The organism is Micromonospora desertarenae (genome assembly GCF_056150265.1).
The window spans coordinates 509199-566869 of record NZ_JAXCFQ010000003.1; the positions used below are offsets into that span (position 1 = coordinate 509199).

A 57671-nucleotide genomic window follows, 5' to 3' on the forward strand; every position below is an offset into this window, starting at 1 on the left:
GCACCGCGCCGCCGGCCACCGTGACGAGGAGCGCGACGGCGCTCACCACGCCGATCCTCGCCACCAGCGCCCCCCGACCCACGCCCTGCAGCACGGCGCCGCAGGGCGAACTCGCGCAGAACGAGGGCACGCCTGCGAGCATCACGGCGATGATCACACCGGCCTCCGAATAGACCTGGCCGAACAACAGCTCCGCCAGCCACGGCGCGGCGGCCATCCCGGCGGCGCTGATCGCGCCGACCAGGAGTACCACGGCGAGGTTCATCCGCCAGAAGAGCCGCCGTGCGTCGCCGGCCCGCGCGGTCGCCGAATGCGGCACCAGCACGGCGCTGAGTGCGGACGGGATCGATACGAACGGTGAGAAGATGCGGGACGCGGCGGCGTACAGTCCCGCGCCGGCACCCGGCGCGACCAGCGAGACGACCGTCGCGTCCAGGACCCGCGCCTGTGCTGAAACGTTGCTGACCAGGTACGCCCGCGAGTCCCGCACCGCTCGCCACACGTCGACGGCGGCAGCCGAGCCGGAGACCCGAACCGCCAGACGCACGTGGATCTGCCCCAGCACCGACGCCACCAGCAAGCCGTACGCAAGCGAGGCGAAGGGTTCGCCGCCGAGGTTGACGGCGGCCACGAAGATCGCGACCTGCACGGCTTTCCGGCCGAGGATCGACACGACCGCGTGCGCCATCCTGCCGTCGGCGATCGCGAGCGACAACATCGTCTCGACGTTCTTGTCCAGCATCCAGCCGGCCGCGAGGAGCACCGCGATCCACGGCGCCATGGTGCCAGCGGTGAGGCCGAGGCCGATCGCCGCCGCGACGACCAGGCCACCGATCGTGGTGAGGACGTTCAGGCGCAGGCCCGCGCTGACGGCGGCGTCGTGCCCGAGTGCCCGCCAGCGCAGGAGGGCGGTCGAGACGCCCGCGTCCGCCACGACGGCCAGGAAGGCGACCGCACCGAAGTACCCGCCGAAAGCACCGAAGCCTCGCGGGTCTACGTACCGTGCCAGGAGAACCATCGCGACGGCCTGCAGACCGCTGCCGGCGATGCGGGAGGCAGCCAGAGCCGAGGCTCCGCCCGCCAACCCCCGCACGTTCGGCCGCCGGGACGAACCCGCCAGATCGTCCGAGGCGGCCCGGCCGCGTCGCATCTCCTGCCCACCATCGGCGGCCCCGCCCGCCCCGTGCGCGTTCCCGTGGCCTTCGGGCATCGGGACATCGCCGCCCCGGTCACCGCGTCGTCGGTCCTGGTGCCGGTGGTCCTCCGCCAGCCACACCGTCGCTACTCCCAGGACGAGGAACCACAGCGGCAGCATGGACTCGGCCACGACGCCGTACGTGGTGGCCACGATCCCGAAGTACGCCACCGTGAAGGTGAGGCAGAACGCCGGAAGGAGGGTCGGCCGGAAGACACCCTTCCACACGCACAGCACGGCCAACGCCGAAGCTGGCGTGAAGAGGACGACCGCGCCCGGTATGCCCAGTTCGACAGCGGCGAGCAGAATGCCGTTGTGCACCGGCACCCCCTGCGCCACGATCGGATCGACCCGGCCGACGACCTCCACGTAGTTGTTGGGGCCGATGCCCCACCACGGTTTGCTGGCCAGGAACTGCAGTGCGCTGGAGAAGAGCTGCGCCCTCGCGCCGCCAGCCGGGTCGGCGATCATCCGGAGGATGAACACGGGGGCGGCGGCCAGCACGCCGATGCCGAGCAGCACGAGCCCGATGATCGTCTGCCGGTGCCCGCGGCCGGTACCGACCTCCGCCGCGCCCAGCCTGCGCAGCATCAACTCGCCCATCACTATCAGCATCAGGACCGCCAGCAGCCCGGTCCGGCTGCCGGTCAGCGCGGTCGTCGCGAGCGCGGCGGCGGGCACCCCGTACCGCCCGACGATCGCGGGAAGCTGAAGCCGGCCGAGGCCGAGGCGGCTGTCCGGCCCCGTCGTCAGGTAGTAGAGAGCGAGCACCAGCACGATGGCCTTCGCGAGGTTGACCGGGTGGTTCAGCGTTCCGTTGGTCCGGTCGCCGAGGAAGCGGGCCGCTTCCACGGTCCCCATGGGGTTGAGCGGCACACCGAGCCGCTGGAGAACAGCGCAACCGAACTGGGCGGCGATGACTCCAGCGGAGGTCAGTCTGAGCGCCGGGGCGGCGGACCTGTGCAGGGCAAGCAGACATCCCACCGCGAAGGCGAGCGGCGCGGACAGATACTGCACCGCTCCGACCAGTTCGCGGGTGGAGGCGCCGCCGCGAATCACCATGCCGATGCCGATGCACAAGGCCAGGGCACCGATCCCTGCGGCCAGGACCGCCACCCATCGCAGTCGCCGCCACGTCGTCGCCAGCAGCACGACGGAGGCGACGACGAGTGCGATCATCCAGGTCGACGGCGCGAAGACCGGGATGGCGATGCCGACGTGCCACGGCACGTCGCCCTTACCGAAGGTCTTGGGTAGCAGAGCGAGGCAGATCACCGAGACAGCCGCACTCAGTGCTACCGGCCATTCGGTGCGAGCGATGGCTGAGGCCGACGAACCCGTCCCTACCGTTACCGTCCGGCCCACTGGCGTACTTCCGCGCCCTCGTCGGGCTCCGTGCGGCGTCGCCGCGGCTGTCGCACGCCGGCCGCCACGACCTTCACGAGTCCCGCAGCCATCGCCCCGCACGCGTAGCCCACGGCGGCTGCTCCTGGTCGCCCGACCCGCAGTCCTTCGGAGAAGACCCCCGCCATCCCCCTCATCGTGCCCTGGCGGCGGGCATACGTCATGACCGATCCCAGGTAGTAGTCGCCCCGGTCGCGAGGGGTTGACGAGCTGAGGTACTCGCGCGCCCAGTCGAGCTCGCGGGCCAGCGAGATCGAGCGCGAGACGCCGTCGCCGATCGCGTCGTACCTCGTCAGCGCGTCGTTCAGCTGCCGGACCACCAGCCCGGGCACGTTCCGGGAGAGCTGCAGGAGCCAGGTCAGGTCCTGGTGCAGACTCAACTCTTCGTCAAGGGGCACGGTCATGGGAAGCGACCGCGGAAAAAGGAGCGTGGAGGACGGGAGGAACGCCTGCCCGCGTTGGACCCGGTGCCGCCGCAACAGGTTGTTCTCCAGGCTGCGGCTGGGGTCGTAGGGCGCACGGGGCCAGGTCTCGGAGCCGTGTTCGAAGTCCACCACCACCCTGGTCGACGAGATCCATGTCGACGACCCGGCGAGGCCGGCCTCGGCGATGTCCCGGACCTGACGCTCGATCTTCGTCGGATGCCAGACGTCGTCATCGTCCAGGAATGCGACCAGGTCTCCGACGCACCTCCGGACACCGGCCATGCGGGCGGCGTTGCCGTTCCGGCGCTCGAGGTAGCGCATCAGCCGAACGCGTGGATCGTCAGGAACGTCCGCATCGGCCTCCGAGTTGAGCACCACGTGGACCTCGGCGACCGGATGCGTCTGCCCGAGCACGGATTCGACGGCTCGGCGAAGTCCCGGCTTGCCGACCGAGGGGATGACGACGCTGACTGTGGGACGCCACGCCGCGGATCGCGTCGGCACTGTGGGATCCACCCGACCCTTCCATACCAGTTTCGCTACGACGGAACCGCAACGCGCTCAGCTCGCTGCCGACCGTACGCGGGCACCACATGTTACAGAGCGCTGGCCTCGGGCGATGCCCCCTGACCGCACCCCTTCCGCCGGCGGGATCACCGCCGGCGCACACTACAGGGACAGGGTTGCCCGGATGCCGTTGGCCACCTTGCGCACCTCACTGACCTGCGCCCCGGTCGCGGTCATGCGGATGACGACCTGGCGGTCGATCACGCCGTCGGGGCTGCTCCGCCACCAACCGACCACCACCAGTCCGTACCGGTCCTTCCCGCCGACCTGCGAGGTCTCGGCGAAGGTCAGGTTCCCGGCCTGGACCCATTGCAGGCCCCACGCCTCCTCGGCCTTCCGGTACGCGGCCTGCACCTCTTCGCCGCAGGGCTTCGGGCAATTCCGGACGATGATCTCCCCGCCGACCTCCGGGACACCGGGACGCGAGATGCCGCAGAGATACCTGGCGAAGCCGGGGCCACGCTGGCGCGCGTCGCAGGCCCAGGAATCGGGCACCTTGAACGTGAAACCCAGGCCGACCGGACTCTCCTCCTTGACCCCGTCGGTGTCGGCGAACTGCGGCTCAGCGGGCCAGGATCCCGGCTTAGGTGGCTCGACACCTGGGCTGCGCGGTGCGCCCGTGGGAAAGGCGACCGGCTCAGGGCTACTGGCTACGGTCGCGGTGGGGGACGGGCTCGACCCGGCCGTCGGTGTCCGGTCGCCGGACTGCCAGGCGAAGATGCCGATACCGGCGCCGAGCGCCACGACCACCGCGACCGCGACGCCGACCCACAGGCCGGTGCGCCGCCGCCGTGCCGGCACGACCGACCTCAGCGCGGGATAGCTGGTCGGGTCCGGCTTCTGCCACTGCGACGCCGTGCCCGGCTCGGACGACGGCGGAACCGACACGGGAGCGGGTGGCGTCGACACCGGCCACTCCGCGCCCGAGGTGGGTCGGAGGTCCTCCGGAGTCTCTTCGGCAGCTGCCGCCGACGGCTGCCCACCGTCGGTGGGCGTTCCGCTGTGCTGCACCGGCGCCGCTGCCGAGGTCGGGTGGTACTCCAGGTCGAGGGCGATGAACACCTGCTCGGCTCTGGTGCCGCTGTCGGCCGCGTAGGTGACCCACGGATCCGGCGCGGAGAAGTCGGCATGCAGGAAGTTCGGGCGGCCGTCCCGCCCCTTGATGGCGTTCGCGGCGGAGGCGAAGGCCTCCCTCCAGCGCTGGTCGGCGGCGACGGCCGCGTCCAGGACGGCAACAGTCACGGCCCGGCCCTGGGCATCGACGGCCGACCAGACCTTGCCTACTTGACACGACCCCAGCATCTGGAGGAATTGGAACGGAGTGCCTGGCTGCATTACCCACCCTCTTCGGAGGTCACGCAGTGGATACTAGCGACCGGGCACGGACCGGTAACCGCCCGCTTGGTCAACGTCGACGCTGCACGGCAAGATTGCTACCCGTGGGGTTGAGACGCTGGCTCGCTGCCGCAATCATGGTGCCGCTCCTGGCAGGCTGCGGGTCGTCCGGCGATGGCGATGCCGCACCGGGCCCGGTGGCCGCGTGGCACAACCCGGTAGCTCCGGGCACCACCGGGAGCATCGACCGGGACGGCCGCCCGTTCCAGCTGCACGTGCCGGCCGAGTACGACCCCGCCAGGAAGTTCCCCCTCGTCGTGCTGCTGCACGGCTACGGGTCCAGCGCCACCCAGCAGGAACGGTACTTCGACCTCACCCCCGAGTCCGACCGCCGCGGGTTTCTCTACGCCATCCCGGACGGCACCGTCGACCGGGACGGCAAGAGATTCTGGAATGCGACCGAAGCCTGCTGTGACTTCCACGACAGCGGGGTCGACGACGTGGCGTACCTCGAACGGCTCCTCGACACCGTGGAGTCGGCGTACTCGGTCGACCCCGCACGGGTCTACCTGGTCGGTCACTCCAACGGCGGCTTCATGGCCTACCGGATGGCCTGTGCACGCTCGATGCGGATCACCGCGATCGTCTCGCTCGCCGGCGCCGTCGACAACGACACATCACTGTGCACACCCCAGCGAGCGGTCAGCGTCCTGCAGATCCACGGCACTGCCGACCCGACCATCAGGTTCGACGGCGGCATGAACGGCGGCCACCCGTACCCGTCGGTCGACACCACGCTCGCCACCTGGCGGCGCATCAACGGCTGCTCGCCACAGGCCGACACCTCCGCCCCGCCGCTGGACCTCGAACCCCGGCTGCCCGGGGCGGAGACCGGAGTGACGATCTACTCCGTCGGCTGCCGCGACGCCACCCGAGTCGGCCTCTGGGACATCCGCGGCGGTGGCCACACGCCCACGTTCAGTGCGAACTTCGGCCCGGCCGTCATCGACTTTCTCTACGCAGGGCCGCCTCGACCCTGACCCACGCTCCCCGTCCCAGCGGACGCGAGCTCTGATCGGCTGCTGTCCTCGTGACGGGGCACGTCACGGTGCCACCGACCGGTCGGGACCACCTTGTGTCTGAATAGTTTCATGCATAGCCTCAGCTTGTGAATGACGCCGTGCTGGACCTGTTCCACGGGGTCCGGCTCACTCCCACCCAGCGCCGGATCGCGCACTGCCTGGTGCAGCACGCCCCGGCCGCGGCCTACCTGTCGGCGGCCGAGGTGGCCGAGCTGGCCGGGGTCAGCCAGCCGTCGGTCACCCGGTTCGCGGTCGCGCTCGGCCACGACGGCTACCCGGCGCTGCGCCGCCGGCTGCGCGAGCTGACCGCCGCCACCACTGCCGGGTCCGACGGCGCCGGCAACGAACTCCAGCAGGCGGTACGCGCCGAGATCGGCAACCTGGACCGGCTGGCCGGGCAGCTCGCCGACCGGGAGCCGATCGCCGAGAGCGGCCGGCTGCTGGCCGCCAGCCGCCCGCTGCCGGTGCTCGGCCTGCGGGCCGCCGCGCCGCTGGCCGCGTACTTCGCCTACTTCGCCGCCAAGGTGCACCCGGACGTGCGGGTGCTCGACGACGGCGGCAGCCTGCTCACCGACCGTCTGGAACAGGCCGCCGAGGCCGGGGCGTCCGCCCTGCTCGCCTTCGTGCTCCCCCGCTACCCCCGGGAGACCCTGGACGCGCTGCGTGAGGCCCGGTCCGCCGGCCTGCGCGTGGTGGCGATCACCGACTCGCCGGTCAGCCCGGCCGCCGAGCACGCCGACGTGGTGCTGCCCGCCGCGGTCGGCGCGCACCTCGTGTTCGACCTGCACACCGCCCCGATGACGCTGGCCATGGTGCTGCTCCAGGCGATCTGCGACGCCGCACCGGCCGAGACCCAGCGCCGGCTGGAGGCGTTCGAGGCGTCCGCCGCCCGCCGTCAGTTGTTCCTCGGCTGAGAGGAGACCGAGATGTCCCAGGTTGTCCGCGCCGCCCGTGGCGCCGAGCGCACCGCCCGTGGCTGGCCGCAGGAGGCTGCGTTGCGGATGCTGATGAACAACCTCGACCCCGAGGTGGCCGAGCGCCCCGACGACCTGGTGGTCTACGGCGGCACCGGGAAGGCCGCCCGGGACTGGCCGTCGTTCCACGCGCTGGTCCGTACGCTGACCGACCTGCGCGACGACGAGACCATGCTGGTGCAGTCCGGGCGGCCGGTGGGCGTCATGCGCACCCACGAGTGGGCCCCCCGGGTGCTGCTGGCCAACTCCAACCTGGTCGGCGACTGGGCCACCTGGCCGGAGTTCCGCCGGCTGGAGCAGCTCGGCCTGACCATGTACGGGCAGATGACCGCCGGCTCGTGGATCTACATCGGCACCCAGGGCATCCTCCAGGGCACCTACGAGACGTTCGCCGCGGTGGCCGCCAAGCGGTTCGGCGGGACGCTGGCCGGCACGCTGACGCTCACCGCCGGCTGCGGCGGGATGGGCGGCGCCCAGCCGCTGGCCGTCACCATGAACGGCGGCGCCTGCCTGATCGTCGACGTGGACCGCGGCCGGCTGGCGCGGCGGATGCACGACCGCTACCTCGACGAGATCGCCGACGACCTGGACGACGCGGTGGCGCGGGTGCTCGCCGCGAAGCGGGAGCGCCGGGCGTTGAGCGTCGGCGTGGTCGGCAACGCCGCCGTGGTCTTCCCCGAGCTGCTGGTCAAGGGCGTCGAGATCGACATCGTCACCGACCAGACCAGCGCGCACGACCCGCTGTCGTACCTGCCGGCGGGGGTGGAGCTGGCCGACGCCCGGGACTACGCGGCGGCGAAGCCGGCCGAGTTCACCGACCGGGCCCGGGCGTCGATGGCCCGGCACGTGGCGGCGATGGTGGGTTTCCAGGACGCGGGTGCCGAGGTCTTCGACTACGGCAACTCGATCCGGGGCGAGGCGAAGCTCGGCGGCTACGAGCGGGCCTTCGACTTCCCCGGCTTCGTGCCGGCGTACATCCGGCCACTGTTCTGCGAGGGCAAGGGCCCGTTCCGGTGGGCGGCGCTCTCCGGCGACCCGGCCGACATCGCCGCCACCGACCGGGCCATCCTGGAGCTGTTCCCGGAGAACGAGTCGCTGGCCCGGTGGATCCGGATGGCCGGCGAGCGGGTCGCCTTCCAGGGGCTGCCGGCCCGGATCTGCTGGCTGGGCTACGGGGAACGGGACAAGGCGGGCGTGCGGTTCAACGAGATGGTCGCCGCCGGTGAGCTCTCCGCGCCGGTGGTCATCGGCCGGGACCACCTGGACTGCGGCAGCGTGGCCAGCCCCTACCGGGAGACCGAGGCGATGGCCGACGGCTCCGACGCGATCGCCGACTGGCCGCTGCTCAACGCGCTGGTCAACACCGCCAGCGGGGCGTCCTGGGTGTCCATCCACCACGGCGGCGGCGTGGGCATCGGCCGGTCCATCCACGCCGGGCAGGTCTGCGTCGCCGACGGCAGCGCGCTCGCCGGGCAGAAGATCGAGCGGGTGCTCACCAACGACCCGGCGATGGGCGTCATCCGGCACGTCGACGCGGGCTACGACGACGCCCGCGAGGTCGCCGCCCGCACCGGCGTGCGCGTCCCGATGGCGGAGGGGTGAGGGTGTCCGACGACCTGGTCGGCCGGTTCCGCGCGCTGTGGAACGAGATCGCGCCGGTCGGCCGGGACGGGCGCACCGGCGGCTACCTGCGCTACGCGCTGACCGAGCCGGAACTGCGCCTGCGCACCTGGTTCCGCGACCAGGCCGACCGCCGGGACATGCCGGTCACCGACGACGGCAACGGCAACCTGTTCGCCTGGTGGGGTGACCCGGAGGCGGGCGACGCCGTGCTGACCGGCAGCCACTTCGACTCGGTGCCGCACGGCGGGGCGTACGACGGGCCGCTCGGCATCGTCAGCGCGTTCCTCGCGGTGGACGCGTTGCGGGCGGCCGGCGTCGCGCCGGTCCGGCCGCTGGTGGTCGCCGCGTTCGTCGAGGAGGAGGGGGCCCGGTTCGGCGTACCCTGCCTCGGCTCCCGGCTGCTCACCGGGGCGCTGTCGCTGGACCGTGCGGCCGGGCTGCGCGACGCCGCCGGGGTGAGCTTCGCCGAGGCGCTGGGCGCCCCGCCGGCCGGCGACCGGCCCGAGCTGCTGGCCCGCTTCTCGGCCTTCGTCGAGCTGCACGTGGAGCAGGGCCGGGCGCTGGTCGAGACCGGCGCGCCGGTGGCGGTGGCCAGCGCCATCTGGCCGCACGGCCGCTGGCGCTTCGACTTCCGCGGCGAGGGCAACCACGCCGGCACGACCCGGATGGCCGACCGCCGCGACCCGATGCTCACCTACGCGTTCACCGTGCTCGCGGCGAACAAGGAGGCCCGGCTGCGCGGGGCGCACGCCACCATGGGCCGGGTGACCGTGGAGCCGAACGCCACCAACGCGATCCCGTCCCGGGTGACCGGGTGGCTGGACGCCCGGGCGGCCGAGCCGGAGACGCTCGCCGGTCTGGTAACCGCCGTACACGGCAAGGCGGTCGAGCGGGCCCGCCGGGACGGCACCGAGGTGGCGCTGGCCGAGGAGTCCGCGACCCCGCTGGTCGCCTTCGACGGTGGCCTGGCCGACCGGCTCGCCCGGCTGCTCGACGCGCCGGTGCTGCCCACCGGGGCCGGCCACGACGCCGGTGTGCTCGCCGGCCACCTGCCGACCGCGATGCTCTTCGTGCGCAACCCGACCGGGGTCTCGCACTCCCCGTCGGAGTGGGCCACCGACGCCGACTGCGCCGCCGGGGTGCGGGCGCTGGCCCGGGTGCTCCAGGAGCTGGCATGCGCGTGAGCCACGCCGGCGGACCGGGGTCGTTGGGCCCGGTGGGGCTGATGCCGCGGACGATCCAGCCGGGCCGGGGAGCGTCCCCGGCGACGACGCAGACGATCCAGCTCCGGAGGGGGCGACGGAGATGACCGCGAGCCGCTGGCTGGCCGAGTACGCCTGGCTGCCCGAGCACGCCGAACCGACCCCGGACGTGCTGATCGAGACGGCCGACGGGCGGATCACCGCGGTGACGCCGCTGACCGCCGGCCGCGCCGGGGTCACCGCCGGCGTCGAGGTGTACGCCGACGCCGTCCGGCTGCCCGGGCTGACCCTGCCCGGGCTGGCCAACGCGCACTCGCACGCCTTCCACCGGGCGCTGCGCGGGCGCACCCAGGGCGGCCGGGGCGACTTCTGGAGCTGGCGCGACCAGATGTACGCGGTCGCCGCCCGGCTGGACCCGGACTCGTACCTGGCGCTGGCCCGTGCCGCGTACGCCGAGATGGCGCTGGCCGGGATCACCAGCGTGGGCGAGTTCCACTACCTGCACCACGGCGCGGACGGCGTGCCGTACGCCGACCCGAACGCGATGGGCGAAGCGCTGGTGGAGGCCGCCGCGCAGGCCGGCGTGCGGATCACCGTGCTGGACACCTGCTACCTGACCGCCGGCGTCGACGGCCGGCCGCTCACCGGCCCGCAGCGGCGCTTCGGCGACGGCGACGCGGTGCGCTGGGGCGAGCGGGCGGCGGCGTTCACCCCGGCCGGTGGGCACGCCCGGGTCGGTGCCGCGGTGCACTCGGTACGGGCGGTCCCCGCCGAGCAGTTGAGCACCGTGGCCCGGTGGGCCCGGGAGCGGGACGTGCCGCTGCACGTGCACCTGTCCGAGCAGCCGGCCGAGAACGACGCCTGCCGGGCGCTGCACGGCTGCACCCCGACCCGGCTGCTGGCCGAGCACGGCGTGCTCGGCCCGGCCACCACCGCCGTGCACGCCACCCACCTGACCAGCGGCGACCTGAGCCTGCTCGGGGAGCACCGCACCGGGATCTGCCTCTGCCCGACCACCGAACGCGACCTGGCCGACGGCATCGGGCCGGCCCGGCGGATGGCCGACGCCGGTGTGCCGCTGAGCCTGGGCAGCGACAGCCACGCGGTGGTGGACCTCTTCGAGGAGGCCCGCGCGGTGGAGTTGGACGAGCGGCTGCGCACCCGCCGGCGGGGGCACTTCGCGGCCGCCGAGCTGCTGGCCGCGGCGACCGCGGACGGGCACGCCGCGCTGGGCTGGACGGACGCCGGGCGGATCGCCGCCGGGGCGCGGGCGGACCTGGTCACGGTCCGGCTGGACAGCGCCCGCACCGCCGGCGTCCCCCCGGCGGGGGTGTTCTTCGCGGCCGGCGCGGCGGACGTCACGCACGTGCTGGTCGACGGCCGCCCGGTGGTGCGCGACGGGCGGCACCTGACCGTCGACGTGCCGGCCGAACTGACCCGCGCGGTGGCGGAGGTGGCACCGTGAGCGCGAGGAGTGAGCCGGTGTTGCGAGCCCCGCAGTCGCGAACCGAGGTGGCACCGTGAGCGCGAGGAGTGAGCCGGTGTTGCGAGCCCCGCAGTCGCGAACCGAGGTGACGCCGTGAGCAGTCTGCTGGTGGACAACATCGGTGAGCTGGTCACCAACGTGCCCGGCGCGGGCGACGGCGGCCCGCTGGGCCTGCGCCGCCGGGCGGCGGTGCTGGTCGAGGCGGGCGAGGTGGTCTGGGTCGGCCCGGCCCGGGACGCGCCGGCCGCCGACCGGCGGATCGACGTCGCGGGGGCGGCGGTGCTGCCCGGCTTCGTGGACAGCCACGCCCACCTGGTCTTCGCCGGCGACCGGGCGGCCGAGTTCGCCGCCCGGATGAGCGGGCAGCCGTACACCGGGGGCGGGATCCGCACCACGGTGGCCGCCACCCGGGCCGCCGCCGACGACGAGCTGCGCGGCACCGCCCGCCGGCTGCGCGGCGAGGCGCTGCGGCAGGGCAGCACCACCATCGAGGTCAAGAGCGGGTACGGCCTGACCGTCACCGACGAGGCCCGTTCGCTGCGGATCGCCGCCGAGGTCACCGACGAGACCACCTTCCTCGGCGCGCACGTGGTGCCGGCCGAGTACGCCGACCGTCCGGACGACTACGTGGGGCTGGTGTGCGGGCCGATGCTGGCCGCCGCCGCCCCGTACGCCCGCTGGGTGGACGTCTTCTGCGAGCGGGGCGCGTTCGACGCCGACCACACCCGGGCCATCCTGACCTGCGGGCAGGCCGCCGGGCTCGGGGTGCGGGTGCACGCCAACCAGCTCGGCCCCGGCCCGGGGGTACGCCTCGGGGTGGAACTCGGCGCGGCCAGCGTCGACCACTGCACCCACCTGACCGACGCCGACGTCGACGCGCTCGCCTCGACCCGGGTCGACCCCGGTGAGGGCGAGGCCCCGCACACCACCACGGTGGCCACCCTGCTGCCCGGCGCCGAGTTCTCCACCAGGTCGCCCTATCCGGACGCCCGCCGGCTGCTCGACGCCGGGGTCACCGTGGCGCTGGCCACCGACTGCAACCCCGGCTCGTCGTACACCTCGTCGATGCCGTTCTGCGTCGCGCTCGCCGTCCGCGAGATGCGGATGACCCCGGCGGAGGCGGTCTGGGCCGCGACCGCCGGCGGCGCGCGGGCGCTGCGCCGCGACGACATCGGGGTGCTGCGCCCCGGCGCCCGGGCCGACCTGGTCGTCCTGGACGCCCCGTCCCACCTGCACCTGGCCTACCGGCCCGGTGTCCCCTTGATCCGCCAGGTTCTGCACAACGGAGTGCCGCAATGAGTGAGCAAGGCGAACGAATCATCGAGCACGGCCGCGACGGGGCTCGTGCCGCCGGTGAGCGAAGCGGGGCGGCGGCATGAGCGTCACCATTCAGCCCACCGGAATCTCCGCCGCCGACGTGCTCGCGGTGGCCCGCGGCGCCGCGAAGGTGGTCCTCGACCCGTCCGCGGTGGAGGCGATGGCCACCAGCCGGGCGATCGTGGACGGCATCGAGGCCGCCGGCCGCCCGGTCTACGGGGTCTCCACCGGGTTCGGGGCGCTCGCGAACACCTTCGTCGCGCCGGAGCGGCGCGCCGAGCTCCAGCACGCGCTGATCCGTTCGCACGCCGCCGGGGTGGGCGCGCCGATGCCGCGCGAGGTGGTCCGGGCGATGATGCTGCTGCGGGTCCGCTCGCTCGCGCTGGGCCGCTCCGGGGTCCGCCCGCTGGTCGCCGAGGCCCTGGTCGACCTGCTCAACCACGACATCACCCCGTGGGTGCCGGAGCACGGCTCGCTCGGCGCCTCGGGTGACCTGGCGCCGCTGGCGCACTGCGCGCTGGTGCTGCTCGGCGAGGGCTGGGTGCTCGGCCCGGCCGGCGAGCGGGTCGACGCGGCGGACGCGCTGCGCCGGGCCGGGCTCGAGCCGGTCGAGCTGGCCGCCAAGGAGGGCCTGGCGCTGATCAACGGCACCGACGGCATGCTCGGCATGCTGCTGCTGGCCATCCACGACGCCGCGCACCTGTTCACCATGGCCGACGTGACCGCCGCGCTGGCGATCGAGGCGATGCTCGGCTCCGAGCGGCCGTTCCTGCCCGAGCTGCACAGCATCCGGCCGCATCCGGGGCAGGCCGCCTCGGCCGCGAACATCCACCGGCTGTTGCAGGACTCCCGGGTGATGGACTCGCACCGCGACGACCTGGCCCACGCCGTGCAGGACGCGTACTCGATGCGCTGCGCGCCGCAGGTGGCCGGGGCGGCCCGGGACACCCTGGACTTCGTCCGCACGGTGGCCGGGCGGGAGCTGGTGTCGGTGGTGGACAACCCGGTGGTGCTGGCGGACGGCCGGGTCGAGTCGACCGGCAACTTCCACGGCGCCCCGCTCGGCTTCGCGGCGGACTTCCTGGCCATCGCCGCCGCCGAGGTGGGCGCGATCGCCGAACGGCGGGTGGACCGGCTGCTGGACGTCACCCGCTCCCGGGAGCTGCCGGCGTTCCTCTCCCCCGACGCCGGGGTCAACTCCGGGCTGATGATCGCGCAGTACACGGCTGCCGGCATCGTCGCGGAGAACCGCCGGCTGGCCGCGCCCGCCTCGGTGGACTCGCTGCCGACCAGCGGCATGCAGGAGGACCACGTCTCGATGGGCTGGGCGGCGGCCAAGAAGCTGCGCACCGTGCTGGACAACCTGACCAGTGTACTCGCGGTGGAGCTGCTGGCCGCCGTACGCGGGCTCCAGCTGCGCGCGCCGCTGACCCCGTCGCCGGCCGGCCGGGCGGCGGTCCAGGCGCTCGGCGGGATCGCCGGTGAGCCCGGGCCGGACGTCTTCCTCGCCCCGCTGATGGAGGCCGCCCGGGCCGCCCTCACCGGCCCCGACCTGCGGGCCGCCATCGAACGCGAGATCGGCCCCCTCACCTGACCCGGATATCGAGTTCAGCGTCGACGGGCCGGTCCGACGACGTCCGCCCCACCGGCCCGAGCCGGTGGGGCGCTGTCGGTGGCCGTTGCTAGCGTTCGCCCCCGTGACCGACGATTACGCCGTGCCGACGGCTGACGCCCATGCCCCCCACGTACCGAACGTCGAGCGGCGCACGCTCGACGACGAGATCCGCGCCTTCGTCCGCCGCCAGGTGGCGCTGGCCGAGCTGCCGGCGGCGGCCCTCGTCGCCGGGACGGTGGAGTACCTGGACGGCGAGGCAGATCCGGCCCTGGTCGCCGAGTTGGCCTGGCCGGTGGTGGGCGAGGAGTTGAGGGCGCACCTCGCCGCGCAGGAGAGCTGGCCGGAGCTGACCGACAGCGACCGGCTGACCGCCGCCTTCCGGGCGCTGACCGCCGCCGGAATCGTCGCCCGGGAGAACTTCGCCTGCTGTCAGAACTGCGGCCTCAGCGAGATCGGCGCGGACGTGCCGCGGTCGATCGCGCCGCGCGGCTACGCCTTCTACCACCGGCAGGACGCCGAAGGCGGCGTCGACGGGGAGGGCGTGCACATCGCGTACGGGCGGTTCGAACAGCCGCCGTCGGCCGCCGTCGGTGAGGAGGTGGCGGCGGCCCTGCGGGCGGAGGGCCTCACCGTGCGGTGGGACGGCGAGGCGGGCAACCGTATCCACGTGCCGATGGTCTGGCGGCGGCGTCGGGTGGGGCGGCTCGCCGCCGTACCAGCCATGGTGGACGACGACATCGATGTCGACGTGGAGCTGCTCGGCGGGTGGACCGGGGTGCACGCCGCCGGGGACGGGCCGACGCCCGCGAGCCGCCTCACCGCCCTTCACCTGCCGTGGCTGCCCGCCGCCGTCCCGGTGTGCCTCACCTACGAGGGGCGGTCCGTGACGGTCCGGCGCGAGGGCGACACCCTGGTCGGGGCGTACGCCGACCCGGGCGTGCCGGAGCTGACCGTCGGCCGGTACGACGGCATCGAGCTGGTCCGGCGGCTGCGGGGCCTGCCGGCGGGCGGCGTGTCGGCTCCCGCCCCGGTCGGCTTCCTCGAGGTGTCCGCCGAGCACACCGGCGGCGCCGACCGCGACGTACCGATGGACCTGGCGGAGGTGCTGGCCCTGGTGCGGGCCATGCGCCCGCTGAGCTACGACTTCATCACCTGCGTCGGCCGCTCGGGCGGCTGTGTTCAGACCACCTGGCAGCCCGGTGGCCTCTGGGTGGAGGAACTGGACACCGAGGCGGCCGTGTCCGTCGGGCGGTACGCAACCCTGGCCGAGGTGGAGCGGATGCTCACCGTACTGGCCGTGGAGGACCGGGTCGCGGTGCGGGAGCTGGGCGACCTGACCACGCTGCGGCACCGCTGAGCGATCGGCGGTCAGGTGGTGGGCGGGAGGACCTTGGCGACGAGCTTGGCCAGCTCGCGCAGGGCCTTGCCGCGGTGGCTGATCGCGTCCTTCTCCTCCGGCGTCAGCTCGGCGTTGGTGCGGTCCTGCCCGTCGCCGAGGAAGATCGGGTCGTAGCCGAACCCGCCGTCGCCGCGCGGCGACCGCAGCAGCCGGCCGGGCTGCCGGCCGTCGACCAGGTGCTCCTTGCCGCCCGGCAGGACCAGCGCCACGGCACAGACGAAGGACGCGCCGCGGTGCTCGTCCGGCACGTCGCCGATCTGGTCCAGCACCAGCTGGAGGTTGGCCTGGTCGTCGCCGTGCCGGCCGGCCCAGCGCGCGCTGAACACACCGGGCATCCCGTTGAGCGCGTCGACCGCCAGCCCGGAGTCGTCGGCGACGGTCGGCAGGCCGGTACGCCGGCAGCCCTCCCGGGCCTTGATCAGCGCGTTCTCGGCGAAGGTGAGGCCGGTCTCCGGCAGTTCCGGGTACTCCTCGACGTCGTCCAGCCCGAGCAGCGCGATCCGGTGCGCGCCGAGCGCGCCGTCGAGGATCCGCTGCAGCTCGATGAGCTTCTTGCGGTTACGGGTGGCGAGCAGGACCTTGTTCATGACAGCGCCTTCCGCTGAGCCTCGGCCAGTTCCACGCACCCCGCCACGGCCAGGTCGAGCAGGGCGTCGAGTTGCTCACGGGCGAACACGCCCGCCTCACCGGTGCCCTGCACCTCGACGAACTCGCCGCTGCCGGTGCAGACCACGTTCATGTCGACCTCGGCGGCCACGTCCTCGGCGTAGTTGAGGTCCAGCCGGGGCTCGCCGGAGATCACGCCGACGCTGATCGCGGCCACCGAGCGGTGCATCACCTTCTCCACCTTGCCGGCCAGCGCCTTGCGCTCGGCCAGCCAGGTCACCGCGTCGTGCAGGGCCACGTACGCGCCGGTGATCGCGGCGGTCCGGGTGCCGCCGTCGGCCTGGAGCACGTCGCAGTCGAGCACTATCGAGTTCTCGCCGAGCGCCTTGAGGTCGATGGACGCCCGCAGGCTGCGGCCGATCAGCCGGGAGATCTCGTGGGTACGCCCACCGACGCGGCCCTTGACGCTCTCCCGGTCGGAGCGGGTGTTGGTGGCCCGGGGCAGCATCGCGTACTCGGCGGTGACCCAGCCGAGCCCGGAGCCCTTGCGCCAGCGGGGCACCCCCTCGGTGACGCTGGCGGTGCAGAGCACCCGGGTGTCGCCGAACTCCACCAGGACCGAGCCCTCCGGGTGGGTGCTCCAGCCGCGGGTCAGCGTCACCGGTCGGAGTTGGTCGGGCCGCCGCCCGTCAGGTCGCGCCATGCCTGCACCCTATGCAATGCGGTGATCGAACTGTCCCGGGGTGTCCCGACCGGGCCGCAGCGTGCCCGGTCAGACCTCGTAGCTGGCGCCGGGGCGGACCACCTCGAGCGGGCCGGCGTACGCGGCGGCGGCCGAGGCGACGGTGTGCGCCTCGCTGCCCCAGGCGGCCACCAGGTGGGTCAGCAGCAGCCGGCCCACGCCCGCCTTGGTCGCCGCCTCGCCGGCCTCCCGGCCGGTCAGGTGCAGATCCGGCGGGTTGTCCACGCCGTCCAGGTAGCTGGCCTCGCAGAGGAAGACGTCGGCGTCCTGGGCCAGCCGCAGCAGCGCGTCGCAGGGCGCGGTGTCGGAGGAGTAGCAGAGCACCCGGCCGCCGTGCTCCAGCCGGACGCCGTACGTCTCGACCGGGTGGTTGACCCGGTCGACGGTGACGGTGAAGGGGCCGATCGGGAAGGTGCCGGGCTCCAGGGCGTAGAACTGGTAGACGTCCTCGACCGTGCCGTCGTCCTGGCCGTAGATGGCGGAGAGCCGGTCCGGCGCGCCGGCCGGGGCGTACACCGGCAGCGGCGGGTACGGGCCGTCCGGGGCGTACCGGCGGACCACCACGTACGACGCGGCGTCGAGGATGTGGTCGCAGTGCAGGTGGCTCAGCAGGACGGCGTTCGGGGTCTTCAGCCCGGCGTAGCGCTGGAGGGTGGAGAGCGACCCGGACCCGAAGTCGAGCAGCAGCCGGAAGCCCTCGGCCTCGACCAGGTAGGCGGAGCAGGGGGACTCGGGCCCGGGGAAGCTCCCGGCGCAGCCCAGCACCGTCAGTCGCATGAGGTTGTCTCGCTGTCACGCTGCGTAGTGCCCGCGCCGGCCCGCGCTCCGCCGATGATCTCTACCGACGCGTACGCCACGCTGCGCAGCCTACGCTGGCGCGCCCACGGGCAAGAATGATCCGCTGGAAGTTGTCACCAACGTGACACCCACTCCGGCCCGGGGCCGGGACACGCCGGGGCCACCGGCGTCCCCGCCGGTGGCCCCGCCGCCGAACCCGCCCGGATCAGGCCCAGAGCTGCCCCTCCAGGGCGTCCTCGGCGTCGGCCAGCGTGCCGCCGTAGGCGCCGGTGGAGAGGTACTTCCAGCCGCCGTCGGCGACCACGAACGCCACGTCGGCCCGCCGGCCGTCGCGGACCGCCTCGTGCGCCACCGCCAGGGCGGCGTGCAGGATGGCGCCGGTGGAGAACCCGGCGAAGATGCCCTCCACCTCCACCAGCTGCCGGGTACGCAGCACCGCGTCCCGGGTGCCCACCGAGAAGCGGCGGGACAGCACCGTCGCGTCGTACAGCTCCGGCACGTAGCCCTCGTCGATGTTGCGCAGCCCGTAGACCAGCTCGCCGTAGCGCGGCTCGGCGGCGACGACCTGGATGCCGTCGACCTTCTCACGCAGGTAGCGCCCGGTGCCCATGAGCGTGCCGGTGGTGCCCAGGCCGGCCACGAAGTGGGTGATGGTGGGCAGGTCGTGCAGCAGCTCCGGCCCGGTGGTCTCGTAGTGCGCCCGGGCGTTCGCCTCGTTGCCGTACTGGTAGAGCATCACCCAGTCGGGGTGCTCGACGGCGATCTGCTTGGCCGTGGCGACCGCCTGGTTGGAGCCGCCCGCCGCCGGCGAGAAGATGATCTCCGCGCCGTACATCCGGAGCAGCTGCACCCGCTCGGTCGAGACGTTCTCCGGCATCACGCAGACCAGCCGGTAGCCCCGCAGCTTCGCCACCATGGCCAGCGAGATGCCGGTGTTGCCGCTGGTCGGTTCGAGGATGGTGTCGCCGGGCCGGAGCCGGCCCGCCTCCTCCGCCGCGCGGACCATGAACAGGGCCGCCCGGTCCTTGATGCTGCCGGTCGGGTTCCGGTCCTCCAGCTTGGCCCAGAGGCGCACGGGCGGCGCCCCGTCGGGCACCGTCGGCGAGAGCCGGGGCAACCCGACCAGGGGCGTGCCGCCACAGGCGTCCAGCAGGCTGTCGTACCGCGCCACGGCGGCCGCCTCAGCGGGCGGTCGGGATGCGGCCGCCGGCCCGCGTGGCGAGCGCGTGCTGGGCGATCGCGGCGGCCGCCGCGAAGCCGAACGCGCCACCGGCCACGGCCGGCAGGATGGTGACGCTGTCGCCGTCGGAGAGCTTGGCGTCCAGCGCACCGAGGAACCGGACGTCCTCGTCGTTGACGTAGACGTTGACGAAGCGGTGCAGCGCGCCGGCCTCGGTGACCAGCCGGCCGCGCAGCCCGGCGTGCCGGGAGTCCAGGTCGGCGAGCAGGTCGCCAAGGGTGTCGCCGGTGCCTTCGACGACCTTCGCGCCGCCGGTGTAGCTGCGCAGGATGGTGGGGATGCGAACCTCGATGGCCATGGTTGTCGTGCTCCTCTGTCGGGTGTGCCGGACGGTGACGGGACGTGGACGGGTGTTACGGCGCCGGGATCAGCGGCCGGAACACTCGTAGTCGACCGTCGCCGGGCTCTGCCCGAACATGTAGGACTGCACGGCATGCGGGTCCACCCCCGCGTCGAGGATCCGCACCGGCTCCTCGGTCACCACGCCGTCGACGATCCGGAACGAGCGGATCTCCTCGGTGTCGGGCTCTCGGGTGGAGACGAGCAGGTAGTGCGCGCCCGGCTCACCGGCGAAGGAGACGTCCGTCCGCGACGGGTAGGCCTCCGTGGCGGTGTGCGAGTGGTAGATGACGACCGGTTCCTCGTCCCGGTCGTCCATCTCCCGCCACACCCGCAGCTGCTCCATCGAGTCGAACTCGTAGAACGTCATCGAGCGGGCGGCGTTGTCCATCGGGATGTGCCGGGTGGGGGTGTCGCTGCCGGCGGGACCGGCGACCACGCCGCACGCCTCGTCGGGGTGGTCCCGACGAGCGTGGGCGACGATCGCGTCGACGATCGACCGGTCGATGCTCAGCACGCGTTCCAGCCTAACGCGTGCTGGCCGGCAGCTTAAGGTGGTGCCGGTCACGCCTAGTCGATCAAGGCGTTGAGCAGCGACTCCTGGAGATATCCGAGGTACGCGTAGACCGACAGCTGGAACACCCGGCTGGAGGTCGGATCCTCGGCCACCGCGTCGTCGAGCTCCTCGCCGAGGTCGGTGCCGTCCTTGATCTCCAGCCGTACGCCCATCGCCAGCCGGGCGTCGTTGAGCGCGCGCAGCCACGCCTCGGCCGCCTCGGCGTCGAGCCGGACCTCGCCGCCGGTCTCGCCGGGCAGCGCGGCCAGGATCGCGCCGGCCTGGTCGATCTTGGCGGTCTTCAGGTCGCCCTCGGTGTACCGGCGGAACTCGGCGGTGCCGCCCGGGTCGTCCGGGTAGACCTCGGGGAAGAGCCGGGAGACCACCGGGTCGGAGTGGTCGAAGCCGTCGGTGAGCAGCCCGACCACCTCGGAGGCCACCTTGCGGAGCACCCGCACCTCGTCGGCGGCGAAGGTGGCGACGTAGCGGCCACCCTGGCGGCGGAACATGCTCACGGCACCATCCCTGTTCGCGACTGCGGGGCACGAAGACCCGGCTCACTCCGCGCGCTCACGAGCGGTCCACCGTCGCCCAGAGCCCGTACGCGTGCAACTGCGAGGCGTCGTGCTCCATCCGCTCGCGGGCGCCGCTGGAGACCACCGCCCGCCCCTTGTGGTGCACGTCGAGCATGAGCCGCTCGGCCTTCTCCCGGCTGTAGCCGAAGAGCTTCTGGAAGACCCACGTCACGTACGTCATCAGGTTGACCGGGTCGTCCCACACGATCGTCACCCACGGCCGGTCGGCAGCCGGCACCTCTTCGGTGTCCGGCGTCTCGACCGGTGCAACCTGCGGAGCCGTCATGCCCCCCATCGTGCCACCGCTTTCGGCGAACCGAGGAACCGGAACGCCGGCCCGGCGCGGATCACCGTGCGCGACCGCCTCCGGCGCGCGTCGGGAGGGGCCGGCCGCACCCCCGGCGGGGCGGCCGACCGGGGCGGCGGGAACGCCGTCAGGCGAGCAGGATGCCGTGGTCGACCGCATCGGCCAGCACCGCCGAAAGCGAGAGGCGGACCACCTCGAACCGCCGGGAGACCTCCCGGGACAGCTCCAGCTCGATCTCGCGCAGCGCCCGCTGGGCCCAGGCGCGGGCGGCGTTGGCGTCGTCGTTGCCGGGGCTGCGCCAGTGCTGCCAGCAGCCGCCGGAGAGGGCCACCGCCACCGGCGGCAGCACCTCGGTGCGGGCCGCGCCGGGATAGCCGGCCAGCGCGTCGATCGCCGCCGCGCCGGTCAGCCCGGCCACCCCGGCCGTGCTGGTGACCAGCAGCACCCGGTCCAGGTCCTGGCCGGCGGGGTGGTCGGCGAGACCCCAGCGCACCGCGCCGAGGATCCGTCGGCGGACGCCCTCGGGCAGCGGCGCGCCGAAGACCAGCCCGGCGCACTCCTCGACGATGCCGCGTACGGCCTGGTCGCACTGGGTGGTGGCCAGCAGCGAGAGCGCTTCCATCTCGCGGTCGAGCAGCTGCGGCAGGCCGGCGCAGCCGACCCCGAAGACGATCTCCTGCACCACCCGCAGGTGGGTGTTGGCCAACTCCAGCGCGAGATGTTGACGGATCCGCCGGGCGCACGAGCGGGCCCGCCGGTCGAGCCCCTCGGACCAGTCACCCGGCTCGGCGAGCACCGGCACCCGGCCCTGCGCGCCGGGCAGCACCGGCGGTTCCGAGCTGGCCCGGCGCAGCCCCTCGTCGGCGGCCCAGCCGACCAGGGCCCGCCGCAGGTCGGCACCGTCGTCGTCGCGGACCGGGAACCAGCGGGCGTCGGCCAGCCGGGGCACCGCCGCCAGCAGGGCCGCGCGGTGCGCCGCGACGGTGACCGCGACCGGGTCGACCGTCTCGGCGCCGGGACCGTGAGGGGCGGCCCCGGTGCCGGCCGGCGGGACGGACGCCCCCGCGTCCTCCGTCGTCGCCGCGCCGTCAGGCACCGGGGCCCAGCCGGTGGCGCCCGGGGTGACCGCGAAGAAGACCTCGACCCGGGCCCGGGCGACCTCGGCGAGCAGGTTGAGTTCGGCGGCCGTGAACGCCTGGTCGGCGGCGATCACGAAGAGCAGCGCCCCGGCCCGGCCGACCGCGTCGAGCAGCAGCCGACCGCCCGCCGCGCCGAGTGCCCCGGTGTCGGGCGTGTCGACCACGTTGAAGTGACGCAGCAGCGGATCCGGCAGGCTCAACTCCACCCGGCGCGGCGGCCGGGCCAGCGCCGGACCGGCGGCGAGCGGGTCGGCGCCGTAGGAGTGCGGCTGCCGGTAGCCGGGCACGTACGCGGCCCGGGTCGACACCCGGGCGTGGCGCACCACCAACCAGCTGCCCGCCGGCACGGCGAGCATGACCCGGTGCACCCGCAGCAGGCGGGCGAGCACCTCCGGCCGGCCGGCGTCGGCGGGCCCGACGGCGACCACGGCCAGCGGCTCGTGCGGGCCCGGCTCGGTCACCCCGATCCGGGTGGGCAACGGCCCACCCCGTGGCAGGTCGGCAGGCCCGGCCATGTCGTCGGGTGTGTCGACCGAGGGGAGAGGACCCGGTATCGTCACGCGGCCTCCCGGTGCGGGCGACCGGCGGCAACCGGTCGCGTGGAAAATCCGGTTATGACACCCGGATGCCGGAAGAGTACGGGCGACCCGGCCCCCCGGCGGAACACTTCGGATACTCAGCAGTAATCACGAGATTACTCAACTTCGGTGCGTAGCGATCTGCACGCGGACGGAATCCGGTCGATATGCTGCCCGGATGAGTCGGTGGAGTTTCGTCGGCCGAACAGATGAGCTCAACCGTCTGTTGTCGGCGGTGACCGGCACGGAGGGGCGCGGGATCTTCTTCAGCGGCAGCGCCGGGATCGGCAAGAGCCGGCTGCTGCGCGAGGGGGTGGCCGCCCTCCCCCGTGACGGGTACGCGATCTGGTCCATCGCGGCCAGCGCCACCACGGCCGCGCTGCCGTTCGGCGGGCTGGTGCAGGTGCTCCCGGCCGAGCAGCCGCAGGGCCTCTCCCCGGCCGGCATCCTGCGCTGGGCGGTCGACGTGCTGCAACAGCAGGCCGCCGGCCGCCGGATCGTGCTCGCCATCGACGACGCCCACCTGCTGGATCCACCGTCGGCCGCGCTGGTGCACCTGGTCGCCCGGGCCGAGAACGCGATAGTGATCGGCACGCTGCGCAACGGCGAGCAGATCCCGCTGCCGATCCGGGCACTCTGGACCGACGACCTGGTCGACCACGCCGAACTGAGCCCGATGGCGCCGGCCGACACCGCCGGGCTGCTCGCCGCCATCCTGGAGGGCCCGGTCGACGCCGCCTCCGCCGACCGGCTCGGCCGGCTCTCCGCCGGCAACCCGCTGCTGCTGCGCGAGCTGGTGCACGCCGCCGCCGGCAGCGGGGAGCTGACCCGCACGTACGGGATCTGGAAGTGGACCGGCCGGTTCGAGCTGGCACCCAGCCTGACCGACCTGATCGACACCCGGATCGGCCAGCTCACCCCGGGCGTACGGGCGGTGGTGGAGCTGGTCGCCTTCGGCGAGCCGCTCGGCCTGCACCTGCTCAACCAGGCCGTCGACCCGGCCGACGTGGAGACCGCCGAGGAGCGCGGGCTGATCAGCATGGTCCAGCACGACCGGCGGCTCAACGTCCGGCTGGCCCACCCGCTCTACGGCGAGGTGATGCGCCGGCAGTGCCCGGTCAGCCGGACCCGCCGGTTGCAGGCCCGGCTGGCCGAACTGCTGGAGCAGGTCGGCAAGCGCCGCCGCGACGACCTGCTCCGGGTGGCCGTCTGGCGGCTCGACTCGGGCACCGCGCAGGACCCGGCCATGCTGCTCGACGCGGCCGGGCAGGCGTTCGCCCGGTACGACGTACCGCTGGCGACCCGGCTGGCGCGCGCGGCGCTGGACGCTGGCGGCGGGTTCGACGCCGCGGAGCTGCTGGCCACCATCCTGATGTTCGCCGACCGGCCGGACGAGGCGATCGCGGTGCTCGACGCGGTCTCCGCCGACATCCAGGGTGACCGGCGGCTCAGCCGCTGGCTCACGGTACGCGGCATGGTCAGCTACTGGGGGCTGAGCCGGGAGTCCACGGTGGAGGAGATCTCGGCCCGCGGGGCGGCCCTGGAGGACTCCGCCGACCAGGCCCGGGTGCTGGCCTTCGAGGGCATCATGCGGCTGCACCGGCTGGACACCGGCATCGCGCTGCGGCTCGGGCGGACCGTGCTCGACCGCCCGGCGGCCAGCGTCGCGGCCCGGGAACTGGCCCGCAGCACCATCGCCTACCTCCAGGCCGCGCAGGGCCAGCTGCGCCGCAGCGCCACCGCGATCAACCAGGTGCAGGCCGAGGCCGCCCGGTGGCGGGCCGACATGCCGTACCTGCAACTCGCCCTGGAGCTGGCCCGGGGCACCCGGCTGGCGCTCGCCGGCGACCTGGCCGGCATCGACGCGATCGTGGCCGACGAGTTCGCCGACCTGGCCGGCGCGGGCGACTTCCGGCTCGGCACCGGCTACCTGGCCATCCTCCAGGCGTACGCGGCCCGGCTGCGCGGCCGCAGCGACGAGGCGCTGCGGACCAGCCTCGGCGCCTGCGCGGTGCTGGCCACCAGCCGGGTCTACGCCGGCCTGGCGCAGGCCGAGCGGGCCCAGGCGGCGGCGCTGCGGGGCGACGCCGCGCAGGCGGCCGAGGCGATGGCCGAGGCCGACCGCACCCACGCCCCCGGCATGGCGGTGCTCTACCCGTGGCTGGAGCAGGCCCGCGGCGCGGTGCTGGCCGCCGGCGGCGACGCCTCCGGCGCGGTCAAGCAGCTGACCTCGCTGGCCGAGCGGCTGCGCACGGACGGCTTCGCCGGCCACGAGGTGCACGTGCTGCACGACCTGGTCCGGCTCGACCAGGCCGACGCCCAGATCGGCCCGACCTGCTCCGACGGCAGCCGGCGTACCGTGGCCCAGCGGCTGGCCGAACTCTCCGAGCGGGTGGACGGGATGCTGCCGCCGTTGCTGGCCCGGCACGCCCGGGCCGCCGCGGGCGGCTCCGCCGACGAACTGCTGGCGGTCGCCGACGGGTTCGCCGCGCTGGACCTGACCGTCTACGCCGCCGAGGCCACCGCCGCCGCGCTGCGCCGGCTGCGCGAGCAACGGTCCCCGGCCGCGGCGGCCGCCCGGGAACGGCTCGCCGCCCTGCTCGACCGCTGCGACCTGGTCCGCACCCCGGCGTTGCAGGCCGGCATGCCGTCGCTGTCCGAACGGGAGTGGCAGGTGGCCCGGCTCGCCGCGGCGGGGGTGAGCAGCCGGGCCATCGCCGAACAGCTCTTCCTCTCGGCCCGCACGGTGGAGAACCACCTCCAGCGGATCTACAGCAAGCTCGGCGTGACCGGCCGTGCCGAACTGCGCGCCGCGCTGCGGGCGATGCCGGGCCACGAGGACGGCGAACCGGAGTGAACTCTAGGCTGGGGCGGTGAGCACCCTTCGCCCCGCGCTGCTGACCGACCACTACGAGCTGACCATGATCAGCGCCGCGCTGCGCGACGGCACCGCCGACCGCCGCTGCGTCTTCGAGGTGTTCACCCGGCGGCTGCCCACCGGCCGCCGCTACGGCGTGGTCGCCGGCACCGGCCGGCTGGTCGAGCTGATCCGCGACTTCCGCTTCGACGCCGACGAGGTCGACTTCCTGCGCCGCACCGGGGTGGTCGACGAGCAGGCCGCCGCCTGGCTGCGCGACTACCGCTTCACCGGCGACGTGCACGGCTACGCCGAGGGCGAGCTCTTCTTCCCCGGCTCGCCGATCCTCACCGTCTCCGGCGGCTTCGCCGAGTGCGTGGTGCTGGAGACGCTGGTGCTCTCGGTGCTCAACCACGACTGCGCGGTCGCGGCGGCGGCCGCCCGGATGGTCACCGCGGCCCGCGGCCGCACCCTGATCGAGATGGGCTCGCGCCGGGCACACGAGGAGGCGGCGGTCGCCGCCGCCCGGGCCGCGTACCTGGCCGGCTTCCGGTTCACCTCCAACCTGGCCGCCGGCCAGCGGTACGGCATCCCCACCGCGGGCACCGCGGCGCACGCGTTCACCCTGCTGCACGACGACGAGCGGGCCGCGTTCGCCTCGCAGGTCGCCACGCTGGGCAAGGACACCACGCTGCTGGTCGACACGTACGACATCACCCAGGGCATCCGCAACGCGATCGCCGTGGCCGGGCCGGAGCTGCGGGCGGTCCGGATCGACTCCGGCGACCTGGCCGTGATCGCGCAGCAGTCCCGGGAGCTGCTCGACTCGCTCGGCGCCACCGAGACGAAGATCATCGTCTCCGGTGACCTGGACGAGTACTCGATCGCCGCGCTCGCCGCCGAGCCGGTCGACATGTACGGGGCGGGCACCTCGGTGGTGACCGGCTCCGGCGCGCCGACCGCCGGCCTGGTCTACAAGCTGGTCGAGGTCGACGGCCGGGCGGTGGTGAAGCGCTCCGAGCAGAAGGCCACCATCGGCGGCCGGAAGGTGGCCGTCCGCCGGCACAAGCCGACCGGCACCGCCACCGAGGAGGTCATCGTCCCGCAGGGCGAGCCGGACCGGCAACCGAACGACCGGCTGCTGCAACGGCCACTGCTCACCGGAGGCGAGCCGGTCGAGCTGCCGACCCTGGACGAATCGCGGGAGCACCTGCGGCAGTGCCTGATCTCCATACCCTGGGAGGGGTTGAAGCTCTCCGCGGGCGACCCGGCCGTGCCGGTCACCGTCGTCCCCGCGAGCTGAGCCGGCCAGTCGTACCGCGGACCGAACCGAGGAGAGGAGCACCCGGTGGGCAAGGCGCTGATCATCGTCGACGTGCAGAACGACTTCTGCGAGGGCGGGTCGTTGGCGGTCCAGGGCGGGGCCGGGGTGGCGGCCGGGGTCACCCGGCTGCTCGCCGAGGAGCCGGACCGCTGGGACCACGTGGTGGCGACCAAGGACTACCACGTCGACCCGGGCGCGCACTTCGGCGATCCGCCGGACTTCGTGGACTCGTGGCCGCGGCACTGCGTGGTGGGCACCCCGGGCTCGGAGTTCCACCCCGACCTGGCCACCGACCGGGTCGAGGCGATCTTCCACAAGGGCGAGCACGCGGCCGCGTACTCGGGCTTCGAGGGGCACACCGACTCCGGCGAGTGCCTGGCCGACTGGCTGCGCCGGCACGGGGTCGACACGGTGGAGCTGGTCGGGATCGCCACCGACCACTGCGTGCGGGCCACCGCGCTGGACGCCGCCGAGGAGGGCTTCCACACCACCGTGCTGCTGGACCTGACCGCCGGGGTGGCCCCGGACACCACCGACGTGGCGCTGCGGTCCCTGGAGGGCGCCGGGGTCAACCTGCGCGGAAAGCCTGTGATCAGGGCCGCATGAGGCGGTAATCGGTTGGCGGGTGTCGTACCCCCGGTCGAGGATGTCCGGCGGAGGTACGGACCGTCGTGAACCTTAAGCCTTACCGGGAGGCACTCGCCCTGCCCGGACTCCGGTCGCTGCTGCTGGTGGCGGTGCTCGCGCGCGTCCCGCTCACCGCGACCGGGATCACCCTGACCTTCTACGTCGTGCAGGACCTCGGGTGGGGGTACGGCGCGGCGGGCCTGGTCGGCGCGGCGATCACCGTGGGGGCGGCGATCGGCGGCCCGCTGCTCGGCCGGCTGGTGGACCGCCGCGGCCTGCGGCCGGTGCTGGTGCTGACCGGGGTCGCCGAGGCGGTCTTCTGGTCCACGGCACCGCTGCTGTCGTACCCGCTGCTGCTGCCCGCCGCCTTCGTGGCCGGGGCGCTGGCCCTGCCGATCTTCTCGGTGATCCGGCAGTCCATCGCCGCGCTGGTCCCGGCGGAGCGGCGCCGCCCGGCCTACGCGCTGGACTCGATGTCCGTCGAGCTGTCGTTCATGGTCGGCCCGGCGCTGGCCACCGCGGCCGTCGCGACGATCTCCGCCCGCACCACCCTCTACCTCGTCGGCGCCGGGATCGTCGCCGCGGGCATCGGGCTCTGGCTGCAGAACCCGCCGATCCGGGCCGCCAGCGAGGCCACCGGGCCACGGGTGCGCGTCCCCCGGCGGGAGTGGCTCACCCCGCGGATGCTCGCCGTCCTGGCGGTGAGCACGGCCGGCACGCTGGTGCTGGGCGGCACCGACGTGGCGGTGATCGCGGTGCTCCGGGAGAGCGGCGAGGTCGGCTGGACGGGTGCGGTGCTGGCCATGTGGGCGGTCGCCTCGCTGGTCGGCGGCTTCGCGTACGGCGCGGCCAGCCGCTCGGTCTCCCCGCTGGCGCTGATGGCCGCGCTCAGCCTGTTCACCATCCCGATCGGGCTGGGCGGCGCGCACTGGTGGCTGCTCGGCCTGGCGCTGATCCCGGCCGGCCTGCTCTGCGCCCCCACCATCGCGGCCACCTCGGACGCGGTGAGCCGGCTCGCGCCGGCGGCGGTCCGGGGCGAGGCGATGGGCCTGCACGGCTCGGCGGTCACCGTCGGCATCGCGGTCGGCGCCCCGCTGGCCGGCGCGGTCATCGACGCGCAGGCCCCGTGGTGGGGCTTCGCGGTCACCGGCGCGATCGGCGCACTGGTGGCGCTGGTGGTGCTCCCGATCGAACTGCGCCGCCGCCGGGCGGTGGCGCTGTCGGTGCCGGACGCCCCGGAAGCCGAACTCGCCCCGGCCACCGCCGGCTGACCCCCGGCCGGTGCCGGCTGACCCCCGGCCGGTGCCGGCGATGCTCCGGCCGGCCACCGGCTCCGGCCGGCGACCGGCTCCGGCCGGCGACCGGCTCCGCAACCCGGCCGCCGGTCTTCCGCACCGACCTGGCCGGGGAGCGGCGCCCACCGCGCCACCGCCGGACGCCGGCCCGGGTCTCGTCGCCGGTGGCGGGGTGATCGGCTCGGTGTGCGGCAGGTCAGGGTGGTGACGTGCCGGTGACAGCCCGACATGCCGCACACCGAGTGGATCTCACGCGGCCCGGCCTCGGATGACCCACGGGTGCCGTGGCGCAGGGCGAGCGTGGCGCCGCCGGCGTCCGGTCAGGTAGCGCCGGTGGGACGCGGGCTGCCGGGCGGCCCACCAGGCGTCCGGCGTGCGGAACCCTTGATCGACTCCAGATCGCCGAGGTGGCGGCATCCCGGCGAGCTGGATGCCCCCATATCGCCGATGCGGAGTCGATCTCCGCCCGGTCCGGCCCGATCCGACGTCCGAGGGCCCACCGGGACACCCGGCCCGCACCCCGACCCGCCGCAACTCGAAAAACCGGGCCACCATCCCCGGGGCGGAAGAGGCCGAAGGCCGACCGGACCGCGCCGGCGCCCGCACACCCGCGACGGCCCGGCCGACGAGGACGGGCGGTCCGGACCGACCAGGGCGGGCGGCCGGGGCGGACCTGGGGCGGGCGGTCCGGACCGACCAGGGCGGGCGACCGGGACCGACGAGGAGGGGCGGTCCGGACCGACCCGGGCGGGTGGCCGGGACCGACGAGGAGGGGCGGTCCGGACCGACCAGGGCGGGTGGCCGGGGCGGGAACGGCGACGGGCGCCGTCCCCGGGTGGGGAGCGGCGCCCGTCGTCCGTGGAGCTGAGGGTCAGTTGCGGTCGACGTCGCTGGCGACGTCCTCCCGGTAGCTGGCCCCGCCGTCCGACTCGCTGGTCAGCGGCTTGGCGCCGCCCTCGGGCGGGCCGGCCAGGCTCTGGCCACCGGCGGCCAGCTCGGGGAACTTCAGGTCGAACGCCGGCCGCTCGGAGCGGATCCGGGGCATCCGGTCGAAGTTGCGCAGCGGCGGCGGCGAGGTGGTCGCCCACTCCAGGGAGTTGCCGTGGCCCCAGGGGTCGTCGACCTCGACGACCGGGCCGGCCTTGTACGACTTCCAGCAGTTGTAGATGAACGGCAGCGTCGAGATACCGGTGATGAACGCGCCGATCGTCGAGATCATGTTCAGCGTGGTGAAGCCGTCGCTGGGCAGGTAGTCGGCGTACCGGCGGGGCATGCCCTCGCTGCCCAGCCAGTGCTGCACCAGGAAGGTGGTGTGGAAGCCGATCATGGTGAGCCAGAAGTGCACCTTGCCCAGCCGCTCGTCGAGCATCCGGCCGAACATCTTGGGGAACCAGAAGTAGATGCCGGCGAAGACCGCGAACACGATGGTGCCGAAGAGCACGTAGTGGAAGTGCGCCACCACGAAGTAGTTGTCGTGCAGGTGGAAGTCCAGCGGCGGGCTGGCCAGCAGCACGCCGGTGAGGCCGCCGAAGAGGAACGTCACCAGGAAGCCGATCGAGAAGAGCATCGGCGACTCGAAGCTGATCTGGCCGCGCCACATGGTGCCGATCCAGTTGAAGAACTTCATACCGGTGGGCACGGCGATCAGGTAGCTCAGGAAGCTGAAGAAGGGCAGCAGCACCTGGCCGGTGGCGAACATGTGGTGCGCCCAGACGCTCATCGACAGACCGGCGATGGCGATGGTCGCGGCGACCAGGCCCTTGTAGCCGAAGATCGGCTTACGGGAGAAGACCGGGATGATCTCGCTGATGATGCCGAAGAACGGCAGCGCGATGATGTACACCTCGGGGTGGCCGAAGAACCAGAAGAGGTGCTGCCAGAGCATCGGCCCGCCGGTCGCCGGGTCGTAGACGTGGGCGCCCAGCAGCCGGTCCGCGGCGAGCGCGAAGAGCGCGGCGGCCAGCAGCGGGAAGACCAGGATCACCAGGAGGCTGGTGATCAGGATGTTCCACGTGAAGATCGGCATCCGGAACATGGTCATGCCGGGCGCGCGCAGGGTGAGGATCGTGGTGATCATGTTCACCGCGCCGAGGATGGTGCCCAGACCGGAGATCGCCAGACCCATCACCCACATGTTGGCGCCGACGCCGGGCGAGTGCTCCACGCTGCTCAGCGGGGTGTACGCGGTCCAGCCGAAGTCGGCGGCGCCACCCGGGGTGAGGAAGCCGGCGGTGGCCATCGTGCCGCCGAACAGGTACAGCCAGTACGCGAAGCTGTTCAGCCGCGGGAACGAGACGTCCGGGGCGCCGATCTGGATCGGCACGACGTAGTTGGCGAAGGCGAACACGATCGGCGTCGCGAAGAACAGCAGCATGATCGTGCCGTGCATGGTGAAGAGCTGGTTGTACTGCTCGGGCGACAGGAACTGCAGCCCGGGCCGGGCCAGCTCGGCCCGCATGAACAGGGCCATCAGGCCACCGATCATGAAGAACACGAACGCGGTGACCATGTACATGATCCCGATCTGCTTCGCGTCCGTGGTACGCAGCAGCCGCGCGATGGCCGAACCCCTGACCGGCGCTCGGACCGGCCAGGGCCGGGTCACGACCGGCTTGGGTGCGACGGTGGTCACGAGTGGCCTCCGGTTCTGGGTTGTCCCGCTCGGCACGCGCTGTTGTCTGCGAGCCGTCATCCGCAAGGAGGATAGTCCCCGGCAGGTGGCAGCGCCGCGTGGGGTGGGCGGGTACCCTCCGCCACCCGGCCCGGCGACCGGCCACCGGCCGGCGTCCCGGTCCGCTGCGTCGATCCGTTACAGCGGGCCGAGCAGCAGCCGGTAGTGCTCGCCGAAGATGCGGCCGCCGCGGCCGCGCAGCAGCGGGTCGCGCAGCGCCGGCGGGACGTCCCGGGTCCGGTTGCGGTCCCGGGTCCGGTCCCGCACCCATCGGGTACGCGGCCGCCGGCGACTCTCGTACGCGGTCAGCGCGGCGTCGACGCTGCCGGCCGCGCCGAGCGACTCGGCGAGCACCACGGCGTCCTCCAGTGCCATCGCGGCGCCCTGGGACAGCGTCGGCGCGGTGGCGTGCGCGGCGTCGCCGACCAGCAGCACCCGGCCCCGGGACCAGCGCCCCAGCTCGACCTCGTCGGTGATCCCGACGTGCACGTGCTCCAGCGAGTCCAGCACCTCCGGCACCGGCCCGCCGTAGGAGCCGAAGAGTTCGCGCAGCCGCGCCACCGGGTCGGCCGGCGGCTCGGTGCCGGTCTCGTCGGCGTAGCAGTGCAGCCGTCCGGCGCCGATCGGCACCACCAGGAAGCCGGCCCGCTGCCCGAGCAGCGCTGTCCACTCGGCGACCGGGGGGCCGTCGCGGACCACTGCCCGGTATACCACCTGCCCGGTGGGGCGCGGCGGACCGCCGAGGGCGGCCAGGGTGCGGATCGACGAGCGCGGGCCGTCCGCGCCGATCAGCAGGTCGTACTCGGTGCTGGTGCCGTCGACGAAGGTGACGCCGACCGCGTCCGGCAGCAGGTCGATGGTGCGCACCTCGGCGCCGTGCCGGACGGCGCCACCGGCCCCGGTGAGCAGCACCCGGTGCAGTTCGCCCCGGGGCAGCGCCCGGCACTCGCCGACGCCGGCCCAGAGCGCGTCGAGGTCGACCTCGCAGAGCGGGGCCCCGGCGGCGTCGAGGAACCGCTGCCGGTGGATGACCTGGCCGAGCGGGCGGACCGGGCCGTCGAGGTCGAGCCGGCGCAGCGCGCGGGCGGCGTTGCCGGGCAGGTAGAGGCCGGTGTCGGTGAGCTCGCCCGGGGGCAGCTTCTCGGTGACGTCGGGCCGGAAGCCCGCCATCCGCAGCGCCCGGGCCACGGCCAGACCGGCGATGCCCGCGCCGACGACGAGGATGCGCAGGGGAGAGCCACCCATGGTGGTGTACGCCTCCGGAGGGGTTCGGCACGCGTTGGAGGCAAGACACTACTCGGCGCTACCGACTCGCACCAGAGTCAAATCGGTCCACGCGTGACACTCGTCGGCGACGGCACCCCGGTCGGCCGGCGGATCGCCGCCGACCGCGCGGTCCCAGCGTGACAAACCTCACCTTCTACTCCAATACCGCAGCGCCATTGCGCCGGAGTTTCAGAGGTGTAAATGTGTCGACGAAGCGTGGGAGCGCTCCCGTCCGGGTTTCCGTCCGACATGTCCGGCGTCCATGCGCCGTATGCCAAGGAGCATCATGAAACGTCCACTCCGGGCCCTCGCGGCGGCCGGCCTGCTCGCCGCCGGGTCGATCGTCGCCGTGGCCCTCGGCGGCACCGCCTCCGCCGACACCCAGATCTGCGAGCAGTACGGCTCCACCACCATCCAGGGCCGGTACGTGGTGCAGAACAACCGCTGGGGCACCACCGCCCAGCAGTGCATCAACGTCACCGACACCGGCTTCGAGATCACCACGCAGAACGGCAGCAACCCCACCAACGGCGCGCCCACCGCGTACCCGTCGGTCTACCTGGGCTGCCACTACACCAACTGCTCCCCCGGCACCAACCTGCCGATCCAGGTGAGCCAGATCAGCAGCGCCACCAGCAGCATCACCTACCGGTACGTCAGCGGCGCCACCTACAACGCCTCGTACGACATCTGGCTGGACCCGACGCCCAAGCGGGACGGGGTGAACCAGATGGAGATCATGATCTGGCTCAACCGGCAGGGCTCCATCCAGCCCATCGGTTCGCCGGTCGGCACCGCCACGCTGGCCGGCCGGACCTGGGAGGTCTGGCGGGGCAGCAACGGTTCCAACAACGTGATCTCGTACGTGGCGCCGTCGGCGATCAGCAGCCTGAACTTCAGCGTGCTCGACTTCATCAACGACGTCCGCAACCGGGGCGCGATCACCAACTCCTGGTACCTGACCAGCATCCAGGCCGGCTTCGAGCCCTGGCAGGGCGGCGTCGGGCTGGCGGTGACCTCGTTCTCGGCGGCGGTCAACGGCGGTGGCAACCCGACCACGCCGCCGCCGACCACTCCCCCGCCGACCACGCCGCCGCCCGGCGGCTCGGGGTGCGCGGTGAAGTACACGCCCAACTCGTGGAACAACGGGTTCACCGCCGACGTGCAGATCACCAACACCGGGTCGAGCGCGATCAACGGCTGGACGCTGACCTACGCGCTACCCGCCGGGCAGCAGGTGACCAGCGCCTGGAACGCCACGGTGGGCCAGAGCGGGTCGACGGTGACCGCGCGGAACCTGAGCTGGAACGGCTCGATCGCGCCGGGCGGCACGGCGAGCTTCGGCTACCAGGGGACGCTGAGCGGGTCGTACTCCTCGCCCACCAGCTTCTCCCTCAACGGGGTCGCCTGCTCCCGTAGCTGACGACCGGCCGGTGGCGGCCCGGCCCGCGCGAGCGCGCCGGGCCGCCACCCGCGCCGGGTTCAGACCCGGGTGAGCCGGACGGCGTCGGCGATGATCAGGCCGGCGGCCGAACTCCAGCGGCTCACCGCGACCCGGTTGGCGTCGCCGGCCGGCAGCGAGAACGTGCCCAGCGTCCGCCACTGCCCACCGGTCGCCCGCTGGTCGACGGTGACGGTCTGGTTCCCGCTCGACGTGGCGATGATGTACGGGGTCGCGGAGTTGTAGCCGGCGTTCGCCGGCCACCAGGCCTCGACCCGGTAGCTGCCGGCCGCCGGGACGTTGAACTTGTACCAGGCGGCGTCGCTGGCCAGGACCGGGTCGGCGAAGCGGTAGTCGGCGCCGTAGCGCTGCCCCGAGTACGACGACGTACCCCAGTTGGTGCTGGCGGTGAACCGGCCGGCGGTGGCGTTGTCCACGATCGAGGACCAGACTGGGCCGCCGGCCATCTTGGCGGCCACGTCGGCCCGCATCACGTTCAGGTCGATGAAGGACGGGTCGATCTTGCCGGTGGTGCTGGTCTCCCGGTGGCCCCGGGCGTAGCTGGAGTCCTTGCCGAGCCGCTTCAGCACCGCGGCGGTGGCGGCCACCGACGCGTTGTACTGCGCCGCGGTCATCTCCTGGTTGACGCCGTTGTAGTCGATCTCCCAGCCGATCAGCATCGTGTTGCCGTCGCCGGCCGGGATGGGCCCGCTGGCCCGGGCGGTGCCGGCGTGGTTGCAGCGACCGGCGGAGATGACGTGGAAGACGCCGTGGTAGTCGACCAGCGCCTGGCAGAGCGGGCCGGGCAGGTCGGACCGGCCGTTGATGCAGATGTTCAGCGCCGGGTGCGGGTTGCTGGCGCTGGAGGTGGCCGCGGTGTGGTGCCAGAGCACGCCGATCGGGTCGAAGGAGCCGGGGCGCATCCGGTTGAGCCAGTCGCCCTCGACGACGACCTGGACGCCGGCCGAGCGCAGCACGTCCACCAGCCAGGGAATGGTGGCCATCAGGACTCCCCGAGCAGGTCGGCGAGGCACTCGGGCTTCGGCGCGGCGAGCGGCGCGGCACTCGCCGCGGCGGGACGGACGGCGACGGCGGTCAGCGCGCCGGCCACCAGGGCCGGGATGCCGAGCAGACCTCGGCGCCGCAGACGGACGGATCGGGACGTGACCATGGCGCTCCTTCAGCGGGGCGGAGGGGTACGACGGATCGACGATCGTCGTGACGGGCACGGTATATCGTCACGAGCGTCTATGTCGATACCCTTCATCGCCATTGCTTCGGCTGAAGGAAATTGGCAAGAAGCGGGCGCCGGCGGCCCGGGTCCGCGCCGCGGGTCGGGTCCTACGGCAACCGCGCGGCCGCGACCGGGCCGGTCAGGTGCCGCCCAGCGCGTCGATGTCGCGCATCTCCTCGGCGGTGAGCGCGAACTGGAAGACGTCGGCGTTGGCCCGGATCCGCTCCGGCGTCACCGACTTCGGGATCACCACGATCTCGTGGTCGATGTGCCAGCGGAGCACCACCTGGGCCGGCGAGACGCCGTGCGCCCCGGCGATCCGGGTGAGCACCGGATCGGACAGGTCGCTCCGCTTGAACGGGCTGTAGCCCTCCAGCACCACACCCCGGTCGCGGTGCTCGATGTGCCGTTGCCGGTCGTAGAGGAAGGGGCTCCAGGGGATCTGGTTGACGGCCGGGTTCTCCTCGGTGGCCTGGATCAGCTCGTCGATCTGCGCGGTGCTGTAGTTGCTCACCCCCACCGCGCGGGCCAACCCCTCGTCGCGGGCGGCCAGCAGCTCCCGCCAGACCGGGATGCTGTCCGCCGGGTTCGACGGCGGCCAGTGCACCAGCCACAGGTCGACGTGGTCGGTGCCGAGCGCGCGCAGGCTCGCCTCGATGGTCTCCCGCTCCCGACCCACCCGCTCCGGCGGGAGCTTCGTGGTGAGGAAGACGTCCTCGCGGCGCAGCCCGCTCTCCTGCACCGCCCGGCCGACCTCTTCCTCGTTGCCGTACATGGTGGCGGTGTCGATGTGCCGGTAGCCGGCGTCGAGCGCGGCCAGCACGGCGTCGTAGCCGGCCTTGCCGGTGGCCTGCCAGGTGCCGAAGCCGAGCAGCGGCATCCGCACCTCGCCGGGCAGCGGAACGGTGGGCTGATCGAGATCCATGCCGACGGTTCTACCCGTGATCGCCCGCGACATGCCCGGAAACCGGGCATCCGGGTCGTCGGCGGCGGGTCGGCACCGGCGTCCGGCGGCCCGGGCCGGATTGCCGGAGAATGCGGGTGTGGCCGACCGGCTGGAGGAGTACCGGCGCAAGCGGGACGCGGCACGCACCCCGGAGCCGGTGCCGCGGCGCGCCCCCCGGCGGAAGAAGCCGACCGGCGACACCGCCCGCTTCGTCATCCAGCAGCACCACGCCCGCAGCCTGCACTGGGACCTGCGGCTGGAGCACGAAGGGGTGCTCGCCTCCTGGGCGGTGCCGCGCGGCCTGCCCCGGGAGCCCGGCCGCAACCACCTCGCCGTGCACACCGAGGACCACCCGATGGAGTACCTCACCTTCCACGGTGAGATCCCGGCCGGCGAGTACGGCGGCGGCCGGATGACCATCCACGACCGGGGCACGTACCGCGCCGAGAAGTGGCACGACGACGAGGTGATCGTCGTGCTCGACGGCGAGCGCACCAGCGGCCGGTACGTCCTCTTCGCCACCGGCGGCAAGGCGGGCCGCGACTGGATGGTCCGGCGCACCGACCCGGCCCCGGAGGGCTGGACCAGCATGCCGGAGCTGGTCCGCCCGATGCTCCCCAGCCCGGGCGGGAAGCTGCCCCGGGACGAGCACGAGTGGGGCTACGAGCTGCGCTGGGACGGGGTGCGAGCGGTCGCGTACGTCTCCGGCGGGCGGCTGCGGCTGCTATCCGAGACCGACGAGGAGATCACCGGGACGTACCCCTGGCTGCGGGACATGGCCGAGGAGCTGGCCCCCACCGAGGCCGTGCTGGACGGGGTGCTGGTGCGCATCGACCGCGCCGGGCGGGTCCGGCCGGCGCGCGGCGGCCGGGCCACCGCGGACGCCCAGTACCTGATCTTCGACCTGCTCTGGCTGGAGGGGGTGGGCAGCGTCGAGCTGCCGTACGCCCAACGCCGGGAGCTGCTCGACGGTCTGGCGCTGACCGGAGCGCACTGGCAGACTCCGCCCTGGTTTCCCGGCACCGGCGCCGAGGCCCTGCGGACCGCGCGCGAGCAGGGGCTGCCCGGGGTGGTGGCCAAGCGACTCGACTCGGTCTACGAGCCAGGCCGACGCAGCCGGCGCTGGCTGAGCATCGACACCAGCTGAGACGGCGAGGAGCGACGTGTACCTGACCCATCTGGAGTGCCCACGCTGCGGCCGGGAACACGACGCCGGCAAGCCGCGCAACCTCTGCGACTGCGGGTCACCGGTGCTGGCCCGCTACGACCTGGCAGCGGTGGCCGAGGTGGTCACCCCGGAACGGTTCGGGCTGCGCCCGGCCGACCTGTGGCGCTACCGCGAGCTGCTGCCGGTGGCCGACCCGCGGCACGTGACCACGCTGGGCGAGGGCTGGACGCCGCTGCTGCGCGCTCCGGCGTACGGGGCGGAGATCGGCATTCCCGAGCTGCTGGTCAAGGACGAGGGGCTGACCCCGACCGGGTCGTTCAAGGCGCGCGGCGCGGCGGTCGGCGTGAGCCGGGCCCGGGAGCTGGGCGTGGAGCGGATCGCCATGCCGACCAACGGCAACGCGGGCGCCGCCTGGGCGACCTACGCCGCGCGGGCCGGGCTGCGCGCGACGGTGGTCATGCCGGTGGACGCGCCGGTCGTCTGCCGGCGCGAGTGCGTGGCCGCCGGCGCCGACCTGCGCCTGGTCGACGGGCTGATCAGCGACGCCGGCCGGCTGGTCGCCGAGCTGGTGGCGAGCTCGGCGGGCGCGGTGTTCGACGCGGGCACGCTGCGCGAGCCGTACCGGCTCGAGGGCAAGAAGACCATGGGGTACGAGATCGTCGAGCAGCTCGGCTGGCAGGCGCCCGACGTGATCATCTATCCGACCGGCGGCGGGGTGGGGCTGATCGGCATCCACAAGGCGCTGCACGAGCTGCGCGAGCTGGGCTGGATCGGTGACCGGCTGCCCCGGCTGGTGGCCGTCCAGTCGACCGGGTGCGCACCGATCGTCCGGGCCTTCGCCGCCGGGGAGGAACGCGCCCAGCCCTGGGCGGACGCGAAAACGGTGGCGTTCGGCATCACCGTGCCGGCCCCGCTGGGCGACGAACTGATCCTGGCCGCGCTGCGGGCCAGCGGCGGCACCGCGGTGGCGGTCGAGGACGCCGAGATCCTGGCCGACCTGCGGGACTTCGCCGCCCGGGAGGGGCTGCTGCTCTGCCCGGAGGGCGCCGCCTGCCTGACCGCCGCCCGGCAGTTGCGGGCCGGCGGCTGGATCCGGGCCGGCGAGCGGGTGGTGGTGCTCAACACCGGCGCCGGCCTGAAGTACCCGGAGACGGTGGACGTGACCGGGGTGCCGGTGCTGGCCTGACCCGCCCGCACCGGGCGAGCCTGCCGGCGCCGGTGGCCCCGCGGGCCGGTGGGGTCCGCGGGGCCGTCGGGGCGGTCAGCGGTACGTGATGTCGGAGCTGGCGTAGAAGCAGTTGACCCCGTCGGCGCCCTCGCCGATCTTGGTCGGTTCGTCGCCCTTGGGTACGCCGATGTACTTCTCGCAGATCACGGTCCGCCGGTCCGGGTCGTTGAGGATGGTGATCCGGCTGAACCGGGCGGTGTCGCCCCAGTTGGTGTTGATGCCGGCGAGCACCTTGGTGGAGGTGGCGGTGACGTTGTCCATCACCACGTGCCGCTGGTACGAGGTGGAGCAGTTGCCGCAGGCCCGGTAGAGCTTGCCGGCGTTCTCCACCCGGAAGTTGCGGATGTGGACGGTGCCCGAACCGTTGTGCTGGAAGACCTTGTCGGAGGCGGACCGGGCGCCGCCGCCGTCGACGGTGTAGGTGGTGCCGCCGCGGAAGGTGGCCGCGTCCTCGCCGACGTCCTCCCACCAGACGTTGACCAGCGTGCAGTTGCCCTCGCAGTGCACCCCGTCGCCGGCCGGGGCGCCGATGACGACGTTGCGCAGGGTGGCCCCGGCCGCGAGCACGAACATCGGGTCCTGGCTCTCGCTCTGCCCGCCGTCGCCGATGCCGTAGTACCGGCGCAGGCCGCCGTCGAAGGTGCCCGAGACCCGGATCGTGGCGTCCACCTTCACACTGCCGGTCGGCGTCGGCCAGCCGGCCGGCGGGGGCGTGGTGGGCGGGGGTGTGGTCGGCGGGGGCGTGGTCGGCGGGGCGGTGGTCCCCGGCGGGGTGGTCGGCGTCGAGCCGCCGGAGCTGTCCACCGTGACGTCGTCGAAGCTGCCGCTGGCGTACGCGGTGACCAGGCCGATCCGGCCGGCGCCGACCAGGCCGTTGCTGCCGGCGGCGATCTGGGTGCCGTTGACGAAGCCCCGGATGGTGCTGCCGCTGGCCTCGATCCGCAGCGTGTACCAGGTGCCGGCGCTGACCCCGATCGACGCCGAGCCGATCGCGGCGATCTGGCTGCCGTTGACCGCCTGGAGTTCGGCGCGGCCGTTGCCGAGCAGGGCCAACCGGTACATCTTGGTGCTGCCGCTGGCCCGCGCCGCCAGGCCCACCAGGGCGCTGGACGAACCGAAGCCGCCCGGCCGTACCCGGGCCTGCACCTGGTAGTCGGTCCAGCCGGTCTGGCCGGCGAAGAGGCGGGCCAGTTCGCTGGCCGCGTTGGACTGGTGCACGGCGCCGTCGGTGACCGCCCAGGTGCCGCCGGACTTGGACCAGCCGGCGGTGTCGCCGTCGCTGAAGCTGTCGGTGAAGACGGTGGCCGCGAAGGCCGAGGTGGTCATGCCGGCGGCGAGGGCGGCCACGGTCGCCCCGGCGCCCACGGCGAGCAGCAGTGCCCGCCGGCGAGTGCGGTGTCTGGATTGCACGGGGTCCTCCTGGGATGCAGGTGGTGGTGCCCCACGGGGTGGCACGGCGCAGGGGGAACCGGCGCGCGGTGCCGCGGCCTGGGGGATCGGATGGTCCCGCCGGAGGCCCGGACTCCGGAGGGGACGAACGGGATTAAAAGCCTTCTTAAAGGGCTTTCCCGTACTCGAAAGGCTAGGACCGGCCAGACACGAGCGTCAATGGATTGCGCTTGCAGGTCTGTTGCAGGATTTCCGCGTCACTCGCCGGTCGGCTCGGTGAGCCGCCAGGCCGCGTTGATCAGGCCGATGTGCGAGAGCGCCTGCGGGGTGTTGCCCAGCTGCGCGCCGTCGCGCAGGTCGATCTGCTCGCTGAGCAGGCCCACGTCGTTGGCGTGCCCGACGACCTGCTCGAACAACCGCCGGGCGCGCTCCCGCTCGCCGGCCATCGCCAGGCACTCCACCAGCCAGAACGAACAGAGCAGGAAGCCCGCCGGCTCGCCGGCCCAGCGCCGCACCAGCCCGTCGGCGGTGCCCAGTTCCCGCTCCACCGCCTCGATGGTGGCGCGCATCCGCGGGTCGGCCGCCGGCAGGAAACGCACCACCGGCAGGTAGAGCGCCGAGGCGCCCAGCTCGGTGGAGCCGAAGAACGCGGTGTACGCGCCGACCTCGTCGTTCCAGCCCTCGCGCAGCACGGTGGCCCGGATCTCGTCCCGGACCGCGGCCCACCGCCGCGGGTCGGCGCGCTCGCCGAGCCGGGGCGCCAGCGCCACCGCCTTGTCCATCGCCGCCCAGCAGAGCACCTTCGACGACAGGTAGTGCCGCTCGACCTCGCGGGTCTCCCACATCCCCCGGTCGGGCAGGTGCCAGGTGGTGGCCACCTGCTCGGCCAGCCCGAGCACCATCTCGCGCAGCTCCTTCTCGAAGCTGGTGCCGAGGTAGTCGCGCAGCTGCCAGGTCGCCAGGATCACCTCGCCCGGCACGTCGAGCTGGCGTTGCCGCCAGGCGTCGTTGCCGACGCTCACCGGCCGGCTGCCGGCGTAGCCCGGCAGGTGCGCAAGCTCGTGCTCGGAGAGGTCCCGCTCCCCGGCCAGGCCGAACATCACCGGCACCGGCATCTGGCCGACCTGGCCGATCGAGCGGGCCACCCAGGCGAAGAGCCGGGACGTCTCGTGCGGGCAGGCGGCCACCCAGAAGGCGCGCAGGGTCATCGCGAAGTCGCGCAGCCAGGAGAGGCGGTAGTCGTAGTTGCGGTCGCCGCCCAGCTCTTCGGGGAGCGAGGTGGTCAGCGCCGCGGCCACCGCGCCACTGCGGCTGTACGTCAGCCCGGTCAGCACCGTGGCGCTGTGCCGGACCAGGTCGGCGTACTCGCCCGGGTAGTGGTGCGACTCCCGGTACGCCTCCCAGGCCTGCACCGTCTCGGCGAGCGCGACGACCGGGTCCAGCCGGGCCGGCGGATCACCGTACGCGTGCCCGTACGCCAGGTCGAAGCCGACCACGTCCCCGGCGGAGACCGCGAACTCGTGCCGGACCCGGTCCTGCCCGGCGCGCAGCGGCAGGCCCTCGGCGCGCAGCGTCAGCGTCACCGAGCCGCAGGCCGCCAGCACCGCGCCGTCCGGCTGGTCGTGCAGGTACGGGGTCAGCAGCCCGTAGTCCGGCCGGGGGCAGAACTCCAGCTCCATCGGCACCCGGCCGCTGAGCCCCTCGACCACCCGCAGCAGCACCCCGGGCGAGTTCATGCCCAGCTCGTGCCCCCGGGCACCGAATTCGGCGGCCAGCGCGTCGGTCACCGCCACGCTGCCCTCGGGGGTGTGGTGCACGGTGCGCAGCACCAGGGTGTCCGGTCGGTAGGAGCGCTCCACCCGGTGCCCGGGCCGGCCGGCGGCGACCGGCGCCAGGAGCCAGTGCCCGGCCCGGGGGCCCAGGATCCGGCCGAAGACCGAGGCGGCGTCGAACCGGTCCGGGCACCACCAGTCGATCGAGCCGTTCCGGCCGACCAGCGCGCCGGAGCGGCAGTCGGACAGGAAGCCGTAGTCGGAGATCGCCGGCTGGTCCACCCGCTGCGGGTACCCGGATCGGCCCGCCTCAGACCGGGCGCCCGGCCCGGCCGGATCCGACGGCACGGCCCAGCCCGGCCCGGCCGGCCGGATCGGGCGGCCCAGCCCGACCCGGCCCGCGGCCGGACCCGGGTGCGAGCCGCCGGGCTGGTCACCCCTCGTCGGGCGGCCGGGTGCCGGCGGCGGGTGCGGGGCCGGCGGCGCCCGCCGGCCCGGTCGGTCCCGCCGCTGCCCGGGTCAGGAGGTGGGCGGCTCGTCCTCGCCGGCGGCCTCCGCCGCGTCCGCCTCCTCCTTGGTGCGGTGCACCGCCTGGTCGGCGTGCTCCGGCGGGCCGTAGACGGTGTAGAGGACCAGCGGGTTCGGCCCGGTGTTGACGAAGTTGTGCTTCGTGCCGGCCGGCACCACCACCAGGTCGCCCTGGACGACCTCGCGCTTCTCCCCGGCGACCCGGGCCTCGCCGGTGCCGCTGACGAAGGTCAGGATCTGGTCGATGTCCTCGTGGACCTCCTCGCCGATCTCACCGCCCGGCGGGATGGTCATGATCACCAACTGGGTGTGCGTACCGGTCCACAGCACCCGCCGGAAGTCCGGGCTCTTCTCGGCGACGGTCGCGATCGTGAAATGCTCCATGTCGGGCTCATACCCGGTCCGGCCCCGCGTCACGCCGGGACTGGCAGATGGTGGAATTTGCCACCCCATCGAGGTTTGACTCCATCGAGGACGGGGATCGAGACCCAGACCGGTGCGACACGGCCGGTCGAGCCAGGTCCCCGCTGACGTACCGCCGTACGGCTGCGGCGGTGGGAGACGGCCAGAGCGCGGCGACGTTTCGACCGAGGTCGAGCGGCGCCGTGCGCTCGTTCGCTCCCGGTCGCGGATCGACGGCGCCGGTCAGGAGAGCACCGTCAGGTGGAACGGCCGGTCGGCGACGCTGCCGTCGCCGGCGAAGGTGGAGACGAAGACACCGTTCGGGATGCCGGTACGGCCGGCCACCGCCACCTGACCCGACGGTGCGACACCGGCGCTGCCGGACAGCCCGATGGTGCCCACGTATCCGGCGGCCGTCACGTCCTGGTCGAAGATGACCTGGTACTTGCCCCGGGCCAGGCGGGTGGCCTGTGCGGCGCCGAGGCCGCGGACCAGGTTGCCGTCGGCGGTCACCACCGCGAAGAGCACCCGCGCGGTCGCGGGCAGGCCGACGGTGGCGCAGGTGGTGACCTCCGCGTCGGCACGGGTGGCGTCGTCGTCCCCCGGATCGGGCTGTGCCGGCCCGCGCCGGGTTCTGAGGCTGGACATCGGTGCCCTCCCGGGCCGCCCCAGGGGCGGCGTTGAGGCAGTTGTTGCGGCAAAGGGGGATCCTCGCCGATCGCACCCTTTGTCATCGAACGTATGTCGTGACCGTTCCGCCAACCAGGCCAGCAGTTGTCCGATCATGGACACTTCCGCCGTTCCGCCGCAGGTCAGGGCCGGTGCCGCGGTCAGTCGTCGGGGACGGCCAGCGGTTCCCGGCCCACGCAGCGCACCTTCAGCTCGTACTCGCCGGACGGGCCCTCGAACTTGACCTCGACGTCGTCGTCCGGGCCCCGGTCGACGTCGCCGACCCGGTAGCCCTGGGCCGGCGCCCAGGACACCAGCCGCACCCCGCCGGGCACGCACTCGGCCACCGCGGTGCCGCCCGCGGTGGTGAACACCCGCCGGCCCGCGGCCGGTGCGCTCGGCGTGGCGCCGGACGGGCCGGGTGTCGCGGTGGCCGGGCCAGGCGAGGCGGCCCCCGGCAGCGGCGTGGCCGGCTCGGCGGCAAGGGCCCGCTCGACCTCCCGTTGGCTGAGCACGCCGCCCGGGGTGCCGGTGATGCTCTCCCCCACCAGCCGGATCGCGGCCAGTCCGATCAGGGTGGCGACCACGGCGGTGGCCAGCCACCCGGCGACGGCGAGGATCGAACGGCGGCGCATGCCCCGACTATCCCCGATCGAAGGTTGGGCGTGGCACCGCGGGACGCTAAGGGAGGGTTAACGTCCGCGGCCGGACCGGCCGGCGGCGGATAGCCTGCCTGCTGTGGCCCGCCTGCTGCTCATCGAGGACGACCTGACGATCCGCACGCCGCTGATCCGGGCGCTGCACGATCGCGGACACGCGGTGGCGGCCGCCTCGACCGCGATGACCGGGCTGCGCGACGCCCTCGACGACCGACCCGACCTGGTCGTGCTCGACCTCGGGCTGCCCGATCTGGACGGCCGCGAGCTGCTGCGGATGCTGCGGGCGGTCAGCTCGGTGCCGGTGATCGTGGCCACCGCCCGCGACGACGAGACCGAGATCGTCCGGGTCCTCGACGCCGGCGCGGACGACTACGTGGTCAAGCCGTTCACCGCCGCCCAACTGGACGCCCGGATCCGGGCGGTGCTGCGGCGCGGCCCGGCCGGCGGTGGCACCGACGACCCGGCACTGGTGGTCGGCGGTTTGCGGATCGACCCCCGGTCCCGCCAGGTGACCCTGGACGGCGAACCGGTCGAGCTGACCCCGCGCGAGTTCGACCTGCTGCACCACCTGGCCGGCCGGCCCGGCGAGGTGGTCACCAAACGGGAGCTGCTCACCGAGGTGTGGCAGATCCCGTACGGCGGCGCCGACAAGACCGTCGACGTGCACCTGTCCTGGCTGCGCCGCAAGCTGGGCGAGAGCGCCCAGCAGCCCCGCTACCTGCACACCGTGCGCGGGGTCGGGGTGCGGCTCGAAGCTCCCGGGGCGGCCGGGTGAGGGCCCGGCTGGCCCTGCTGGTGGCCGCGGTCAGCGTGCTCACCCTGGCCGCCTTCCTGGTGCCGCTGGCGCTGCTGGTGCGTACCGTCGCCGAGGACCGGGCCACCGTCCGGGCGACCGCCGACGCCCAGCGCCTGGTACCGGTGGTGGGTACCGAGGACGCGGAGACGATCCGGCTGACCGTCGAGCAGCTCGCCGCCGAGTCCGGCCGTCCGGTCAGCGTCTTCCTGCCCGACGGCACAGTGCTCGGCGCCGCCGCCCCGCGTACGCCCGCGGTGGCGCTGGCCGAGCGGGGGCGGAGCCTGACCGCGGAGTCGGCCCGGGGACGCGAGGTGGTGATCGCGGTGCAGGGCCGGCCGGACGGCACCGGGGTGATCCGCACCGAGGTGCCCCGCGCCGAGCTGACCGCCGGGGTGACCCGCTCCTGGCTGGTGCTGGCCCTGCTCGGAGTGCTGCTGGTGCTGATCGGGCTGGCCGTCGCCGACCGGCTGGCCCGCAACCTGGTCCGGCCGATCGGCGAGCTCTCCGCGGTGTCGCACCGGCTCGCCAACGCCGAACTGGACGCCCGGGTGGCACCGGCCGGGCCGGCCGAGCTGCGCGAGGTGGCCGGCGCCCTCAACCACCTGGCCGGCCGGATCCAGGTGCTGCTGGCGCAGGAACGCGAACGGGTGGCGGACCTGTCGCACCGGCTCCGCACCCCGCTGACCGCGCTCCGGCTGGAGGCCGAGTCGCTGCGCGACCCGCAGGACGCGGCCCGGGTCACCGCGGCGGTGGACGGGCTGGAACGCGCGGTCACCGGCCTGATCCAGCAGGCCCGGTGGCGGTCGCCGGCGGCCGGCCCGGCGGTCGCGGACGCGGCGGCGATCGTCGCCGAACGGGTGGCGTTCTGGTCGGTGCTGGCCGAGGACACCGGACGGGCGGTCAGCCTCGACCTGGCGCCCGGGCCGCTGCCGGTCGCCGTGCCCGCCGACGAGCTGGCCGCGGCCGTGGACGCGCTGCTCGGCAACGTCTTCGCGCACACCCCGGACGGCACCGCGTTCGGCGTCCGGCTCGCCCTGGACGCCGGACAGGTGGTGCTCGCCGTCACCGACGAGGGCCCCGGCATCCCGGCCGGCACCGTCCGGCGGGGGGCCAGTTCCGCCGGGTCGACCGGCCTGGGGCTGGACATCGCCCGGCGGGCCGCGCAGGCCGGCGGCGGTCGGCTGGACCTCGGCAGCGCTCCCGGCGGGGGCGCCGAGGTGCGGCTCACGTTCGGTCCGCCGGCCGCCTGAACCCCCGCCGACCGGCCTTAACCGGGCCTTAGCGTCCGGGCAGCGCGGCGCTATCCCGTTCCGGCCGATGCTCGGAGGCAGAGACCGAGGAAAGGTGGACCGAGATGAAGCGCAACTCCCTGATCCTGGCGTCGCTCGGCGGCGCGGCCGTGCTCGCGGTGACCGGGGTCGCCGTCGGCACGGCGGTGGCCGACGACGAGCGGGCCGGACGGCCCGCCCTGGCCGCGGCCACGACGGCACCCGGCACCGCCGCCACCGGAGACGCCGACCCGACCAGCGCCACGCCCGGCGCGCCGGGCACGACCGGCGGCACCCCCGGCACCCCCGGCACGACCGGCACGACCGCTCCGGCCACCGGCGGCGACGCGGTGGACCAGCAGCGGGCCGGCGAGATCGCGTTGGCCTCGGCCGGCGGCGGCCGGATCACCGAGATCGAGGCGGAGCAGGAGCACGGCCGCCCGGTCTGGAGCGTCGAGATCGTCGCCGGGCAGACCGAGCACGAGGTCGACGTGGACCGGGAGACCGGCGCGGTGGTCAAGGCCGAGCAGGACTCGGTCGACGACGACTCCGACGACGACTCGGATGACGACTCCGACGGCGACCGCGACGACGACTCCGACGACGATGACGACGACCGCGACGACGACTGAGCCACGGCCGGTGCCGCCGCCCGCAGCCATGCCGGGCGGCGGCACCGGCGTGGCCGGCGGCCGGGGGCGGTGGCACCCGCGCCGGGGCCCGCTCCGCCGGCCCGAACGTCCCGGTGACGACCGACGATGTCTGACATAGGCTGAGGTATGGAGCCCGCCCACGGGGGTCGGGCGGCGGAACCGGTCTACCGCCCCGTCCTCGCCTGCCGGCGGGGTGAGCTGGAGGCGCTCAGCCACCTCGACGGCCTCGACGTTTCCCTGCTCGCCCCGATCCTCCGGGTGTCCACCGCGGACGCGTACACACTGGACGCCCTCGGCCGGCTGCCCGACGGTCTGCTGCCGGCCGTCGACGTCGGCGCCCTGCCCGACCTGCCGGAGACCGAGCTGGTCCGCTGGGGCGTACCGCTGGTGCCGGTGGTGGGGCTCGCCGACAGCGACCGCCGGCTCGTCGCGCACGGCCTGACCGCCCGGGCGTACGCCTGCCGCGCGGTGGTGCGGCTGCGGGTGGCCCAGGACCGGGCCGGGCCCGACGCCACCACCGCCGCCGTGGAGCGGGTGTGGCGGTTCACCCGACTGGTGCCCGAACAGTGCGACCTGCTGGTCGACGCCGGTGACGTGTGCTGCCGGGCCGACGTGCGGGCGGCGGAACCCCGGGTCCGTCGGCTGCTGGACTGGGCCCGCCGGCACGCCTGGCGCTCGGTGACGGTGGCCGCCGGCGGGATGCCGCCGAGCCTGTCCCGGCTGCCCACCGACGAACCGGTCCGGCTGGACCGCTGGGACTGGCTGCTCTGGCAGCGGCTGGCCGACCTCGGCGTCGGGTACGGCGACTACGGGGTGACCTCCGCGGTGCCCGTCGCCGACCATCCCGCCGACCGGCTGCCCACGGTGCGCTACACGGCCGACGGCGCCTGGTGGGTCTACCGGTGGTCGCGGCGCGGCGGGCGGGGCGACGACCGCTTCGCCGACCTGTGCCGCGCCCTGGTCTCGGCCCCGCACTGGCCCGCCGCCGGGGCGGCCTACTCGTGGGGCGACCACGAGCTGCTCCGGCGTGCCCGCCGGGTCGCCGGCGCCGGGTCGGCGAGCAACTGGGCGGCCTGGAGCACCTCGCACCACGTGGCGCACGTGCTGGCCACCCTGCTGCGGCCGGACGCCCGGCCGGGGCGGTCCGGCGCACCGGGCCGGCCGGCCCGGTCGCGGGGCGAGCAGACCCGCCGGGCCGGCTGACCCGGCGGGGCGTCGCGGTTCCCTACTGCTTCTCGGTGAAGCCGAACTGGACGATGCCCTCGTCGTCGACGGTGGCGTCCACCGAGGCGTCGCCGAGCAGTTCGGCGGCGTCGGCGTCGAGGAAGATCCGGGCGCCCTGGTTGTCCACCACCTGGTCGCCCTGCACCGGCTGGGCCGCCAGTTCGACGGTCAGCGAACCGGCCTGGGTGTCGGCGGCGATGCGCACCCCGCCCTCTTCGGCGACGTCCTGCTGGGTGGCGAGGTCGCGGATGACCAGGACGGCGTTGTCGGTCATGGTGAGCATGGCGGAACTCCTCGTGGATTTCTCGGATTCAGGGCGCGGGCCGGACCGGCCACGCAGGCGAGCACACGTGGGAGGCGATTGTCGGGGCCTCGATCGCCCCGCGGCGTCGGGGCAGCTGAGGCCCCTCTCACGGCCTACGGTGCCCGCTGCCGGCGGATCCGTCAAATAGAGCCCGGTCAGTTCCCGGCGCCCACCGGGGCGAGCAGCGCCCGGATGTCGCGTACCGCCGCGCGGCCGGCCCGGTTGGCGCCGATCGTGCTCGCCGACGGGCCGTACCCGATCAGGTGAATCCGCTCGTCGGCCACCACCCGGGTGCCGTCCATGGTGATACCCCCGCCCGGGCCGCGTAGTCGCAGCGGGGCGAGATGGTCCAGCGCGGCCCGGAAGCCGGTGCACCAGAGGATCACGTCGGCGGCGACGAACCGCCCGTCGGCCCAGGCCACGCCGTCGGGCGTGATCCGGTCGAAGACGGGTAACCGGTCGAGTACCCCGCGCTCGCGCAACCGGAGCAGCTCGGGGGTGAGCGGCAGCCCGGTCACCCCGACCACGCTCGACGGCGGGCGGCCGGCGCGGACCGCCTGGTCGACCAGGGCCACCGCGGCCCGGCCGTGCTCGGGCCCGAACTCACCGGCCCGGAAGTCGGGGGGGCCGCCGGGTCACCCACGTCGTCTCGGCGGCGACCGTGGAGACCTCGGCGAGCAGTTGCACCGCGGAGGTGCCGCCGCCGACCACCACCACCCGCTTCCCGGTGAACTCGTCCGGTCCCCGGTAGTCGGCGGTGTGCAGCTGGCGGCCGCGGAACAGCGACCGGCCCGGGTAGTGCGGCCAGAACGGCCGGGTCCAGGTGCCGGTGGCGTTGACCAGGGCGCGGGCGCTCCAGCTGCCGTGGTCGGTGGCGATGTCCAGCCGGCCGTCCGGGCGCGAGGTGACCGCCCGGACGCGGACCGGCCGGCGTACCGGCAGGTGGAACTCCCGCTCGTACGCGGCGAAGTAGGCGCTGACCACCTCGGCCGCCGGACGGCCGGGGTCGGCCGCCGGGAAGGGCATGCCGGGCAGCTCGTGGAAGCCGTGCACCCGGTCCAGCCGCAGGGTCGGCCAGCGGTGCCGCCACGCCCCGCCCGGGCCGTCGTCCCCGTCGAGGATGACGAAGCCCGTCGCGGGGTCGAAGCCGGTGCGGCGCAGGTGGTAGCCGGCGGAGAGGCCGGCCTGGCCGGCCCCGATCACCATCACGTCGACGTCCCGGGCGTCCATGTGTCGTGCAACAACGCCGGTCGCCGCCGACTGCCCGCCGGAACGGTCGTTCCGCTCACACCCGCACCGGCGGAACCGGGGCGGCGCCGCCGGGGTCTGATCGGGCAGGATCGGTGCTCGGAGGGCGGGATGGGCGGACGGGTCGGATGGCGGGTTCTGGTGCCGGCGGTGGCGCTGGTGCTGCTGGCGACCGGGTGCGAGGGCGTGGGCGTGGCCGACGCGCCGGCCGAGGGCCGGGCGTCGTACCAGGCGTGGGGGCTCAACGAGGCGTCCAGCGACCTCGCCGGCGAGGACCGGACGGTGGTGCTCAACGGCGACCTGGAGCGGGACAGCGCCGCGTTCTTCACCGTGGACGGGCGCTGGGACGCCGCCGGGTTCGTGCTGGACGACGCCTCCGCCGAGCAGGTACGCGGCCTGGCCGGGCGGCTGCCCGAGCGGACCGGCGACCCGGCGTGCCACCGGCTGGTACTGGTCAGCGACGGGCTGGTGGACCGGGCGGTCGCCGTCCTCGCCCCGGACGAGCAACCGCCGGACGGGCCGGTCACCGCCCGCCGGCTGGACGGCTGACCGCAGCGCCGGCCCGGGTGCCGGCGCTCCCGCCGCGCCGCGGCAGATCGGCAATTTCTTTTCGGCCCGGAGACTTTTCCGGCAGATATCTCCATGACAGCATCGACGCATGCATCGACGTCTCTTCCCCCGGACGCTCGCGCTGGTCGCGCTGGTCGCCGCGGCGGCCACCGCCGGCGCTCCCACCGCCACCGCCGAATCGCCGACCCCGGCGGCGACCCGCCTGAACGCCACCATCGACGCGATCCTGGCCGACTCCCGGCTCGCCGGGGCGCAGGCCTCGGTGGTGGTGGTCGACGCCGCCAGTGGGGAGACCGTCTACAACCGCAACGGCGACCGCCGGCTGATCCCCGCCTCCAACACCAAGCTGCTCACCTCGGCCGCCGCCCTGGAGCTGCTCGGCACCGGGCACCGGTTCCGCACCGACGTGCTGACCAGCGGCACCCGCCGGGCCGGCGTGCTCTCCGGCAACCTGCACCTGCGCGGCGGCGGCGACCCGACAATGCTCGCCGCCGACTACGACGCGCTGGCCGCCCAGGTCGCGGCCGCCGGCGTGCGGCTGGTCACCGGCAACCTGGTGGCCGACGACACCCGCTACGACCGCACCCGGCTGGGCCCGGACTGGACCTGGGACGACGAGCCGTACTACTACGCCGCGCAGGTGTCCGCGCTGACCGTGGCGCCGGACACCGACTACGACGCCGGCACGGTGATCGTGCACGCGGCGCCGGGGGCCGCCGCCGGCGACCGGCCGGTGCTGACCACGACCCCGAAGACCGGCTACCTCCGGTTCGACAACCGGGCCGAGACGGTGGCCGACGGCGAGACCTCGATCTCCTTCGAGCGCGAGCACGGCAGCAACACCGTCGTGGTCACCGGCCAGATCGCCGTCGGCGACGAGCCGGCGAGCGACTGGGTGACCGTCTGGGAGCCGACCGGGTACGCCGCCGACGTGTTCCGCGCGGCGCTGCGCAAGCACGGCGTACGGGTGCTCGGCCGGACCGTCCTGGGACAGGCCACCCCGGAGTCGGCCGCCACCGTGGCCCGGCACGACTCGATGACGCTGGCCGAGTTGATGGTGCCCTTCCTCAAGCTCTCCAACAACGGCCACGCCGAGGTGCTGACCAAGGAGATCGGGCGGATGCGCTCCGGCACCGGCACCTGGTCGGCCGGGCTCGCCGCGATCACCGGGTACGTGGCCGACGCCGGGATGGACACCGGCACGCTGCGCCAGCGGGACGGCTCCGGGCTGTCGCGGCGGAACCTGGTGCCGGCCGACGAGTTCGTCCGGCTGCTCGCCGCGGTCCGCGCCGAACCCTGGTTCGACGCCTGGTACGCGGCGCTGCCGATCGCCGGCGAGCCCGAGCGGTTCGTCGGCGGCACCCTGCGCAGCCGGATGCGCGGCACCCCGGCGGCCGGCAACGTGCACGCCAAGACCGGCAGCCTGACCGGCGTCTCCAGCCTCTCCGGCTACGTCACCGACGCCGACGGCCGGGTGCTGGCCTTCTCGGTCCTGCTGAACAACTACCTCGCCTCGTCGGTGAAGGGGCTGGAGGACCAGATCGCCATCGCGCTGGCCACGTACCGCGCGGAGGGCGTGAGCGCGGCGCGGGTGGCGCCGCCGGCGGCCCCCGACGCACCCCGGGCGCCCGAGGGCCGGGAGTGTTCCTGGGTCAAGCCGATCGTCTGCTGACACCGGTGCGGGCCCCGGGCTCGGGGCCCGCACCGGCTCAGGCGCCCGGTCGGCGCGGCGGCGGCACCGCGGCGGTCGGGTCGCCCCGCTCGATCAGCGCGGCGATGTCGGCGGCGTGCAGGCCGCGCAGCGCCAGCACGCGGGTGCCCCACCGGTGCAGCCGGCACGGGTGCGGGCTGGCGTCGTTGCGGCAGACCGTCCCGCCCGACCAGTGCCGCGGCGCGTGCACCACCACCGCCCGCACCGCGAACTGGGCGTCCTCCCCGGTCACGTAGGGCGGCAGGGGGATCTCCCGGAGCACCTCCCCGGCCGGTTCCCGCGCGGCGGTCGGTCGGGCGGTACGGGCGGCGCTGCTCATCGGTGCACTCTCCACAGAGGATCGTCGGACCGGACAGCAGAAAGCTACGACGCCCCGGACGCCGCGCGACGGACAAACTGTCCCGACCGGCCCGACTCAGCGACCGCACGCCGGGCAGGCGCGGCGGGCGCGCCGGTGGTAGTCGACGGCCGCCACCCCGAGGCCCCAGCCCCACACCCAGTACGCCGGCTCGGCCACCCAGAAGAACGCCAGCGGGTAGCGGCCGTCGCCCGGGTCGAAGGTGCCGGTGACGGTCTCCACGGTGAGCTGGGCCAGGCCGATGCCGAAGTAGCCAACCAGGCCGACGGCGAACACGGCCGCCGGCACGAGCGGCAGCAGGCGCGGCACCCGCCGGCCGGCCAGCAGCGGCACCCAGCGGGGCCAGACCTGCCCCCAGCCGTACACCAGGGCCAGCGGCAGCAGCACCCCGGCCAGCAGGAAGCCGACCTCGAAGGCCACCATCGAGGCGCCCTGGCTCAGCGGCACCTCGTCGAAACCGACCCACACCTGGGCGGCCAGCCGCAGCAGGCAGCCGGCGACGGCCGCCCACGCCGCCACCCGGGCCCAACCCGGCACCACGGCGGGGCCGGTGGCGCGGGGCCGGCCGGTGCGCCCGCAGCGCCGGCAGTCGCCGCGCCGCCGGCGCCGGTGGTCGACCAGCGCCGCGGCGAGCAGCGCCACCCCGGCCAGGCAGCCGAGCCGGCTGGCGAACGCCCCCGGGTGGAACGCCGCGCCCGGGTCGAGGATGAGCAACCCGACCAGGTCGAGCAGGAGCAGGGCGCAGGAGAGCAGCAGCGCCGCGCAGACCGCCCAGCCGGCCGCGACCAGCGCGGGACGCCAGGCGCGGGCGCGGCCCAGCGCCACGCCGAGCAGCGCCGTGGCGGCACAGAGCACCACCGCCCACCACCCGGTGAACACCATCAGGTCGGTGCCGAGCGGCGGGAACGCGGGAGTGCCGGCGACCGCCCACCACAGGCGCAGCGCGCCGTAGGCCAGCGCCCAGCCGAACACGGCGTACGGCAGGGTCGGGCGACGGGCCACGGCCGGCGGGGCGGGTGGGGCGTGCGGGGCGTGCGGAGGCGGCGGGGGCAGGGTGCGGGTCATGCCGTTCACCCTGCCCGGCCGCCGACCGGCGCCCCTCCCGCTCGGGGGTGGAGCGACTCCCCCGCCCGGGGGAACCGGCGGTCGCGGGGCACAGCCGGGCGGCGGGCCGCACCGACGGTCAGCGCAGCGCGAGCGCCTGGAGGCTCACGCTGCCGCACTCCCCGGTGAACACCTCCTCGGTCACCCAGTTCAGCAGCAGCCGGGTCCCCTTCGGGGCCTGGAAGCGGATGGTGAACTCGGCGGACCGGAGGGTGTGCGGGTCCTCCATCCGCAACGTCCGGCTCAGGCCGCCGGTGGAGAGCCGGACCTCGAGCCGGCCCCGGGCCATCCAGACCCCGGCGTACAGCCGCACCGTGCGTGCCTCGCCGGCGCCGGCCACGGCCAGCGCGAACCCGCTGCCGGACCCGCAGGTGTAGACCCCGGTCGGGGTGCCGTCCGCCGTGCCCACCGGCGCGCCGTCACGCCAGCTGAACGTCTCCTGGTTGGCGTCCCAGCCACCCCGGACGCCCCGGCCGCCGGCGTCGACCAGTTCGCCGGAGCCGCCGCGCTTGCGCACCGTCGAGTCGCCGCCGCGCAGTCCCCAGTGGATCCAGTCGCGCGGGCCCGACGCGGTCAGGTCCACCCGGGCGGGCACGTCCCGCTGCTCCACGCTGAGCGTGGGGCGCACCGGCGGACCGGAGGTCGCCGACCCGGACGGGGTCGGGCTCGGTGGGCGTTGGCGCGGCTGCAACCCCGGCGAGGCCGGCCCGGTGGCCGGGTAGCGCAGTTCGGCGCCGGGGAACACGCTGGGCCGGCCGATCCCGGCCGGCAGGCCGTCCGGGCGGTCGCCCCGCTCCCCCGGCGGATCCGGCTGGACGGCCAGGTACGACACCAGGGCGGCCAGGCAGGCGACGGCGGTCAACCCCTCCAGGACCCAGCGGCGGCGCTGCCGGAACCGGGCCAGCCCGCCCAGCACCTCGCGGGCGCGGGCCGGCAACGGCAGGGTCGAGCGGTGCCGGGCCGGTGTGCCGGACGCGCGGTGGCTGGCCGGTCCGGTCGCACCGGCGCGCGCTCGGGTGAGGTCTTCCTCGGCCACCGACCCTCCACTCCCCCACCGGCCGGGCCCGGCCCCGGTGGCACCCGCCGCCCGCGCCGAGCCGTCTCACGTTCGCACCGGCTCGACCGCTTCGCAATGTGGACGGTCGGCGTACCCGGTTCGTCACCGGAAGGTAGCGGATGCGCCGGAATCCGGGAATCCCGGTCCGGGCACGGCGTAGCCGGCGTCGGATCCGGCGCGCGGCGCGACCGGGGGGTGGTCTTCAGCGCCGCTCGCGCCGGCGCAGCCCGCCGCCCGGATGCCAGCTCTCGATGACCAGGTGGTCGGCCGGGTCACCGACCCGGGTCAGCACCACCTCGGTCAGCTCGATCCGGAACCGGTGCGAGCCGTCCTCGCCCGCCGGCTCCTCGTGGGCGATGCCGGCGATCTTCGCGTCGCCGCCCCAGGCCCGCGGGTCGTCCTCGGGGGCGTCCTCGGTCGGGCAGTGCAGCGCGACCCGGGGGTCCCGGCGCAGGTCGAGGGCCTTGAGGGCACCGGCCATGCTGCCCAGCCGCAGGTGCTCGGGGTCGAAGTCGAACTCGGTGCCGCTGATCCGCGGCGAGCCGTCGCGGCGCAGCGTCGCCATCGTGCCGTGCTTGCGCACCGTGAAGCGGGCGCGCACCCGCGCGGCGAACTCGGGTTGCTCATCTACCAGGTCGGACCACCATGCCATGCCACCCACCCTGGCAGGAAAACCTGACAACCGGCGTCGGCTTTTTCAGCGGATCTCGAAACCGAGCGCCTGGGCGATCACCACTGTCTGCTCGGCGTCGATGATCGCGCCGGCCCGCTCCACCACCAGCGGGTCGAGCGCGGTCAGGTCGCTGCCCCGCAGGTCGGCGCCGGAGAGCCGGGAGCTGTGCAGCTGGGCGGCGGAGAGGTCGACGCCGGTGACGGTGGCGCCGGTCAGGTTGGCCCCGGTCAGGTCGACCTCCCGCATCCGCACGTCGGTGATCCGGACCCCGCGCAGGTCGGCCCCGGGCAGCGCGACGAACGACCAGTCACCGCCGCTGATCGTCATCGGGCGCAGGTCGCACTGGGCGAAGGTGCTGCCGACCAGCTTGCAGCCGGTGAACTCGGCCTCGAAGAGGTTGCACCGGGCGAAGCCGCACCGGGTGAAGGCCGAGTCGGTGTGCCGGGAGGCGTTGAACTTGACGTTGCCGAAGGTGCACCCGTCGAAGACCGCGCCCCGGCTGACCGCCTCGGTCAGGTCGACGTGGAAGAACGAGCAGCGGACGAAGTGCCGGTCGACCAGCTCCTCGCCGTACCAGTCCTCGTTGCGGAAGGTCTCGTCCTCGGTCAGCTCGGGCATCGGGCCAGGCTACCGACGGCCACCGACATGTGTGGTCGTCGGCCCTTCCGGCCCGGGGTACCGCCGAGTAGGTTCGGCGGCGTGAGTGTGGCACGCAGCATCGACCCGGATCAGATCGGCTTCGACCCGGCGCGGCTGGCGCGGATCGACGAGCACTTCGGCAGGTACGTCGACGCCGGGCGGCTGGCCGGCTGGCAGGTGGTGGTCACCCGCCGCGGCGAGGTGGCGCACGCCTCGACGTACGGGCTGCGGGACGTGGAGGCCGGCCGGCCGGTGGAACCGGACACGCTGTGGCGGATCTACTCGATGACCAAGCCGGTCACCTCGGTCGCCGCGATGATGCTCTGGGAGGAGGGCCGCTTCGAGCTGACCGACGAGATCAGCCGCTGGCTGCCCGAGTTCGCCGACCTGCGGGTCTACTCGAAGGGCTCGACGCTCAAGCCGTACACGGTGCCGGCGATCGAGCCGATCCGGGTCTGGCACCTGCTCACCCACACCGCCGGCCTGACGTACGGCTTCATGCAGACCTCGGTGGTCGACGGCCTCTACCGGGCCGCCGGCTACGACCTCTACCCGCCGGCCGACGTCGACCTGGCCACCGCCTGCCGGGCCTTCGGCGAGCTGCCGCTGCTGTTCCAGCCCGGCAGCGCGTGGGGCTACTCGGTCGCCACCGACGTGCTCGGCCGGCTGGTCGAGGTGGTCTCCGGGCAGAGCCTGGACGCCTTCTTCGCCGACCGGATCCTCCGCCCGCTCGGCATGACCGACACCCACTGGTGGGCCGACGGCGACGCCGCCGACCGGCTGGCCGCGCTCTACGCGCCCGACCCGCGCACCGGCCGCGCGTTCCGCTACGACAAGCTCGGCGCGCTGGCGTACGAGAAGCCGGCGTTCCTCTCCGGCGGCGGTGGCCTGATCTCCAGCGCCGCCGACTACCACCGGTTCACCCAGATGCTGCTGCGCGGCGGTGAGCTGGACGGGGCCCGCCTGCTCGGCCCCCGCACCGTGCGCTTCATGACCCGCAACCACCTGCCCGGCGGGCAGGACCTGGGCACCCTGTCCACCGGCGGCTTCGCCGAGACCACCCTCGACGGGATCGGCTTCGGCCTCGGTTTCGCCGTGGTCGAGGACCCGATCCCGAGCCGGGTGCCGAGCAGCGTCGGCGAGTACTACTGGGGCGGCGTGGCCAGCACCGCGTTCTGGGTGGACCCGGTCGAGGAGATCACCGCGCTGCTCTTCACCCAGCTGCTGCCGTCCAGCACCTACCCGCTCCGGCCGCAGCTGCGCCAACTGGTCTACTCCGCCCTGGTCGACTGACCGGGATCGGCGTTCCACCGACGGGCGACGGGACGGCTCCATAGCCTGGGACCGTGAGCAACATCGTCGTGTTCGGGGCCGGTGGCACCGCGGGCTCGCGGGTCACCGCCGAGGCGGTCAACCGGGGCCACCGGGTGGTCGCGGCGGTCCGGCGCCCGGAGGCCACCTCGTACCTGCCGGCCGGGGTGCACGTGGTGACCGGCGACGCCACCAGCGAGCGGAGCGTACGGGAGTTGGCGCCGGACGCGGACGCGATGGTGGTGGCGATCGGCGGCGGCGAGCACGGGCTCTGGCTTGCCGCGGCGCGGAACCTGGTCACCACGCTGCGCGGGATGCCGGACGCGCCGCGGATCGTCCACCTGGGTGGCGGGTCCACCCTGCTCACCCCGCGCGGCACCCGCTACCTGGACGAGCCGGACTTCCCGGAGGAGTACCGCCCCTCGGCGTTGGGCCAGGCCGAGGCGCTCGACTACTACCGGTCCTCGGCCGACGGGGTGCGCTGGACGTACGTGTCACCGCCGCCGCTGGAGTTCCACCCGGGCGAGCGCACCGGGCACTACCGCACCGGCGGCGACCAGCCGGTCACCGACGACCAGGGCCGCTCGGTGCTCAGCTACGAGGACCTGGCGGTGGCGATCGTGGACGAGATCGAGAACCCGCGGCACGAGAACACCCGCTTCACCGCCGCGTACTGACCGCGGCGGGCCGCCGGGGCGGGTGGGTGCGCCGTCAGTCGGCCAGGCGGGCGGGGAAGCCGCCGGTGGCGATCGGACCCCAGGCGTCGATGGTCACC

The 57671-nt window shown here is 74.2% G+C and carries 54 protein-coding genes (2 of these 54 cut by a window edge); 23 read left to right on the plus strand and 31 right to left on the minus strand.

The features are described 5' to 3' along the window. From SM577_RS08350 to SM577_RS08360, 3 genes are all read right to left on the minus strand, one after another. Positions 1-2470, minus strand: partial view of an O-antigen ligase family protein gene (locus tag SM577_RS08350; protein ID WP_474586606.1) — the 5' portion only. It extends 152 nt beyond the left edge of the window; the window shows 2470 of its 2622 coding nt (coding positions 1-2470); the start codon lies at positions 2468-2470; the stop codon falls past the left edge of the window. 74 nt (positions 2471-2544) lie between these two features. Further along, complete coding sequence (locus SM577_RS08355) at positions 2545-3540, minus strand: glycosyltransferase family 2 protein (protein WP_474580530.1); 996 nt, start codon at positions 3538-3540, stop codon at positions 2545-2547. A gap of 153 nt (positions 3541-3693) precedes the next feature. After that, positions 3694-4926 (minus strand): hypothetical protein, encoded by a 1233-nt coding sequence (locus tag SM577_RS08360; protein WP_474586607.1) that lies wholly within the window; start codon positions 4924-4926, stop codon positions 3694-3696. Positions 4927-5123: 197 nt separating this feature from the next. Here SM577_RS08360 and SM577_RS08365 point away from each other — a divergent pair, with 197 nt between their 5' ends. The 8 genes from SM577_RS08365 to SM577_RS08400 all read left to right on the plus strand — a co-directional run bounded on the left by SM577_RS08365 (position 5124) and on the right by SM577_RS08400 (position 15582). Next, on the plus strand, positions 5124-5966 hold the full coding sequence (locus SM577_RS08365; RefSeq protein ID WP_474580528.1) for a CE1 family esterase: 843 nt from the start codon (positions 5124-5126) through the stop codon (positions 5964-5966). 128 nt (positions 5967-6094) lie between these two features. Then, the gene (locus tag SM577_RS08370; RefSeq protein ID WP_474580527.1) at positions 6095-6922 is read left to right on the plus strand and encodes a MurR/RpiR family transcriptional regulator; all 828 of its coding nucleotides are present in this window, start codon (positions 6095-6097) and stop codon (positions 6920-6922) included. 12 nt (positions 6923-6934) lie between these two features. Continuing rightward, positions 6935-8584, plus strand: a complete 1650-nt coding sequence (gene hutU / locus SM577_RS08375) for a urocanate hydratase (RefSeq protein WP_474586608.1) — start codon at positions 6935-6937, stop codon at positions 8582-8584. A 2-nt stretch (positions 8585-8586) separates the two neighbouring features. Continuing rightward, complete coding sequence (locus tag SM577_RS08380) at positions 8587-9789, plus strand: allantoate amidohydrolase (protein ID WP_302917922.1); 1203 nt, start codon at positions 8587-8589, stop codon at positions 9787-9789. Between the two features lie 121 nt (positions 9790-9910). Then, positions 9911-11272 (plus strand): formimidoylglutamate deiminase, encoded by a 1362-nt coding sequence (locus SM577_RS08385; RefSeq protein WP_302917923.1) that lies wholly within the window; start codon positions 9911-9913, stop codon positions 11270-11272. Positions 11273-11386: 114 nt separating this feature from the next. Then, positions 11387-12592 (plus strand): imidazolonepropionase, encoded by a 1206-nt coding sequence (gene hutI / locus SM577_RS08390; protein WP_302917924.1) that lies wholly within the window; start codon positions 11387-11389, stop codon positions 12590-12592. Positions 12593-12668: 76 nt separating this feature from the next. Continuing rightward, positions 12669-14204, plus strand: a complete 1536-nt coding sequence (hutH, locus tag SM577_RS08395; RefSeq protein WP_302917925.1) for a histidine ammonia-lyase — start codon at positions 12669-12671, stop codon at positions 14202-14204. Positions 14205-14307: 103 nt separating this feature from the next. Next, positions 14308-15582 (plus strand): DUF6891 domain-containing protein, encoded by a 1275-nt coding sequence (locus tag SM577_RS08400; protein ID WP_474586609.1) that lies wholly within the window; start codon positions 14308-14310, stop codon positions 15580-15582. An 11-nt stretch (positions 15583-15593) separates the two neighbouring features. Here the strand turns inward: SM577_RS08400 and rdgB are convergent, their stop codons facing one another. From rdgB to SM577_RS08445, 9 genes are all read right to left on the minus strand, one after another. After that, a complete protein-coding gene (gene rdgB, locus SM577_RS08405; protein ID WP_302917927.1) occupies positions 15594-16211 on the minus strand; it encodes an RdgB/HAM1 family non-canonical purine NTP pyrophosphatase in 618 nt (205 codons plus the stop codon). Further along, the gene (gene rph / locus SM577_RS08410; protein ID WP_302917928.1) at positions 16208-16933 is read right to left on the minus strand and encodes a ribonuclease PH; all 726 of its coding nucleotides are present in this window, start codon (positions 16931-16933) and stop codon (positions 16208-16210) included. Before rph ends, rdgB begins: the two co-directional genes overlap by 4 nt. A 69-nt stretch (positions 16934-17002) precedes the next feature. Beyond that, on the minus strand, positions 17003-17749 hold the full coding sequence (locus SM577_RS08415) for an MBL fold metallo-hydrolase (protein WP_302917929.1): 747 nt from the start codon (positions 17747-17749) through the stop codon (positions 17003-17005). Positions 17750-17975: 226 nt separating this feature from the next. Continuing rightward, the gene (locus SM577_RS08420; protein WP_302917930.1) at positions 17976-18941 is read right to left on the minus strand and encodes a PLP-dependent cysteine synthase family protein; all 966 of its coding nucleotides are present in this window, start codon (positions 18939-18941) and stop codon (positions 17976-17978) included. A gap of 10 nt (positions 18942-18951) precedes the next feature. Then, complete coding sequence (locus SM577_RS08425; RefSeq protein ID WP_088995707.1) at positions 18952-19308, minus strand: MoaD family protein; 357 nt, start codon at positions 19306-19308, stop codon at positions 18952-18954. 69 nt (positions 19309-19377) lie between these two features. Next, the gene (locus tag SM577_RS08430) at positions 19378-19866 is read right to left on the minus strand and encodes a M67 family metallopeptidase (RefSeq protein WP_088995708.1); all 489 of its coding nucleotides are present in this window, start codon (positions 19864-19866) and stop codon (positions 19378-19380) included. A 53-nt stretch (positions 19867-19919) separates the two neighbouring features. Continuing rightward, entirely contained in the window at positions 19920-20414 is a 495-nt protein-coding gene (locus SM577_RS08435; protein WP_302918720.1) for a DUF2017 domain-containing protein, read from the minus strand. Positions 20415-20475: 61 nt separating this feature from the next. Next, the gene (clpS, locus tag SM577_RS08440) at positions 20476-20766 is read right to left on the minus strand and encodes an ATP-dependent Clp protease adapter ClpS (RefSeq protein ID WP_088995710.1); all 291 of its coding nucleotides are present in this window, start codon (positions 20764-20766) and stop codon (positions 20476-20478) included. A gap of 148 nt (positions 20767-20914) precedes the next feature. Continuing rightward, complete coding sequence (locus SM577_RS08445) at positions 20915-22441, minus strand: P-loop NTPase family protein (protein WP_474580525.1); 1527 nt, start codon at positions 22439-22441, stop codon at positions 20915-20917. Positions 22442-22682: 241 nt separating this feature from the next. On the opposite strand from SM577_RS08445, the gene SM577_RS08450 reads away from it, so the two are divergent. The 4 genes from SM577_RS08450 to SM577_RS08465 all read left to right on the plus strand — a co-directional run bounded on the left by SM577_RS08450 (position 22683) and on the right by SM577_RS08465 (position 28583). Beyond that, positions 22683-25361, plus strand: a complete 2679-nt coding sequence (locus tag SM577_RS08450) for a helix-turn-helix transcriptional regulator (RefSeq protein ID WP_474580524.1) — start codon at positions 22683-22685, stop codon at positions 25359-25361. A 16-nt stretch (positions 25362-25377) separates the two neighbouring features. Next, on the plus strand, positions 25378-26664 hold the full coding sequence (locus SM577_RS08455; protein WP_474586610.1) for a nicotinate phosphoribosyltransferase: 1287 nt from the start codon (positions 25378-25380) through the stop codon (positions 26662-26664). A gap of 45 nt (positions 26665-26709) precedes the next feature. Continuing rightward, a complete protein-coding gene (locus SM577_RS08460; protein WP_302917934.1) occupies positions 26710-27291 on the plus strand; it encodes an isochorismatase family protein in 582 nt (193 codons plus the stop codon). Positions 27292-27356: 65 nt separating this feature from the next. After that, entirely contained in the window at positions 27357-28583 is a 1227-nt protein-coding gene (locus SM577_RS08465) for an MFS transporter (protein ID WP_474586611.1), read from the plus strand. 895 nt (positions 28584-29478) lie between these two features. Here SM577_RS08465 and ctaD read toward each other — a convergent pair. Both ctaD and SM577_RS08475 read right to left on the minus strand, forming a co-directional pair. Continuing rightward, positions 29479-31239 carry an aa3-type cytochrome oxidase subunit I gene (gene ctaD / locus SM577_RS08470; protein ID WP_302917936.1) on the minus strand — a complete coding sequence of 587 codons (1761 nt, stop codon included), beginning with the start codon at positions 31237-31239 and terminating at the stop codon, positions 29479-29481. A 177-nt stretch (positions 31240-31416) separates the two neighbouring features. After that, a complete protein-coding gene (locus SM577_RS08475; RefSeq protein ID WP_302917937.1) occupies positions 31417-32523 on the minus strand; it encodes an FAD-dependent monooxygenase in 1107 nt (368 codons plus the stop codon). 307 nt (positions 32524-32830) lie between these two features. Between SM577_RS08475 and SM577_RS08480 the strand changes: the two genes are divergently transcribed. Continuing rightward, the gene (locus tag SM577_RS08480; RefSeq protein WP_474586612.1) at positions 32831-33967 is read left to right on the plus strand and encodes a glycoside hydrolase family 12 protein; all 1137 of its coding nucleotides are present in this window, start codon (positions 32831-32833) and stop codon (positions 33965-33967) included. Positions 33968-34026: 59 nt separating this feature from the next. Here the strand turns inward: SM577_RS08480 and SM577_RS08485 are convergent, their stop codons facing one another. The 3 genes from SM577_RS08485 to SM577_RS08495 form a co-directional block, all read right to left on the minus strand. Then, the gene (locus SM577_RS08485) at positions 34027-34989 is read right to left on the minus strand and encodes a golvesin C-terminal-like domain-containing protein (RefSeq protein ID WP_302917939.1); all 963 of its coding nucleotides are present in this window, start codon (positions 34987-34989) and stop codon (positions 34027-34029) included. After that, positions 34989-35156 carry a hypothetical protein gene (locus tag SM577_RS08490; protein WP_302917940.1) on the minus strand — a complete coding sequence of 56 codons (168 nt, stop codon included), beginning with the start codon at positions 35154-35156 and terminating at the stop codon, positions 34989-34991. The genes SM577_RS08485 and SM577_RS08490 overlap by 1 nt, the downstream gene beginning before the upstream one ends. Positions 35157-35358: 202 nt before the next feature. Beyond that, positions 35359-36144: an aldo/keto reductase gene (locus SM577_RS08495; protein WP_302917941.1), complete on the minus strand. Its 786-nt coding sequence runs from the start codon at positions 36142-36144 to the stop codon at positions 35359-35361. Between the two features lie 118 nt (positions 36145-36262). Here SM577_RS08495 and SM577_RS08500 point away from each other — a divergent pair, with 118 nt between their 5' ends. Next, entirely contained in the window at positions 36263-37312 is a 1050-nt protein-coding gene (locus tag SM577_RS08500) for a DNA polymerase ligase N-terminal domain-containing protein (protein WP_302917942.1), read from the plus strand. Positions 37313-37328: 16 nt separating this feature from the next. Continuing rightward, entirely contained in the window at positions 37329-38519 is a 1191-nt protein-coding gene (locus SM577_RS08505) for a threonine synthase (RefSeq protein ID WP_474580520.1), read from the plus strand. Between the two features lie 75 nt (positions 38520-38594). On the opposite strand, the gene SM577_RS08510 is transcribed toward SM577_RS08505, so the two are convergent. The 5 genes from SM577_RS08510 to SM577_RS08530 form a co-directional block, all read right to left on the minus strand. Beyond that, a complete protein-coding gene (locus SM577_RS08510) occupies positions 38595-39971 on the minus strand; it encodes a pectate lyase (protein ID WP_302917944.1) in 1377 nt (458 codons plus the stop codon). A gap of 236 nt (positions 39972-40207) precedes the next feature. Beyond that, the gene (locus SM577_RS08515; protein ID WP_474586613.1) at positions 40208-42004 is read right to left on the minus strand and encodes a glycoside hydrolase family 15 protein; all 1797 of its coding nucleotides are present in this window, start codon (positions 42002-42004) and stop codon (positions 40208-40210) included. Positions 42005-42241: 237 nt separating this feature from the next. After that, a complete protein-coding gene (locus SM577_RS08520) occupies positions 42242-42634 on the minus strand; it encodes a cupin domain-containing protein (RefSeq protein ID WP_109901079.1) in 393 nt (130 codons plus the stop codon). A gap of 261 nt (positions 42635-42895) precedes the next feature. Next, positions 42896-43300, minus strand: coding sequence for a hypothetical protein (locus SM577_RS08525; protein WP_302917946.1), 405 nt, complete (start codon positions 43298-43300; stop codon positions 42896-42898). Between the two features lie 182 nt (positions 43301-43482). Then, positions 43483-43956, minus strand: coding sequence for a septum formation initiator (locus SM577_RS08530; protein WP_474580518.1), 474 nt, complete (start codon positions 43954-43956; stop codon positions 43483-43485). Between the two features lie 103 nt (positions 43957-44059). On the opposite strand from SM577_RS08530, the gene SM577_RS08535 reads away from it, so the two are divergent. The 4 genes from SM577_RS08535 (at position 44060) to SM577_RS08550 (ending at position 47900) form a co-directional block, all read left to right on the plus strand. Then, entirely contained in the window at positions 44060-44755 is a 696-nt protein-coding gene (locus SM577_RS08535; protein WP_302917948.1) for a response regulator transcription factor, read from the plus strand. Continuing rightward, positions 44752-46026, plus strand: coding sequence for a sensor histidine kinase (locus tag SM577_RS08540; protein WP_474580517.1), 1275 nt, complete (start codon positions 44752-44754; stop codon positions 46024-46026). The genes SM577_RS08535 and SM577_RS08540 overlap by 4 nt, the downstream gene beginning before the upstream one ends. A 104-nt stretch (positions 46027-46130) precedes the next feature. Further along, positions 46131-46676, plus strand: a complete 546-nt coding sequence (locus tag SM577_RS08545; protein ID WP_302917950.1) for a PepSY domain-containing protein — start codon at positions 46131-46133, stop codon at positions 46674-46676. Between the two features lie 147 nt (positions 46677-46823). Further along, positions 46824-47900 (plus strand): beta family protein, encoded by a 1077-nt coding sequence (locus tag SM577_RS08550; protein WP_474580516.1) that lies wholly within the window; start codon positions 46824-46826, stop codon positions 47898-47900. Positions 47901-47922: 22 nt separating this feature from the next. Here the strand turns inward: SM577_RS08550 and SM577_RS08555 are convergent, their stop codons facing one another. From SM577_RS08555 to SM577_RS08565, 3 genes are all read right to left on the minus strand, one after another. Then, the gene (locus SM577_RS08555; protein ID WP_474586614.1) at positions 47923-48204 is read right to left on the minus strand and encodes an adhesin; all 282 of its coding nucleotides are present in this window, start codon (positions 48202-48204) and stop codon (positions 47923-47925) included. A gap of 176 nt (positions 48205-48380) precedes the next feature. Then, positions 48381-48800, minus strand: coding sequence for a hypothetical protein (locus SM577_RS08560; protein WP_474586615.1), 420 nt, complete (start codon positions 48798-48800; stop codon positions 48381-48383). A 28-nt stretch (positions 48801-48828) separates the two neighbouring features. Beyond that, the gene (locus SM577_RS08565; protein WP_474586616.1) at positions 48829-49455 is read right to left on the minus strand and encodes an NAD(P)-binding domain-containing protein; all 627 of its coding nucleotides are present in this window, start codon (positions 49453-49455) and stop codon (positions 48829-48831) included. Between the two features lie 129 nt (positions 49456-49584). Here SM577_RS08565 and SM577_RS08570 point away from each other — a divergent pair, with 129 nt between their 5' ends. Both SM577_RS08570 and dacB read left to right on the plus strand, forming a co-directional pair. Beyond that, positions 49585-50022: a hypothetical protein gene (locus SM577_RS08570; protein ID WP_302917954.1), complete on the plus strand. Its 438-nt coding sequence runs from the start codon at positions 49585-49587 to the stop codon at positions 50020-50022. Between the two features lie 109 nt (positions 50023-50131). After that, positions 50132-51715: a D-alanyl-D-alanine carboxypeptidase/D-alanyl-D-alanine endopeptidase gene (gene dacB, locus SM577_RS08575; RefSeq protein ID WP_474586617.1), complete on the plus strand. Its 1584-nt coding sequence runs from the start codon at positions 50132-50134 to the stop codon at positions 51713-51715. A gap of 37 nt (positions 51716-51752) precedes the next feature. On the opposite strand, the gene SM577_RS08580 is transcribed toward dacB, so the two are convergent. The 5 genes from SM577_RS08580 to SM577_RS08600 all read right to left on the minus strand — a co-directional run bounded on the left by SM577_RS08580 (position 51753) and on the right by SM577_RS08600 (position 55564). Further along, positions 51753-52073, minus strand: a complete 321-nt coding sequence (locus tag SM577_RS08580) for a hypothetical protein (RefSeq protein WP_474580512.1) — start codon at positions 52071-52073, stop codon at positions 51753-51755. Positions 52074-52169: 96 nt separating this feature from the next. Continuing rightward, positions 52170-53177, minus strand: coding sequence for a hypothetical protein (locus tag SM577_RS08585; RefSeq protein ID WP_474586618.1), 1008 nt, complete (start codon positions 53175-53177; stop codon positions 52170-52172). 118 nt (positions 53178-53295) lie between these two features. Then, a complete protein-coding gene (locus SM577_RS08590; RefSeq protein WP_302917958.1) occupies positions 53296-54252 on the minus strand; it encodes a hypothetical protein in 957 nt (318 codons plus the stop codon). Positions 54253-54475: 223 nt separating this feature from the next. Continuing rightward, entirely contained in the window at positions 54476-54925 is a 450-nt protein-coding gene (locus tag SM577_RS08595) for a pyridoxamine 5'-phosphate oxidase family protein (protein ID WP_474586619.1), read from the minus strand. 45 nt (positions 54926-54970) lie between these two features. Next, positions 54971-55564, minus strand: a complete 594-nt coding sequence (locus tag SM577_RS08600; protein ID WP_302917960.1) for a pentapeptide repeat-containing protein — start codon at positions 55562-55564, stop codon at positions 54971-54973. An 81-nt stretch (positions 55565-55645) separates the two neighbouring features. On the opposite strand from SM577_RS08600, the gene SM577_RS08605 reads away from it, so the two are divergent. Both SM577_RS08605 and SM577_RS08610 read left to right on the plus strand, forming a co-directional pair. Further along, entirely contained in the window at positions 55646-56878 is a 1233-nt protein-coding gene (locus tag SM577_RS08605) for a serine hydrolase domain-containing protein (RefSeq protein WP_474586620.1), read from the plus strand. A 53-nt stretch (positions 56879-56931) separates the two neighbouring features. Further along, positions 56932-57573, plus strand: coding sequence for an NAD(P)-dependent oxidoreductase (locus SM577_RS08610; RefSeq protein ID WP_302917962.1), 642 nt, complete (start codon positions 56932-56934; stop codon positions 57571-57573). 34 nt (positions 57574-57607) lie between these two features. Here SM577_RS08610 and SM577_RS08615 read toward each other — a convergent pair whose 3' ends face one another. Beyond that, positions 57608-57671, minus strand: partial view of a PPOX class F420-dependent oxidoreductase gene (locus SM577_RS08615; protein ID WP_474580509.1) — the 3' end only. The gene runs 401 nt beyond the window's last position; 64 of the gene's 465 nt are visible here — the last part of the coding sequence; the start codon falls outside the window, past its right edge; it ends in the stop codon at positions 57608-57610.

What these genes read in the sequence shown, in the direction of transcription:
- SM577_RS08585 (WP_474586618.1), bottom strand. Translation starts at nt 53,177, where the DNA reads ATGACCCGCACCCTGCCCCCGCCGCCTCCGCACGCCCCGCACGCCCCA.
- SM577_RS08565 (WP_474586616.1), bottom strand. Translation starts at nt 49,455, where the DNA reads ATGGACGCCCGGGACGTCGACGTGATGGTGATCGGGGCCGGCCAGGCC.
- SM577_RS08485 (WP_302917939.1), bottom strand. Translation starts at nt 34,989, where the DNA reads ATGGCCACCATTCCCTGGCTGGTGGACGTGCTGCGCTCGGCCGGCGTC.
- SM577_RS08525 (WP_302917946.1), bottom strand. Translation starts at nt 43,300, where the DNA reads ATGTCCAGCCTCAGAACCCGGCGCGGGCCGGCACAGCCCGATCCGGGG.
- SM577_RS08445 (WP_474580525.1), bottom strand. Translation starts at nt 22,441, where the DNA reads ATGGCCGGGCCTGCCGACCTGCCACGGGGTGGGCCGTTGCCCACCCGG.
- clpS (WP_088995710.1), bottom strand. Translation starts at nt 20,766, where the DNA reads ATGACGGCTCCGCAGGTTGCACCGGTCGAGACGCCGGACACCGAAGAG.
- SM577_RS08600 (WP_302917960.1), bottom strand. Translation starts at nt 55,564, where the DNA reads ATGCCCGAGCTGACCGAGGACGAGACCTTCCGCAACGAGGACTGGTAC.
- rph (WP_302917928.1), bottom strand. Translation starts at nt 16,933, where the DNA reads ATGGCGCGACCTGACGGGCGGCGGCCCGACCAACTCCGACCGGTGACG.
- SM577_RS08570 (WP_302917954.1), top strand. Translation starts at nt 49,585, where the DNA reads ATGGGCGGACGGGTCGGATGGCGGGTTCTGGTGCCGGCGGTGGCGCTG.
- SM577_RS08530 (WP_474580518.1), bottom strand. Translation starts at nt 43,956, where the DNA reads ATGCGCCGCCGTTCGATCCTCGCCGTCGCCGGGTGGCTGGCCACCGCC.
- SM577_RS08595 (WP_474586619.1), bottom strand. Translation starts at nt 54,925, where the DNA reads ATGGCATGGTGGTCCGACCTGGTAGATGAGCAACCCGAGTTCGCCGCG.
- SM577_RS08385 (WP_302917923.1), top strand. Translation starts at nt 9,911, where the DNA reads ATGACCGCGAGCCGCTGGCTGGCCGAGTACGCCTGGCTGCCCGAGCAC.
- SM577_RS08480 (WP_474586612.1), top strand. Translation starts at nt 32,831, where the DNA reads ATGAAACGTCCACTCCGGGCCCTCGCGGCGGCCGGCCTGCTCGCCGCC.
- SM577_RS08555 (WP_474586614.1), bottom strand. Translation starts at nt 48,204, where the DNA reads ATGCTCACCATGACCGACAACGCCGTCCTGGTCATCCGCGACCTCGCC.
- SM577_RS08450 (WP_474580524.1), top strand. Translation starts at nt 22,683, where the DNA reads ATGAGTCGGTGGAGTTTCGTCGGCCGAACAGATGAGCTCAACCGTCTG.
- SM577_RS08435 (WP_302918720.1), bottom strand. Translation starts at nt 20,414, where the DNA reads ATGTTCCGCCGCCAGGGTGGCCGCTACGTCGCCACCTTCGCCGCCGAC.
- hutH (WP_302917925.1), top strand. Translation starts at nt 12,669, where the DNA reads ATGAGCGTCACCATTCAGCCCACCGGAATCTCCGCCGCCGACGTGCTC.
- SM577_RS08360 (WP_474586607.1), bottom strand. Translation starts at nt 4,926, where the DNA reads ATGCAGCCAGGCACTCCGTTCCAATTCCTCCAGATGCTGGGGTCGTGT.
- SM577_RS08580 (WP_474580512.1), bottom strand. Translation starts at nt 52,073, where the DNA reads ATGAGCAGCGCCGCCCGTACCGCCCGACCGACCGCCGCGCGGGAACCG.
- SM577_RS08490 (WP_302917940.1), bottom strand. Translation starts at nt 35,156, where the DNA reads ATGGTCACGTCCCGATCCGTCCGTCTGCGGCGCCGAGGTCTGCTCGGC.
- SM577_RS08415 (WP_302917929.1), bottom strand. Translation starts at nt 17,749, where the DNA reads ATGCGACTGACGGTGCTGGGCTGCGCCGGGAGCTTCCCCGGGCCCGAG.
- SM577_RS08545 (WP_302917950.1), top strand. Translation starts at nt 46,131, where the DNA reads ATGAAGCGCAACTCCCTGATCCTGGCGTCGCTCGGCGGCGCGGCCGTG.
- SM577_RS08550 (WP_474580516.1), top strand. Translation starts at nt 46,824, where the DNA reads ATGGAGCCCGCCCACGGGGGTCGGGCGGCGGAACCGGTCTACCGCCCC.
- SM577_RS08520 (WP_109901079.1), bottom strand. Translation starts at nt 42,634, where the DNA reads ATGGAGCATTTCACGATCGCGACCGTCGCCGAGAAGAGCCCGGACTTC.
- hutU (WP_474586608.1), top strand. Translation starts at nt 6,935, where the DNA reads ATGTCCCAGGTTGTCCGCGCCGCCCGTGGCGCCGAGCGCACCGCCCGT.
- SM577_RS08475 (WP_302917937.1), bottom strand. Translation starts at nt 32,523, where the DNA reads ATGGGTGGCTCTCCCCTGCGCATCCTCGTCGTCGGCGCGGGCATCGCC.
- dacB (WP_474586617.1), top strand. Translation starts at nt 50,132, where the DNA reads ATGCATCGACGTCTCTTCCCCCGGACGCTCGCGCTGGTCGCGCTGGTC.
- rdgB (WP_302917927.1), bottom strand. Translation starts at nt 16,211, where the DNA reads ATGAACAAGGTCCTGCTCGCCACCCGTAACCGCAAGAAGCTCATCGAG.
- SM577_RS08425 (WP_088995707.1), bottom strand. Translation starts at nt 19,308, where the DNA reads ATGGCCATCGAGGTTCGCATCCCCACCATCCTGCGCAGCTACACCGGC.
- SM577_RS08495 (WP_302917941.1), bottom strand. Translation starts at nt 36,144, where the DNA reads ATGGATCTCGATCAGCCCACCGTTCCGCTGCCCGGCGAGGTGCGGATG.